General features: G+C 29.4%; 55 protein-coding genes, 8 tRNA genes and 2 riboswitches (1 of these 65 running past the window's edge). Of the genes, 55 read left to right on the top strand and 8 right to left on the bottom strand.

Annotation, left to right across the window (positions count from 1 at the left end; translation table 11 throughout):
* From H8S20_RS15030 to H8S20_RS14915, 24 genes are all read left to right on the top strand, one after another.
* A protein-coding gene (locus tag H8S20_RS15030) for a thymidine kinase (RefSeq protein ID WP_186860600.1) crosses the window boundary here: on the top strand, positions 1-429 show its 3' portion. The gene continues 159 nt to the left of window position 1, outside the view; 429 of the gene's 588 nt are visible here — the last part of the coding sequence; the start codon falls outside the window, past its left edge; its stop codon occupies positions 427-429.
* An 18-nt stretch (positions 430-447) separates the two neighbouring features.
* Entirely contained in the window at positions 448-2,208 is a 1,761-nt protein-coding gene (gene prmC, locus H8S20_RS15025) for a peptide chain release factor N(5)-glutamine methyltransferase (RefSeq protein WP_186860599.1), read from the top strand.
* Positions 2,209-2,270: 62 nt separating this feature from the next.
* Positions 2,271-3,356: a peptide chain release factor 1 gene (gene prfA / locus H8S20_RS15020; protein ID WP_032117242.1), complete on the top strand. Its 1,086-nt coding sequence runs from the start codon at positions 2,271-2,273 to the stop codon at positions 3,354-3,356.
* 116 nt (positions 3,357-3,472) lie between these two features.
* The gene (locus H8S20_RS15015) at positions 3,473-4,000 is read left to right on the top strand and encodes a hypothetical protein (protein ID WP_243177699.1); all 528 of its coding nucleotides are present in this window, start codon (positions 3,473-3,475) and stop codon (positions 3,998-4,000) included.
* A gap of 19 nt (positions 4,001-4,019) precedes the next feature.
* Positions 4,020-5,069 carry an L-threonylcarbamoyladenylate synthase gene (locus tag H8S20_RS15010; RefSeq protein ID WP_032118454.1) on the top strand — a complete coding sequence of 350 codons (1,050 nt, stop codon included), beginning with the start codon at positions 4,020-4,022 and terminating at the stop codon, positions 5,067-5,069.
* A gap of 61 nt (positions 5,070-5,130) precedes the next feature.
* Positions 5,131-5,586 (top strand): ribose 5-phosphate isomerase B, encoded by a 456-nt coding sequence (gene rpiB, locus H8S20_RS15005; RefSeq protein ID WP_032117244.1) that lies wholly within the window; start codon positions 5,131-5,133, stop codon positions 5,584-5,586.
* A 78-nt stretch (positions 5,587-5,664) separates the two neighbouring features.
* Positions 5,665-6,294 (top strand): uracil phosphoribosyltransferase, encoded by a 630-nt coding sequence (gene upp, locus H8S20_RS15000; protein ID WP_032117245.1) that lies wholly within the window; start codon positions 5,665-5,667, stop codon positions 6,292-6,294.
* 164 nt (positions 6,295-6,458) lie between these two features.
* Entirely contained in the window at positions 6,459-6,953 is a 495-nt protein-coding gene (locus H8S20_RS14995) for a deoxycytidylate deaminase (RefSeq protein WP_186860598.1), read from the top strand.
* A gap of 207 nt (positions 6,954-7,160) precedes the next feature.
* Complete coding sequence (locus H8S20_RS14990; protein WP_032117247.1) at positions 7,161-8,342, top strand: acetyl-CoA C-acetyltransferase; 1,182 nt, start codon at positions 7,161-7,163, stop codon at positions 8,340-8,342.
* 260 nt (positions 8,343-8,602) lie between these two features.
* Positions 8,603-8,995 carry an ATP synthase subunit I gene (locus H8S20_RS14985; protein ID WP_186860597.1) on the top strand — a complete coding sequence of 131 codons (393 nt, stop codon included), beginning with the start codon at positions 8,603-8,605 and terminating at the stop codon, positions 8,993-8,995.
* A complete protein-coding gene (locus tag H8S20_RS14980) occupies positions 8,974-9,657 on the top strand; it encodes a F0F1 ATP synthase subunit A (RefSeq protein ID WP_186860596.1) in 684 nt (227 codons plus the stop codon). Before H8S20_RS14985 ends, H8S20_RS14980 begins: the two co-directional genes overlap by 22 nt.
* Before the next feature lie 71 nt (positions 9,658-9,728).
* Positions 9,729-9,962, top strand: coding sequence for an ATP synthase F0 subunit C (gene atpE / locus H8S20_RS14975; RefSeq protein ID WP_032117250.1), 234 nt, complete (start codon positions 9,729-9,731; stop codon positions 9,960-9,962).
* Positions 9,963-10,006: 44 nt separating this feature from the next.
* Entirely contained in the window at positions 10,007-10,486 is a 480-nt protein-coding gene (locus H8S20_RS14970) for a F0F1 ATP synthase subunit B (RefSeq protein WP_032117251.1), read from the top strand.
* A gap of 2 nt (positions 10,487-10,488) precedes the next feature.
* Positions 10,489-11,028 carry a F0F1 ATP synthase subunit delta gene (locus H8S20_RS14965; RefSeq protein ID WP_186860595.1) on the top strand — a complete coding sequence of 180 codons (540 nt, stop codon included), beginning with the start codon at positions 10,489-10,491 and terminating at the stop codon, positions 11,026-11,028.
* A gap of 10 nt (positions 11,029-11,038) precedes the next feature.
* Positions 11,039-12,553: a F0F1 ATP synthase subunit alpha gene (gene atpA, locus H8S20_RS14960; RefSeq protein ID WP_032117253.1), complete on the top strand. Its 1,515-nt coding sequence runs from the start codon at positions 11,039-11,041 to the stop codon at positions 12,551-12,553.
* Positions 12,554-12,586: 33 nt separating this feature from the next.
* Complete coding sequence (atpG, locus tag H8S20_RS14955) at positions 12,587-13,432, top strand: ATP synthase F1 subunit gamma (protein WP_186860594.1); 846 nt, start codon at positions 12,587-12,589, stop codon at positions 13,430-13,432.
* Between the two features lie 15 nt (positions 13,433-13,447).
* Complete coding sequence (atpD, locus tag H8S20_RS14950) at positions 13,448-14,851, top strand: F0F1 ATP synthase subunit beta (RefSeq protein ID WP_186860593.1); 1,404 nt, start codon at positions 13,448-13,450, stop codon at positions 14,849-14,851.
* A 5-nt stretch (positions 14,852-14,856) separates the two neighbouring features.
* Positions 14,857-15,261, top strand: a complete 405-nt coding sequence (locus H8S20_RS14945) for an ATP synthase delta/epsilon chain alpha-helix domain-containing protein (RefSeq protein WP_032117256.1) — start codon at positions 14,857-14,859, stop codon at positions 15,259-15,261.
* A gap of 193 nt (positions 15,262-15,454) precedes the next feature.
* Positions 15,455-16,090 (top strand): hypothetical protein, encoded by a 636-nt coding sequence (locus H8S20_RS14940; protein WP_032117257.1) that lies wholly within the window; start codon positions 15,455-15,457, stop codon positions 16,088-16,090.
* 20 nt (positions 16,091-16,110) lie between these two features.
* Positions 16,111-17,373: a UDP-N-acetylglucosamine 1-carboxyvinyltransferase gene (gene murA / locus H8S20_RS14935; RefSeq protein WP_032117258.1), complete on the top strand. Its 1,263-nt coding sequence runs from the start codon at positions 16,111-16,113 to the stop codon at positions 17,371-17,373.
* A gap of 125 nt (positions 17,374-17,498) precedes the next feature.
* Complete coding sequence (spoIID, locus tag H8S20_RS14930) at positions 17,499-18,569, top strand: stage II sporulation protein D (protein WP_186860592.1); 1,071 nt, start codon at positions 17,499-17,501, stop codon at positions 18,567-18,569.
* A 141-nt stretch (positions 18,570-18,710) separates the two neighbouring features.
* The gene (locus H8S20_RS14925; protein ID WP_186860591.1) at positions 18,711-19,493 is read left to right on the top strand and encodes a M23 family metallopeptidase; all 783 of its coding nucleotides are present in this window, start codon (positions 18,711-18,713) and stop codon (positions 19,491-19,493) included.
* A 90-nt stretch (positions 19,494-19,583) separates the two neighbouring features.
* A complete protein-coding gene (gene spoIIID / locus H8S20_RS14920; protein ID WP_032117261.1) occupies positions 19,584-19,835 on the top strand; it encodes a sporulation transcriptional regulator SpoIIID in 252 nt (83 codons plus the stop codon).
* A 91-nt stretch (positions 19,836-19,926) separates the two neighbouring features.
* On the top strand, positions 19,927-20,961 hold the full coding sequence (locus H8S20_RS14915; RefSeq protein WP_032117262.1) for a rod shape-determining protein: 1,035 nt from the start codon (positions 19,927-19,929) through the stop codon (positions 20,959-20,961).
* 42 nt (positions 20,962-21,003) lie between these two features.
* Here the strand turns inward: H8S20_RS14915 and yyaC are convergent, their stop codons facing one another.
* Positions 21,004-21,534, bottom strand: coding sequence for a spore protease YyaC (gene yyaC, locus H8S20_RS14910; RefSeq protein ID WP_032117263.1), 531 nt, complete (start codon positions 21,532-21,534; stop codon positions 21,004-21,006).
* A gap of 109 nt (positions 21,535-21,643) precedes the next feature.
* Here yyaC and H8S20_RS14905 point away from each other — a divergent pair, with 109 nt between their 5' ends.
* The 8 genes from H8S20_RS14905 to metK all read left to right on the top strand — a co-directional run bounded on the left by H8S20_RS14905 (position 21,644) and on the right by metK (position 24,424).
* The gene (locus H8S20_RS14905) at positions 21,644-22,081 is read left to right on the top strand and encodes a hypothetical protein (RefSeq protein WP_032117264.1); all 438 of its coding nucleotides are present in this window, start codon (positions 21,644-21,646) and stop codon (positions 22,079-22,081) included.
* A gap of 186 nt (positions 22,082-22,267) precedes the next feature.
* Positions 22,268-22,352: transfer RNA gene (locus H8S20_RS14900), tRNA-Tyr, on the top strand.
* A gap of 20 nt (positions 22,353-22,372) precedes the next feature.
* A tRNA-Thr gene (locus tag H8S20_RS14895) sits at positions 22,373-22,447 on the top strand.
* Between the two features lie 6 nt (positions 22,448-22,453).
* A tRNA-Tyr gene (locus tag H8S20_RS14890) sits at positions 22,454-22,538 on the top strand.
* A 30-nt stretch (positions 22,539-22,568) separates the two neighbouring features.
* Positions 22,569-22,644: transfer RNA gene (locus H8S20_RS14885), tRNA-Val, on the top strand.
* A 5-nt stretch (positions 22,645-22,649) separates the two neighbouring features.
* Positions 22,650-22,724: transfer RNA gene (locus tag H8S20_RS14880), tRNA-Thr, on the top strand.
* Positions 22,725-22,731: 7 nt separating this feature from the next.
* Positions 22,732-22,816, top strand: a tRNA-Tyr gene (locus H8S20_RS14875).
* Between the two features lie 162 nt (positions 22,817-22,978).
* A riboswitch (SAM riboswitch) is annotated at positions 22,979-23,153 on the top strand.
* A 95-nt stretch (positions 23,154-23,248) separates the two neighbouring features.
* A complete protein-coding gene (metK, locus tag H8S20_RS14870; RefSeq protein WP_032117265.1) occupies positions 23,249-24,424 on the top strand; it encodes a methionine adenosyltransferase in 1,176 nt (391 codons plus the stop codon).
* Positions 24,425-24,466: 42 nt separating this feature from the next.
* Here the strand turns inward: metK and nagA are convergent, their stop codons facing one another.
* Complete coding sequence (gene nagA / locus H8S20_RS14865) at positions 24,467-25,606, bottom strand: N-acetylglucosamine-6-phosphate deacetylase (protein WP_186860590.1); 1,140 nt, start codon at positions 25,604-25,606, stop codon at positions 24,467-24,469.
* Positions 25,607-25,714: 108 nt separating this feature from the next.
* On the opposite strand from nagA, the gene recD2 reads away from it, so the two are divergent.
* The 6 genes from recD2 to prfB all read left to right on the top strand — a co-directional run bounded on the left by recD2 (position 25,715) and on the right by prfB (position 34,511).
* The gene (gene recD2, locus H8S20_RS14860; protein ID WP_186860589.1) at positions 25,715-27,946 is read left to right on the top strand and encodes an SF1B family DNA helicase RecD2; all 2,232 of its coding nucleotides are present in this window, start codon (positions 25,715-25,717) and stop codon (positions 27,944-27,946) included.
* Positions 27,947-27,966: 20 nt separating this feature from the next.
* Complete coding sequence (locus H8S20_RS14855; RefSeq protein ID WP_186860588.1) at positions 27,967-28,959, top strand: hypothetical protein; 993 nt, start codon at positions 27,967-27,969, stop codon at positions 28,957-28,959.
* A complete protein-coding gene (locus H8S20_RS14850) occupies positions 28,932-29,576 on the top strand; it encodes a ComF family protein (protein WP_186860587.1) in 645 nt (214 codons plus the stop codon). Before H8S20_RS14855 ends, H8S20_RS14850 begins: the two co-directional genes overlap by 28 nt.
* A 436-nt stretch (positions 29,577-30,012) precedes the next feature.
* A complete protein-coding gene (gene hpf, locus H8S20_RS14845) occupies positions 30,013-30,543 on the top strand; it encodes a ribosome hibernation-promoting factor, HPF/YfiA family (RefSeq protein WP_032117270.1) in 531 nt (176 codons plus the stop codon).
* Positions 30,544-30,686: 143 nt separating this feature from the next.
* Positions 30,687-33,200 carry a preprotein translocase subunit SecA gene (gene secA, locus H8S20_RS14840; protein ID WP_186860586.1) on the top strand — a complete coding sequence of 838 codons (2,514 nt, stop codon included), beginning with the start codon at positions 30,687-30,689 and terminating at the stop codon, positions 33,198-33,200.
* A 212-nt stretch (positions 33,201-33,412) separates the two neighbouring features.
* A protein-coding gene (gene prfB / locus H8S20_RS14835) for a peptide chain release factor 2 (RefSeq protein WP_186860585.1) occupies positions 33,413-34,511 on the top strand; the annotation gives its coding sequence in 2 pieces (ribosomal slippage) (positions 33,413-33,490 and positions 33,492-34,511; 1,098 coding nt in all).
* A gap of 122 nt (positions 34,512-34,633) precedes the next feature.
* On the opposite strand, the gene H8S20_RS14830 is transcribed toward prfB, so the two are convergent.
* Complete coding sequence (locus tag H8S20_RS14830) at positions 34,634-35,980, bottom strand: M28 family metallopeptidase (RefSeq protein ID WP_186860584.1); 1,347 nt, start codon at positions 35,978-35,980, stop codon at positions 34,634-34,636.
* 75 nt (positions 35,981-36,055) lie between these two features.
* Positions 36,056-36,388, bottom strand: a complete 333-nt coding sequence (locus H8S20_RS14825; RefSeq protein WP_032117274.1) for a hypothetical protein — start codon at positions 36,386-36,388, stop codon at positions 36,056-36,058.
* A gap of 165 nt (positions 36,389-36,553) precedes the next feature.
* Between H8S20_RS14825 and H8S20_RS14820 the strand changes: the two genes are divergently transcribed.
* Complete coding sequence (locus H8S20_RS14820) at positions 36,554-38,719, top strand: Tex family protein (protein WP_186860583.1); 2,166 nt, start codon at positions 36,554-36,556, stop codon at positions 38,717-38,719.
* Between the two features lie 128 nt (positions 38,720-38,847).
* Positions 38,848-38,964: riboswitch (FMN riboswitch) on the top strand.
* Between the two features lie 180 nt (positions 38,965-39,144).
* The gene (locus tag H8S20_RS14815) at positions 39,145-39,732 is read left to right on the top strand and encodes an ECF transporter S component (RefSeq protein WP_186860582.1); all 588 of its coding nucleotides are present in this window, start codon (positions 39,145-39,147) and stop codon (positions 39,730-39,732) included.
* A 133-nt stretch (positions 39,733-39,865) separates the two neighbouring features.
* On the opposite strand, the gene rimI is transcribed toward H8S20_RS14815, so the two are convergent.
* From rimI to tsaE, 3 genes are read right to left on the bottom strand one after another with little or no spacing between them, the layout of a single operon-like run.
* Positions 39,866-40,315, bottom strand: a complete 450-nt coding sequence (rimI, locus tag H8S20_RS14810; protein WP_186860581.1) for a ribosomal protein S18-alanine N-acetyltransferase — start codon at positions 40,313-40,315, stop codon at positions 39,866-39,868.
* On the bottom strand, positions 40,299-41,015 hold the full coding sequence (gene tsaB / locus H8S20_RS14805; protein ID WP_186860580.1) for a tRNA (adenosine(37)-N6)-threonylcarbamoyltransferase complex dimerization subunit type 1 TsaB: 717 nt from the start codon (positions 41,013-41,015) through the stop codon (positions 40,299-40,301). The genes rimI and tsaB overlap by 17 nt, the downstream gene beginning before the upstream one ends.
* The gene (tsaE, locus tag H8S20_RS14800; protein WP_032117279.1) at positions 41,012-41,473 is read right to left on the bottom strand and encodes a tRNA (adenosine(37)-N6)-threonylcarbamoyltransferase complex ATPase subunit type 1 TsaE; all 462 of its coding nucleotides are present in this window, start codon (positions 41,471-41,473) and stop codon (positions 41,012-41,014) included. The genes tsaB and tsaE overlap by 4 nt, the downstream gene beginning before the upstream one ends.
* Positions 41,474-41,674: 201 nt before the next feature.
* On the opposite strand from tsaE, the gene H8S20_RS14795 reads away from it, so the two are divergent.
* The 11 genes from H8S20_RS14795 to licT all read left to right on the top strand — a co-directional run bounded on the left by H8S20_RS14795 (position 41,675) and on the right by licT (position 52,062).
* Positions 41,675-41,748 (top strand) — tRNA-Trp (locus H8S20_RS14795).
* A gap of 174 nt (positions 41,749-41,922) precedes the next feature.
* Positions 41,923-44,082, top strand: a complete 2,160-nt coding sequence (gene recQ, locus H8S20_RS14790) for a DNA helicase RecQ (RefSeq protein WP_186860579.1) — start codon at positions 41,923-41,925, stop codon at positions 44,080-44,082.
* Positions 44,083-44,273: 191 nt separating this feature from the next.
* The gene (locus tag H8S20_RS14785; RefSeq protein ID WP_186860578.1) at positions 44,274-44,510 is read left to right on the top strand and encodes a hypothetical protein; all 237 of its coding nucleotides are present in this window, start codon (positions 44,274-44,276) and stop codon (positions 44,508-44,510) included.
* Positions 44,511-44,598: 88 nt separating this feature from the next.
* Positions 44,599-46,005: a GH1 family beta-glucosidase gene (locus H8S20_RS14780; RefSeq protein ID WP_032117282.1), complete on the top strand. Its 1,407-nt coding sequence runs from the start codon at positions 44,599-44,601 to the stop codon at positions 46,003-46,005.
* Positions 46,006-46,189: 184 nt separating this feature from the next.
* The gene (locus tag H8S20_RS14775; protein ID WP_186860577.1) at positions 46,190-46,930 is read left to right on the top strand and encodes a MurR/RpiR family transcriptional regulator; all 741 of its coding nucleotides are present in this window, start codon (positions 46,190-46,192) and stop codon (positions 46,928-46,930) included.
* Positions 46,931-47,196: 266 nt separating this feature from the next.
* Positions 47,197-48,633 (top strand): glycoside hydrolase family 1 protein, encoded by a 1,437-nt coding sequence (locus tag H8S20_RS14770; protein ID WP_186860576.1) that lies wholly within the window; start codon positions 47,197-47,199, stop codon positions 48,631-48,633.
* A gap of 66 nt (positions 48,634-48,699) precedes the next feature.
* Positions 48,700-49,005, top strand: coding sequence for a PTS sugar transporter subunit IIB (locus tag H8S20_RS14765; protein ID WP_186860575.1), 306 nt, complete (start codon positions 48,700-48,702; stop codon positions 49,003-49,005).
* 42 nt (positions 49,006-49,047) lie between these two features.
* Positions 49,048-50,379 (top strand): PTS sugar transporter subunit IIC, encoded by a 1,332-nt coding sequence (locus H8S20_RS14760; protein ID WP_186860574.1) that lies wholly within the window; start codon positions 49,048-49,050, stop codon positions 50,377-50,379.
* 94 nt (positions 50,380-50,473) lie between these two features.
* The gene (locus H8S20_RS14755) at positions 50,474-50,788 is read left to right on the top strand and encodes a PTS sugar transporter subunit IIA (RefSeq protein ID WP_032117287.1); all 315 of its coding nucleotides are present in this window, start codon (positions 50,474-50,476) and stop codon (positions 50,786-50,788) included.
* Positions 50,789-50,960: 172 nt separating this feature from the next.
* A tRNA-Trp gene (locus H8S20_RS14750) sits at positions 50,961-51,035 on the top strand.
* Positions 51,036-51,213: 178 nt separating this feature from the next.
* The gene (gene licT / locus H8S20_RS14745) at positions 51,214-52,062 is read left to right on the top strand and encodes a BglG family transcription antiterminator LicT (protein ID WP_032117288.1); all 849 of its coding nucleotides are present in this window, start codon (positions 51,214-51,216) and stop codon (positions 52,060-52,062) included.
* A gap of 25 nt (positions 52,063-52,087) precedes the next feature.
* On the opposite strand, the gene H8S20_RS14740 is transcribed toward licT, so the two are convergent.
* On the bottom strand, positions 52,088-52,954 hold the full coding sequence (locus tag H8S20_RS14740; RefSeq protein WP_051986747.1) for a phosphatase domain-containing putative toxin: 867 nt from the start codon (positions 52,952-52,954) through the stop codon (positions 52,088-52,090).
* A gap of 143 nt (positions 52,955-53,097) precedes the next feature.
* On the opposite strand from H8S20_RS14740, the gene H8S20_RS14735 reads away from it, so the two are divergent.
* The 4 genes from H8S20_RS14735 to H8S20_RS14720 all read left to right on the top strand — a co-directional run bounded on the left by H8S20_RS14735 (position 53,098) and on the right by H8S20_RS14720 (position 57,634).
* Entirely contained in the window at positions 53,098-53,343 is a 246-nt protein-coding gene (locus H8S20_RS14735; RefSeq protein ID WP_032117289.1) for a hypothetical protein, read from the top strand.
* Positions 53,344-53,483: 140 nt separating this feature from the next.
* The gene (locus H8S20_RS14730; protein WP_032117290.1) at positions 53,484-53,666 is read left to right on the top strand and encodes an alpha/beta-type small acid-soluble spore protein; all 183 of its coding nucleotides are present in this window, start codon (positions 53,484-53,486) and stop codon (positions 53,664-53,666) included.
* Between the two features lie 193 nt (positions 53,667-53,859).
* Complete coding sequence (locus tag H8S20_RS14725; protein ID WP_186860573.1) at positions 53,860-54,990, top strand: metallophosphoesterase family protein; 1,131 nt, start codon at positions 53,860-53,862, stop codon at positions 54,988-54,990.
* Positions 54,980-57,634, top strand: coding sequence for an AAA family ATPase (locus H8S20_RS14720; protein ID WP_186860572.1), 2,655 nt, complete (start codon positions 54,980-54,982; stop codon positions 57,632-57,634). Before H8S20_RS14725 ends, H8S20_RS14720 begins: the two co-directional genes overlap by 11 nt.
* The last annotated feature ends 37 nt before the right edge of the window (positions 57,635-57,671 follow it).

Below are 57,671 nucleotides of genomic sequence, written 5' to 3'. Positions count from 1 at the left end.
GTAGAGAGAAAAGTTGATTTAGTAATAGATAAAGATATGAATATATATGATGAAGTTAAAAATTGGAATGATACAAAATGTATGATTAATTGTATATTAGTAGATGAAGTTCAATTTTTAAAATCATATCAAATAGATCAACTTTTTGAAGTAGCTGTCGGATTAAATATACCTGTAATATGCTATGGATTAAGAACAGATTTTAAGATGCAAGGCTTTGAAGGTAGCACAAGATTGTTACTATTAGCTCATAGTATTGAAGAAATGAAGACAATATGCAAATGTGGAAGAAAAGCTGTATTAAATGGAAGAAAAATAAATGGTAAATTTGTTTTTGAAGGAGAACAAGTTGCTATAGATTTAGTAGATAATGTTGAGTATGAATCATTATGTGGACATTGTTATATAAAGTATAAGGATCAAAAATAATTTTGAAAGAGTGATGATATGAGAAAATGTGATGTTGGGGGTCAAGCTGTAATAGAGGGAGTTATGATGCGTGGCTCAAAAGGATTGGCTACAGCAGTAAGAACTCCAAGTGGTAAAGTTGAAGTAGACATGAAAAATGTTAAGCCACTAACGAAAAGATACAAGTTTTTAAATATACCATTTATAAGAGGAATATTTATATTAATAGATTCCTTAATAGTTGGAATTAAAACTTTAAATTATTCTGCAAGCTTTTTTGAGGAAGATGAAGAAGAATCTAAGTTTGAGCTTTGGTTAAAGAAAAAGCTAGGAGATAAAGGGGCAAATGATTTAATAGTTACAGGGACGATGATGTTTTCGCTTTTATTATCTGTAGGGTTATTTGTTGGGATTCCAACGGTATTAGCTGCTTTATTTAAAAGATTTGGATTACATCCGATAGCTTTAAATTTAATAGAGTCTGTGATTAGAGTAGGAATTTTAATATTATACATGTATTTAGTTAGTAAATTAGATGATATATATAGAGTATTCCAATATCATGGAGCAGAGCATAAAACTATTTTTTGTTATGAGAATGAAGAGAAGTTAACTGTTGAAAATGTTAAGAAATATAGTAGATTTCATCCAAGATGCGGAACTAATTTCCTGTTTTTAACTATGTTCGTTAGTATAATAGTTTTTTCATTAACAGGATGGGGTGGAGTTATACAAAGAATAATTCTTAGAGTTTTATTAATGCCTTTTGTGGCAGGAATAACTTATGAGTTAATAAAATGGCTTGGGAAAACTGATAGTAAGTTAGGTAAAATAATAGCTTATCCAGGATTAAAGCTACAAGAACTTACTACAAAAGAGCCGGATGAGTCACAAATAGAAGTAGCTATAGCTTCATTGCTAGCAGCAGAAGGAATTGAATATAAAAAGAAAATTGGAGAATTATTAAAAGAAGGGGCTGATATATTAAAGGAAGTCTCTATTGACACTTATATACTAGATTCTCAATTATTATTAGGCAAAGTTATAAATAAAGATAAATTGTATTTAATTACCAATAGGGACGAAGAAGTTAGCAAAAAATCAGAAAAAGAGTACTTTGAACTTATTCAAAAAAGAAAAGATAAAATGCCTATTAAATATATATTAAAAAGTGCTGAGTTTATGGGATTAGACTTTAATGTTGAAGAAGGGGTATTAATACCTAGACCGGATACAGAAATATTAGTTGAAGAAACCTTAAAGTATATTCCGAAAGATAAGGATATGAATGTTTGTGACCTTTGCTGTGGAAGTGGTGCTATAGGTATAGCATTAGCAAGTTTTAGGGAAAATATAAATATTGACCTAATAGATTATTATGATACGCCGAAGAAAGTAACAGAAAGCAATATTGTTAAGCACAACTTAAAAGAAAGAGCTAAATTTATAAAAAGTGACTTGTTAAAGGTAGTTATTCATCAAAATAAAAAGTATGATATATTAGTTTCAAATCCACCATATATAAAAGAAGAAGTTATTTCAACTCTTATGGAGGATGTTAAGGATTATGAACCTCATACGGCTTTATCAGGTGGGCAAGATGGATTAGTATTCTATAGAAGAATAGTTGAAGAAAGTTCAAAGGTTTTAGGAGAAGATGGTATACTTGCTTTTGAAATTGGCCATGATCAAGGTGAAGAGGTTAAAGATTTGATGATTAACAACGGTTATAATGATATAAAAGTAATTAAAGACTTAGCCGGATTAGATAGAGTTGTAATAGGAACTTTAAAAAGTTGATAAAATCACATTTACTATGATATAATACTAAAATGTGAAAAATTAGAGTATGGAGTGATACTATGTTATTAGATAAATTAGCATTTACTGAAAATAAATATGAAGAACTATCAGTTAAAATATCAGATCCTTCAATAATGGCTAACCAAAATGAGTGGAGAAAGCTATGTAAGGAGCACGCAGAATTAGAAAACCTAGTAACTGTTTATAGAGAATATAAAAAAGTTGTAGAAGATTTAGCAGCTAATAAAGAGATGCTAAATGAAGAGTCAGATAAAGAAATGAGAGAAATGTTATCAGAAGAAATCTCTATGTTATCTGAACAAGAAACAGAATTAGAAAACAAGATTCAAATTATGTTATTACCTAAAGATCCTAATGATGACAAGAACGTATTTGTTGAAATTAGAGGTGGAGCTGGTGGAGATGAAGCAGCATTATTTGCAGCTAATCTTTTTAGAATGTATACAAGATATGCAGAAAGCCAAAGATGGACTGTTGAAATGATGAGTTCAAATGAAAATGATCTTGGTGGCTTCAAAGAAGTTGTATTCATGATTAAAGGTAATGGAGCTTACTCAAAGCTTAAATATGAAAGTGGAGTTCATAGAGTTCAAAGAGTACCAGACACTGAAAGTTCAGGTAGAATCCATACCTCAACTGCTACAGTTGCAGTATTACCAGAAGTTGATGATGTTGATATAGAAATACATGATAAAGATTTAAGAATTGACGTTTATAGATCATCTGGTAATGGAGGACAATGTGTTAATACTACAGATTCTGCTGTAAGAATAACACATATTCCAACAGGAACTGTTGTTGCTTGTCAAGATGAAAAATCACAGCTTAAGAATAAAGAAAAAGCTATGAAAGTATTAAGATCTAGACTTTATGAAGCAGCTGAGGCAGAGAGAATGGCTGGAATAGCTGAAGATAGAAAGAGCCAAGTAGGTACGGGGGATAGAAGTGAAAGAATAAGAACTTATAACTATCCACAAGGAAGAGTAACTGACCACAGAATAGGTCTTACACTTTACAAATTAGATTCTTATTTAAATGGAGATATAGAAGAAGTTATAAATGCTCTAATCACTGCAGATCAAGCAGAAAAGATGAAAGCAATGGGAAATACTGATTCGATGTAATAAGATTAAAAGCCTTGCATTTATAATGTAAGGCTTTTAGAATAGGTAAATAAATTATGTATATAGATAAAGCATTAAAAAGGCAGAGTAAATTAAAAAAATTATTTTATAGTACTATGATATTTTTAAGTATATTCTTACCTATGATGGTTTACTTAGCAAATATAAGATCAAAGTTTATATATATCTATTTATTAGTTTTAGAGATATTAATTCTTTTATCCATAGTAAATAAAATTAACTTTTATAACTTAAAATTTTCATGCGCAAATAATAAATTAAAATTTAAAAGTGGATTGTTCTCAAAAGAGAATATCTTAATTTGTGATAAAATAGCTATAGTACATACAAATAATATTAAAGAAGATATAGAAATAGTAATAGTTACAACTATGAGATTTAGAAATAAATCATTGAAACCTGTTAGCAAGTCATTTTTGCAAAGGTATCCTGAGGCTAATCATGAATATTTAAAGCTTAAAAGGCTAAATCCTGAAGAAAGTTATTATTTTCAAGTAATTAGAAGAGGAGCTTTAAATAAGTATATTTTATTAGAAGTTATTTATAAAAATTGTGTAAAAGCTATATATACTTCATCTGCTATAGATAATATTAAAATAGCAAGAGGGCAAAATGAATTTTAAAAGAAGGAAGGTAAGTCTTGTGAAAACAAAGGTTGCCATAATAAATGATGTTAGAGATGATATAGAATATATAAAAGAGGCTGGAAGTGTAATTAAAGAGGGAGGAACAGTGGCATTTCCCACAGAAACAGTATATGGATTAGGTGCTGATGCATTAAATTCAGAAGCTGTAAAGAAGATATTTATCGCAAAGGGAAGACCACAAGATAATCCACTTATAGTACATGTTAGTTCTAAAGATTTATCATATTTAGTTAAAGATATTCCTAAAGTAGCTGAGGATTTAATGAATAAATTTTGGCCAGGTCCGTTAACTATAATATTAGATAAAAAAGATATAATTCCAGATGAAACTAGTGCGGGGCTTAGTACTATAGGTATAAGAATGCCTAATAATGAGATAGCATTAAAACTTATAGAATTATCAGGAAAACCTATTGCAGCGCCATCTGCAAATATATCAGGCAGACCTAGTCCAACGGAAGTAGAAAGATGTATTGAAGACTTAGATGGAAGAGTGGATTATATTTTAGGTGGAGACAGAAGTGATATAGGAGTGGAATCTACTATAGTAGACTGTACTGTTGAGCCTCCAATGGTATTAAGACCTGGTGGAATTACTTTAGAAATGCTAAGAGAAGTTGATGCTAGAATAGAGATAGATAAAGCTTTAATGAAAAAACCAACTGATGATTTAAAGCCTAAGGCTCCTGGAATGAAGTATAGACACTATGCACCGAAGGCATCTTTAAAAATAATTAGAGGTAAAAATGAAAAAACTATTGAAATTATCTCTGAAATGTTGGAAAATTATATAGATAAAAATAATAAAGTGGCAATACTTACAACAGATGAAAATTTAAGTAGGTTTAATAAAGGTGAAATTATATCATTAGGCAGTGAAAAAGAATTATCACAAATAGCCCAAAATCTTTTTGAAGCTTTAAGAAAATGTGATGATTTAGGGGTTCAATATATTTTATGTCAAGGATTTGAAGAAGATGGTGTTGGACTTGCGATAATGAATAGACTCAATAAAGCTGCTGGATATGATATTATAGATGTTTAATTAAAGGAGGATGGGGGAACCTATCTTCCTTTTTTATAAATAAAAAATGGAGGATTATTTTATGAAGATAGCGTTAGGTTGTGACCATGGTGGTTTAAATTTAAAGGCGGAGATAGCTAGTTATTTAAAATCACAAAATATAGAATTTAAAGACTTTGGTACATATACAGAAGAATCTTGTGATTATGCTGACATAGCTTTACCAGTAGCAGAAGCAGTAGTAGCTAAAGAGTTTGACTTTGGTATATTAATATGTGGAACTGGAATAGGAATTGGAATAGCAGCAAACAAAGTTCCAGGAATAAGAGCAGCACTTTGTTCAGATACATTTAGTGCTCATGCAACTAGAGAGCATAACGATGCTAATATATTAACTATGGGAGAAAGAGTAGTTGGTAAAGGATTAGCTATAGATATAGTTAAAGCTTTCTTAGGTGCTGAATTCGAAGGTGATAGACACGTTAGAAGATTAGAAAAGATAACTAAGATAGAAGAAAAATATAGAAATAACAAGTAGTTGCTACAAAAATAATACTTGATATATATGTTAATTGTTAATATATAATTAGTTAGTTTAATTTAGGAGGAATAAAAGATGAGTAAAGTAACAGAAATGAGACATCCATTAATATCACATAAGTTAGCTTATATAAGAAGTAAGGATACAGGGTCTAAATATTTTAGAGAATTAGTTGAAGAAGTATCTATGTTAATGGCATATGAAGTAACTAGAGATTTAGAAACAGAAGATGTTGAAATCGAAACTCCAATTTGTAGAACTACATGTCAAATGTTAGCAGGTAAGAAGATGGCTGTAGTTCCTATATTAAGAGCTGGACTTGGGATGGTTGATGGAATACTTAACCTAATACCAGCAGCTAAGGTTGGACATATAGGTCTATATAGAGATGAAGAAACTCTTCAACCAGTAGAGTATTTCTGTAAACTTCCTCAAGATATAGCAGAAAGAGATGTAATTGTTGTTGACCCAATGTTAGCTACAGGTGGATCAGCGGCTGATGCTATTATGTTATTAAAACAAAGAGGTGCTAAGAAGATAAGATTAATGTGCTTAATTTCTTCACCAGAAGGAATAGAATTAGTTCAAAAACAACATCCAGATGTAGATATATATGTAGCTGCTATAGATGAAAAATTAAATGAAAAAGGATATATAGTACCAGGTTTAGGTGACGCTGGAGATAGACTTTTCGGAACTAAGTAATAAAGAACGAAGCAGTTGCTTCGTTTTTTTAATAAATTGATAATAAATTAAATGAGAAATTCTAAATTATAAATGAAAAGTTAAGGGAATAAATTTCTTGGTTTTGAATTATGAATTAAGAATTTTACATTAAATAAACATAACATATAAAAAGAGGTGTTTTTATGAAGAGAGAAGCTTATTTAAAGTGGGATGATTATTTTATGTCGGTAGCATTGTTATCGGGTATGAGAAGTAAGGATCCTAGTACTCAAGTTGGGGCTTGTATTGTAAATAGTTCAAATGTAATTGAAAGTATAGGTTATAATGGGTTACCAAAAGGTTGTTCAGATGATGAATTCCCTTGGGAAAGAGAAGGAGAGACTTTAGATACAAAATATTTATATGTAGTACATGCAGAATTAAACGCTATATTAAATGCAAAAGGAAAAGATTTAAGTGGATGTATTATTTATGTAGCATTATTTCCATGTAACGAATGTGCTAAGGCAATTATTCAGTCTGGGATAAAAGAAGTAGTATATTTAAGCGATAAATATGCTGATACAGATTCTGTAAAGGCTTCAAAGAAAATGTTTAGCGCAACTGGAGTTAAGTTAAGACAACTTACCCCAAGAGAGAAGAATATACATTTATCTTTAGATATTGAAAATATATAAGTGGAATTAGTTAATATGAAAAACATCATAATAATTATATAGTTAGAATACATAGACAAAAGATTAATATTTCTATAAAATGTAAAATATATAAAAATATACAAAATATGGTTGAAAATGAAAAGTGGTAAGTGGTATAATAAAACTGTTAATTGTTTAACAATTAACAGTTTTATTCTTTATATGAGATTAATGGGAGGGTATATTATGAGAGATGTAGTAATAGTAAGTGCAGTAAGAACTGCAATAGGATCTTTTGGAGGGGCGTTAAAGGATGTTCCAGCAGTAGACTTAGGTTCATTAGTAATTAAAGAAGCTGTAAATAGAGCTGGAATCAAGCCAGAATTAGTAGAAGAAGTTTTAATGGGAAATGTTATACAAGCAGGATTAGGTCAAAATGTTGCTAGACAAGCATCTGTAAAAGCTGGAATACCAGTAGAAGTACCTGCTATGACAATAAATATGGTTTGTGGATCAGGATTAAGAACTGTATCATTAGCTGCTCAAATGATTAAAACTGGAGATGTAGATGTAGTTGTTGCAGGGGGAATGGAAAGTATGTCTCAAGCTCCATATGCATTAAAATCAGCTAGATGGGGACAAAGAATGGGCGATGGTAAAATGGTAGATACAATGATAAATGATGCATTAACAGATGCATTTAATAATTATCATATGGGTGTTACTGCAGAGAATATAGCAAAAGAATGGGGATTAACAAGAGAAATGCAAGACGAGTTTTCTGTAAATTCTCAGTTAAAAGCTGAAAAGGCTATAAAAGAAGGTAGATTTGTTGATGAAATAGTACCTGTAGTAATTCCTCAAAGAAAAGGGGAACCAAAAGTATTTGCACAAGATGAATTTCCAAGATTCGGTGCTACAATTGAAGGAATGGCTAAATTGAAACCTGCATTTGTTAAAGATGGTACTGTAACAGCAGCAAGTTCATCAGGAATTAATGATGGAGCAGCAGCGATAGTAGTGATGAGTGCTGAAAAAGCGGCAGAATTAGGAATTAAACCAATGGCTAAAATAGTTTCTTATGGAAGTAAAGGACTAGACCCATCAATTATGGGATATGGACCTTTCCATGCAACTAAAAAAGCATTAGAGAATACAGGATTAACAGTAGAGGATATGGATTTAATAGAAGCAAATGAAGCATTTGCAGCTCAAAGCTTAGCTGTCGCTAAAGATTTAAACTTTGATATGAGCAAGGTAAATGTTAATGGTGGAGCAATAGCACTTGGACATCCAGTAGGAGCATCTGGGGCTAGAATATTAGTTACATTACTTCATGAAATGGAAAAGAGAGATGCTAAAAAAGGTTTAGCAACACTTTGTATAGGTGGAGGAATGGGAACAGCTTTAATAGTAGAAAGAGAATAATAATAAAAGACCTTACTTTGAGTAAGGTCTTTTATTATTATTCAAAAGTCTGAAAATTTAGTCAAATGAATTTAATAAATCATAAATTAAATAGATTATTCATAAAATGAGATAAAGTTAAAAAATATAAGCAATAGTGAATTATAGAAATAATTACAAATAAATACAGGGGTATTTAGGTGAAAAATAATGGAAATGGAGTTTTATATTAATGTTTTAAAGAGATATAATTACAGAAGTTATCTAAGGAGTAATAATATATGAATAGGGAAATAAAAAGTTTACTGAGGATACTTATAAAGAACATCATGTTGACATTAGCTATTATTATTTTTGCTATGTTTTTAATTGGACATGCTATATTAGGTGTTATATTTTCTTTAGGATTATTAGTTGCAACTACAAATTTTGTACTTAGTGGAATTATAATTGAAAAAACAATTAAAAGTAAGAAGAAGTTTGTTAAGTATATTTTTCCATTTAGTTATATTTTAAGAATTATAACAGTAGTTATTATAGCGTATCCATTTATATATAATATTGAAGAACTTTTAGCCTATATATTAGGATTTATAAGTTTTTTTATAATGTTAATAATAACTTGGTTAAAAATGCAAAGGGGAGTGAGTAAATGGAGCCATACAAACCTATAATCTCATTTAATCTTGGCCGTCTAGTAATAGATATAAAGCCAGAGGCAGTAATACAACTAGTAATAATACTCTTTGTGGGGATTTTAGCATGGTATGCTACAAAAGATTTAAAAAGTAAACCGCAAGGTAAGAAACAAGTAATTGTTGAATACTTGTATAACCTAATTAATAATGTTGTGGATAGCAACATGGGGAAGGAATATAGAGATGTAGTGCCATTTATAGGGACATTGGCTATATTCATTTTAATAATGAACCTCACAGGATTAGTTGGTATAGCAGCGCCTACTAAAAATTTTAGTGTAACAATTGCTTTATCTCTAATAGTATTTGTATTTATACAGGCTTATACAATTAGAAAAAAAGGTATAAAGAGTTACTTTGGAGGATATGCAAAGCCTATGGCTGTTATGCTACCAATAAATATATTAGAAAGAGTTATGCTTCCAATATCATTAGCTCTAAGATTGTTTGGAAATATATTAGCTGCAACAGTTTTAGTTGAATTGGTATATCAAGGTTTATCATCATTAGCTTGGATTGCTGAGATTGGGTTACCAATACCACTTCATGCATATTTTGATATATTTGATGGAGCAATTCAAATGGTTATATTTGTAATGCTAACAATGATAAATACCAAAATAACTGTAGAACATTAAAGAAAAAATTGATATTAAACTTTACTGACATTATTAATAAAAATAAATGCAAATTAAGGAGGAATTAAATTATGGATCAAGAATCAGTAAGAGCATTAGCAGCTGCAATAGCAGTTTTAGTAGGAATAGGAGCTGCTATTGGAATAGGTAATGCAACAGCTAAAGCTGTCGAAGGAATCGCTAGACAACCAGAAGCAAGTGGTAAGATAACAACTGCTTTAATGATAGGTGCTGGATTTGCTGAAGCTACAGCAATATATGGTTTATTAGTATCAATATTATTAATATTTGTAGGAATAAGCTAAAAATTTAGTGTTTTAGATAATTCTTAGAAAGGAGAAAGCTAATTATGGAAATAAATATAGGAGTTATATTAGCTTCAATAGTAAATACAGCAATTTTATATATAATATTAAAACATTTTTTCTTTGATAAAGTTAAAGCTGTGATAAATGAAAGAGAAGAATATATAAATAAAACCTTTTTAGAAGCTGAGGAAGCTACAGAAAAGGCAAAAACAATAAGCATAGAAAGTGAAAAAAGAATAGAAGAACTAAAAAGACAAAGTAGAAAAATAACTGAAGATGAAAAGAAAAAGGCTGAAGATATTTATAGAGATATAGTTGATGAAGCAAAAAGAGATGCTGAAGTTATAAAGGAAAAAGCTAGAGTTGAGATAGAAAGAGAAAAGAAACGAAACGAATATGTTTTAAAAGAAAGATATGTCAGCTTAGCAATGGAGTTATCAGAGCAATTAATAGAAAAGAATATAGACGAGGGTAAAAATAAAGATCTAATAGATGAATTTATCGCTAAAGTAGGAGATTAAATATGTATGAATATTTAGATAAAAGATATGCGATAGCTCTTTATGAAGTTGCAGAAGAAAATGGGAAAGTTGATGAATATATTGAAAACTTAAAGATTATATGTGACTTAATGGATAATGATAAGAGTTTTTATGAATTTATCAAAAATCCTCAAGTAGGTACAAGAAATAAGAAAAGAGCATTTATTAATATTTTTAAAAATAAAATTGACGAAGATTTGTTATCCTTTTTGCTTATTTTAATTGAGAAAGAGAGAATTCTACATTTAAGAGAAAAAGTAAATGAAATGGAAAAGATAATTCTTGAAAAAAATAATACATTAAAAGGTTTTGTTAAGACTACAGTACCTTTAACAGACGAACAATATAATTTATTAATAAATGCCTTAGAAAAAAAGTATAGCAAAAAAATTGTGTTAGAGAGAATTATAGATCCTGATATACTAGGTTCCATATATGTAAAAATAGATGATGAGGTTATAGATGGAACAATCAAGTTTAAAATGGATAAATTAAGGGAACTAATGCTTGAATTAGAATAGAGGTGTTAATGTGCATATAAAGCCAGAAGAAATTACATCTATTATAAAAAAAGAAATAGTGAAATATGAAAAAAATATAAAGACAGAAGACACAGGAACTATAATCCAAGTTGGAGACAATATTGCGAGAGTTTATGGATTAGATGATTGTATGGAAGGCGAATTGTTAAAATTTCCTAATGGTGTTTATGGAATGGCATTAAACTTAGAGCATGATAATGTAGGGTGTGTTCTTTTAGGTTCCGAGGAAGGAATAAAAGAAGGAGATATAGTAAAGAGAACTAATAAAATATCAGAAGTTCCAGTTGGTGAAGATATGTTGGGAAGAGTAGTAAATGCATTAGGTCAGCCAATAGATGGACGAGGCCCTATATACTATGAAGAGTTTAAACCAATAGAAGCACCAGCTCCAACAATAATAGATAGAACATCTGTTAAGGAGCCGTTACAAACTGGAATTAAAGCTATTGATGCTATGATTCCTATAGGTAAGGGTCAAAGGGAACTTATAATAGGAGATAGACAAACTGGGAAAACAGCAATAGCTATAGATACTATAATAAATCAAAAAGGTAAGGATGTTATATGTATATATGTAGCAATAGGACAAAAGCAATCTACTGTAGCCAATATAGTGAATACCTTAGATAGAATGGAAGCATTGGATTATTCTATAATTGTAGCATCCACGGCAGCAGAAGGAGCACCATTACAATATTTAGCTCCTTATGCAGGATGTACAATTGGAGAATATTTCATGAATAAGGGTAAGGATGTTCTTATAGTTTATGATGATTTATCAAAGCATGCAGTTGCATATAGAACAATGTCATTATTACTTAGAAGACCACCAGGAAGAGAAGCTTATCCAGGAGATATATTTTATATTCATTCAAGATTATTAGAAAGAGCAGCAAAATTATCAAAAGAAAAAGGCGGTGGGTCTTTAACAGCACTTCCTATAGTAGAAACTTTAGCTGGAGATGTAACTGCATATATACCTACTAATGTTATTTCTATTACAGATGGACAAATATTCTTAGAAACTGACCTATTTAACTCCGGACAAAGACCAGCTGTGAATCCTGGTATATCTGTATCAAGAGTTGGTGGAAATGCTCAGATAAAAGCTATGAAGCAGGTATCAGGAAGCTTAAGATTAGAGCTCGCTCAGTATAGAGAGTTAGCATCATTCGCACAATTTGGATCGGATTTAGATAATGATTCCAAGATAAGATTAGAAAAAGGAAAGAGAATATTAGAGGTTTTAAAACAAAAGCAGTATGAACCTATGAGAGTTGAGGAGCAAGTTCTGATTTTATATGCAATTAGTAATAACTTTTTAACTGACATAAATTTAGGTTACATATCTGAATTTGAAAAAGAGTTAATGAAATTTGCAGATACTCATTATAGGGACATGTTAAAAAGTATAAAAACTGAAGGTAGCTTAACAAAAGAAGTTAAATGTGATATGGAAGAATGTATTAGTGAATTTAAAAAAATATTTACAGAGAATGAATAAAGCTACTTATATATTTATTAGGGAGGCATTATTGTGGGAGCATCTGGACTTATTGAGATAAAAAGAAGAATAAAATCTATTCAAAGTACTAAGAAAATAACTAAAGCTATGGGCTTTGTTGCTACTTCTAAACTTAAAAAAGTAAGAAATAGACTCACTAATAATGATGAGTATGTAAAAATAATTGAAGAAATAGTACAAGAAACTGTTAATTCTTTACCTGATGATTATGAATCTTTATATACAAGCAATAGGGAAGGCAAAAAGCTATATTTAGTTGTTTCATCAGATGTTGGTTTGTGTGGTGGATTTAATAATAATCTTATATCATACTTTAATGATGTTATTGAAGATAGGGATAATAGCAAGATTATTCTTGTTGGGAGAAAAGGTAAAGCTTATTTTGATAAGTTTAAGTTAAAAGCAGATAAATACATTGTTGATATGCAGAGTATTCCAACTAGTACTGAAGTTAATGAATTGAAATATATAATAGATGAACTCTACACAAGTGGAGAGGTAACAGAAGTTAATATTTTATTTACATTCTTTAAATCCCCAATAAGGCAAATACCTAAAATGGTTAAGTTATTACCTATAGAGAAAAAATATGATGGACAAGATAAATATATTATAGAACCTAATATAGATACTGTATTTAAAAATGCAATTAATTTATATATAGAAAGTAAATTGATGGAGTGCTTATTGCAATCTAGAGTAAGTGAAGAAAGTTCAAGAAAGATTGCTATGGATGGAGCAACTGATAATGCAACAGAGATGCTAAGAGTATTAGGCATTAAATTTAATAGGATAAGACAAAGCATTATAACTCAGGAAATTTCTGAAATTGTTGGTGGAGCTGAAGCGCAGAAATAATAAGGGGGTAAGATTATGGAAGAAAAAAAAGTAGGTAAGGTTGTTCAAGTAATAGGACCTGTAGTTGATATTAAATTTGATTCAGACTCCCTTCCTAACATTTACAATAAAATCGAAATTGAAATTGAAATTGAAAAAGAAAAGTTAGTTACTGAAGTAGAACAACATATAGGTGATGATATAGTGAGAACTATAGCGATGGAAGGAACTGATAGGTTAAAAAGAGGTATGAAGGCTGTAGATACAGGTAGTTGTATTACTGTTCCTGTTGGAGAAGAGGTTTTAGGAAGAGTATTTAATGTATTAGGAAATACTATAGATAATGCTGGACCTATAGGTGAAAAAGAAAGATATCCTATTCATAGACCAGCGCCTAGCTTTAAAGATCAATCATTAGAACCTGAAATACTGGAAACAGGTATAAAAGTTATAGATTTATTAGCTCCTTACCAAAGAGGCGGTAAAATAGGGTTATTTGGAGGCGCTGGGGTTGGAAAAACAGTATTAATCCAAGAACTTATTAATAATATAGCTACTGAACATGGAGCATTATCTGTGTTTACAGGGGTGGGAGAAAGATCAAGAGAGGGTAATGATTTATATTACGAGATGAAAGAATCTGGAGTAATAAATAAAACTGCTTTAGTATTTGGTCAAATGAATGAGTCACCTGGAGCTAGAATGAGAGTTTCTCTAACAGGGCTTACAATGGCAGAATACTTTAGAGATAAAGGCCAAGATGTTCTTTTATTTATAGATAATATATTTAGGTTTACTCAAGCTGGATCAGAGGTTTCAGCACTACTTGGAAGAATACCATCAGCAGTTGGATATCAGCCAACACTTGCAACAGAAATGGGAGAACTTCAAGAAAGAATTACATCAACTAAGAATGGTTCAATAACTTCAGTGCAAGCTGTTTATGTTCCAGCGGATGACTTAACAGATCCAGCACCGGCTACAACATTTACTCATTTAGATGCTACAACTGTTTTATCAAGATCTATATCAGAGCTTGGAATTTATCCTGCAGTTGACCCATTAGATTCATCATCAAGATTGTTAGATCCAAGAATTGTTGGAGATGAACATTATAATGTAGCTACTGAAGTAAAGAATTTACTAGAAAGATATAGACAATTACAAGATATAATAGCTATTTTAGGAGTAGATGAATTATCTGATGAAGATAAAAAGGTCGTTGCAAGAGCAAGGCGTATTCAAAGATTTTTATCACAGCCGTTTACTGTTGCAGAACAGTTTACAGGAATGAAGGGTAAGTATGTTCCTATATCAGAAACTGTAAGAGGATTTAAGGAAATACTAGAGGGCAAATGTGATAATATTCCAGAAGGGTTATTCCTATTTGCTGGCACTATAGACGAAGTAAAAGAAAAAGCTAGTAATGTAAATGGGTGATTTGAATGGAAAGGTATAGTAAGTTAACTATTATAACTAATGATAATAAAAAAGTTGAAGAGAATATACTTTCTATAGTAACTGAAAGTGAAGAGGGAAAGGTTGAGATTTTACCTAACCATACTAATTCTATAATAGGTACAATTCCCACTGTAACTAAATTCGTTTGTTGTGATGGAAAAGAAAAAAGTATATTTACTTCATTTGGAATTATATATATAGAAAATAATTTAATAAAATTCTGTTGTGATTCAATAAATTGGCCAAAAGAAATTGATTTAGATAGAGCTAAATTATCAGAAGATAGGGCAAAAAAAAGATTAGCAGAAAAAAATAATCTAAATACAGTAAGAGCAAGAAACTCGCTTTTAAGAGCAAAAGCAAGAATTGAAGTTGCAAAGTATATATAGAAAAGAGATATTTTCAAATATTTTTATATTTATTTGAAAATATCTCTTTTTTTATTTTTATAATTTGTTTATTATTAAGGTTTTTTGTAGAAAGGGAACATTTTGGGGATGTAATTAATATATTATTATATATCGAATAGTATAAAAACTTAATAAATGGACAATAATTTTAGAGGAAAGGCGGGATAATAATATGAAGAAGTTAGGATTAATATTTATTATACTCTTTTCTCTATTAATTATTAATGGAGTAGAATATGAATGTTCTGAAAGTGAAAAATACTATAGATATATGGAAGATATTTTAATAGAAAACTATGATTTTGTTCAAAATGGGGTAAAGCTTGAATACATTATTAATACAAGCATTAATGAAGAAAAAGATAGAATTATAGAACTTCTAAAAAAAGATTCAAAGAGTAATATTGATATAGTTAACAATAATATAGTTTGTTCAGATGATGCGTTAACTTATAATATAAGCTTAATAGATGGAGATAAAACAAAAGTTGAAATTATAATAATAAATAATTCAGAAGGTTTTAAGAGTACAGACTTAAGACAAGCTGTGGAAGAAGTGAAAAGTAATAAATGTATAGATGAAAGAATTTACTATTTTTCAAAAGTTAAAATAAATGAAGAAAAAAATATATTACCATTTATATTAGATGGAATAAATGAAGATACTATAGAAGAAGCGGAAATAAGTAACGGAAAAGTGTTGAAGGCAGAATTTATTGATGGAAGTAAGATTAACCTAGGACAAATTAATTATGATACTGGAAAGTATATGATTATAGGAACACCAATAATTTTTGTAACATACTAACAATTAATATGGAGGGTAATATGGAAAAAATTATAGTTAAAGGCGGTAATAAACTTCAAGGGGAAGTTGATATAAGTATAGCGAAAAACTCAGTTTTACCTATAATTGTAGCAACTATCTTAAATCCTAGAAAAATAACAATAAAAAAAGTGCCTTTACTTGAAGATGTTCTAGTGTTAGTAAATTTATTGAGAGAGTTAGAATGTTCTGTTGAGTTTTCTGATATAACAGGAGATTTAATAATAGATACTTCGAATTTAAAGGAGATAGAGCCAAGCAATGATTTAATAAAACGTATGAGGGCATCATTTTTAATTGTTGGACCTATGCTTGCTAGATTTGGTAGATGTAAGATATCAATGCCTGGAGGTTGCAATATAGGAAGTAGACCTGTTGATCTTCATCTTAAAGGATTTAAAAAATTAGGTGTCGATATTGAAAGTGGTCATGGATATATTAATACAAAAACTGAAGGATTAAAGGGTGGAAGGGTATATTTAGACTTTCCTTCCGTCGGAGCTACAGAAAATTTAATGATGGCAGCGGTATGTGCTGAAGGAGTTACTATAATAGAAAATGCAGCTGAAGAACCAGAGATATGGGATTTAGCACGATTCCTTAATAGTATGGGTGCTAAAGTAGAAGGTGCAGGCTATGGAAGAATAACTATAACTGGAGTTAAAGAATTAAAAGAAACAGAATCATTTACACCTATATACGATAGAATTGAGGCTGGAACATTTATTGTAGCAGCAGCAATAACTAAGAGTAAGATAACTATAAATGGAGTAAATGAAGAGCATTTAATGCCTTGTATAGAAAAATTAACCGAAGTTGGAGTGAAATTTAAAATAGATGGCGAAAAAATGTTAGTAGATGGCACTGAAGATAGGTTCCCAGTAGATATTAAAACTTTACCATATCCAGGTTTCCCTACAGATATGCAACCGCAGATGATGGCATTGCTGTCACTTACTAATGGAGTAAGTATTATAACAGAAACTGTATTTGAAAATAGATTTATGCATGTTGGTGAACTGGTTAGAATGGGAGCAAATATAAAGATAGATGGAAGAATAGCTATAGTTGAAGGTGTTAAGCAACTAACAGGATGTGAGGTGAAAGCAACAGATCTAAGAGCAGGCGCTGCTATGATTTTAGCAGGTTTAGTTGCAAATGGAGAGACTATAATAAGTGAAATTCACCATATAGATAGAGGTTATACAAGAATTGAAGATAAATTTAATAGCTTAGGAGCTAATGTTCATAGAATTAAAATATAAAATAGTTATATTTAAAATAAAGACATGCTGATTAGATATGTCTTTATTTTTTTATATGTTATAGAATTATTTTACAGATTAAAACATATATATAGTTTATGGATAAAGATAGTGGGAGGTTAGGGATGAATAAAAGGTATAAGTTAGATTTAGATGAAGGAATTAAATTTATATTATTTACTACAATTTGTATAGTATTATTTATGATAATTACACCAAGTATGTTGATTAAATCAAAAGGAATCAAGGGGAATGAATTATCAGAAGTAGATATAGAAACAGAGCAAACTGAACCTACAGCATCAACAGTAGAGATTAAGGATATAACTTTAAGTGGTGATGAAACAGTAAGTGTATATATAACTTCACAAAATAAGATTGTTGATGTTCCATTAGAAGAATATATATGTGGTGTAATTTCAAATGAGATGCCAGCATCCTTTGAGATGGAAGCTTTAAAAGCTCAAGCTGTAGCTGCTAGAACATATTTAGCTAGTAAAAAAATTAAGAACTGTGTAAAAGCTAATGGAGCAGATATATGTGATTCTACACATTGTCAAGTTTATACGTCTAAAGCTGTTAGACTTGAGTTATGGGATGAAAGTGTTAGAGATGAAAATTGGAATAAGATAAGTGAGGCTGTTGAATCAACCAAAGGTCAAGTATTAAGTTATCAAAATGAATTAGTTCTTTATCCTCAGTTTTTCTCAACTAGTTCAGGAAAAACTGAAAACTCAGTTGATTTATATTGGTCAGATATACCGTATTTAAGGTCAGTAGAGAGCTCTGGAGAAGAAATATCACCTAAATTTGAGAGTGAAGTACCTATGACAATCAGTGAGTTTATTAATAAATTTGAAGAGAAGTATCCAAACTCGTCATTAAATGAGGATAATATTGAAAGTAGCATAAACATTACATCTAAAAGTGAAGCAGGTGGGGTAAAAGAGATTCAAGTCGCGGGTGAAACAATTAGGGGGCAGGATTTTAGATTTTTATATGGATTAAATTCAAGTAATTTTACTTATGAAATAAATGATGGAAATATAATATTTAAATGTAAAGGGTATGGGCATGGAGTTGGAATGAGTCAATGGGGTGCTAATGTAATGGGTAAAGAAGGAAAGAGCTATGAAGAAATTCTTAAACATTACTATACTGGAGTTGAAATTACAAATTTAAAATTTGGAGAATAAATAAATAGAGTATTTTTAAAGACTTTTGTTGAAAAACAAGAGTCTTTTTGTTTTTTTTTGATGAAATTTGTAGTACGGAAATTGAGTATAAATTGAATTAAATTTGTAGGGGGGGCAAGACTACAAAAAGGAGGTGTTGATATGAATTTAAACAACAAAGATAAGGTTAAAGACTTTTTTAGAAGGGAGGGCTTTTACTTTATTCTACTAATTTGCTTATGTATAGTTGCAGTTGTAGCAGCCTTTACTATTAAGAAAAATAATGAGTTGAAGCAAAGTAATGATCATAATAATGAATTTACTCTAAATGTTGAGGATTCAACAAATGATTCTGCAGAAACTTCAAGAAATGAAATGCCAAATGCAGATAGAGTTGAAAATGGTGACAATGTGGCAGAGGGATCAAATGAATTAGATGAAGTTGCTAACAACGAAGAAGTAGATGACTATACAGAAGTAGCTGATAACACAGAAGATGTTCCTGTTTCTAATACAGTAACAGAAGTAGTTTTCCAATTACCTTTAGAAGGTATGATTTCTAGAGAGTATAAGGAAATGGTTAGGTTACAAAATAGTGAAAGTGGAACAGTAGATAGAACTAGAAGAGGTATTGATTTAAGTGCTTCTGTAGGAACAGCTGTTAATGCTGCAGCAGAAGGTAAGGTAATTGAGGTATCAAAGAGCACAGAAGATGGAAACTTTATAGTTATAGAACACACAAATGGATTAAAGACTAAGTATGCAAATTTAGATGGAGAAGTTTCAGTTGCTGTTGGAGATACAGTTTCAGCAGGCGATCAAATTGGAATCGTTGGAAATAGTTCAATGATATTTACTTCAGAAGTATGTGGAGATGTATTAAATCTACAAGTTGAAGATTCTGAAGGAAACCAAGTAAATCCATCAGATTACTTTAGTTTCTAAGAAAAATAAATCAGCCATTTGAATTTCAAATGGCTGATTACTAATAAGAATTATATTTTAATTAAATCTATTTTTTGAGGAGGTTACATTTTGAAAGACTACATTGAAGAAAGAGTACTAGAAGTTGCTCAATATATTATTGATTCAAAAGCTACTATAAGAAAAACTGCTAAGGTATTTGGAGTAAGTAAAAGTACTATTCATAAGGATATGACAGAAAGATTGCCTAAAATTAATCCCAGTATTGCAGAGCAGACACAAAATATACTTGAATTAAATAAGGCAGAAAGACATATTAGAGGTGGAAAAGCTACTAAATTAAAATACAAAGCTATTGAATGATAATACCTTTACATATATAATATTTTTAAAGAATAATTTGTCTAAAAAAGAATTATCTTGAATTATTATATATCTAGTAGGAGTGAAGAAAATGTGGTTTTGGAGAAGTGGGAACGACCTTGGAATAGACTTAGGGACTGCTACAGTGCTTGTTTATGTAAAAGGTAAAGGTATATTATTAAAAGAACCGTCAGTAGTAGCCATAAATAAAAATAATAATAAGGTACTAGCAGTAGGTGAAGAAGCAAGAAAGATGATCGGAAGAACTCCAGGAAATATAGTTGCAGTACGTCCGCTAAGAGATGGAGTTATTTCTGATTACGATGTTACTGAAAGAATGTTAAAGGAATTTATTAAAAAGGCTTGTGGTAAGGGAAGAATAGTAGCTCCAAGAGTAATGGTTTGTGTTCCATCTCAAGCTACTGAAGTAGAAAAAAGAGCCGTAATGGATGCTGCTAGAAATTCAGGGGCTAAAAAAGTTCATATAATCGAAGAACCACTAGCAGCTGCAATAGGTGCTGGATTAGATATAACCAAGCCTAATGGAACAATGATAGTAGATATTGGTGGAGGAACTACTGATATAGCTGTTATATCATTAGGAGGAGTAGTTGTTAGGAAATCAATCAAAATCGCTGGAGATAAATTTGATGAAGCAATAATAAAGTATGTTAGAAATAAACATAAAATAATGATTGGTGAGAAAACTGCAGAAGATGTTAAGATAAAAGTAGGATCTGCGTTTAAAGATTCAAGAAATTTATTTACTACTATGAAAGGTAGAAATTTAATAACAGGTTTACCAGATGAAGTTGAAATAAGTACTGAAGAAGTAAGAGAAGCTTTGTCAGAGCCTGTATCTGTAATAGTTGATGGAGTTAAGAGTATACTAGAGAAGACACCACCTGAATTAGCTGCGGATATAATAGAAAAAGGAATATTGATGACTGGTGGAGGAGCTTTATTAGATGGACTTAATAAGCTTATAGAAGAAAACACTGGAGTTACAGTTGAAATAGCTCATAATTCTGTTGAAGCTGTTGCAGAAGGGACAGGTCAAGTTTTAAACTTTATAGATAAAATAGATTCAGATATTTTTGGAAAAGAGATAAGTCTAATAGATTAATTATAAATATATAAATGGCACTATAAGTTATTTCTTATAGTGCTATTTATTATATGAAGAATTAAGGTAATATGCATGGTTTAGTCCATGACAAATAACTCGTGCCATTTCGAATACTAAACTAAGTCTAATACCTCTAGAGGTAAAGAATTCAGCATTGTCACTAGAGTCAACTATTCCTATTATTGAGGATACACCTACTTCAGGCAATGACTTTCCTACACCTTTACCGGGATGAATAGGATAATCTCTTACATGTATTTCGCCAATAGAATTAGTATCTCCTAAACAAGCGTCAATTCCGATAATCGTAGCTTGTGGATGAAGTTTTTTTATTTCATCAATTTTTTTATCTATGTTTAAGGCATGGATAGGTGATTCTAGTGTTCCATATACAGGAACAGGGAAGGATGACTCTTCTAAAAAAGTACCTACTAAAGGACCTAAACAATCACCAATACATTTATCTGTGCCAATGCAAACTATAATAGTTTCAGATGTTACATATTTTCTTATAAATTCTGCAATTTCATAATAAGATAAGTTAGATTTATAGTTAACTTTTCTTTTCAAATATACCCACCACCCCTCAATAATAATATATATGAGAGAAAAACTAAGAATATAATAAGTATAAAAAAAGAAAAAATGGAAAATATTTTTAATAAGGTGGTGATATTAAATGAAATGGAAGATAATAATGAGAACTATGTCACTTTTAGTTATAGTAGTAACTATATTTATAGTAGTTTTATATGAACCAAATATTAAAAATAAAGATATAAGTAGTTTGGAAGATGAGACAACTGAGATTACAGAAGGGGATGTGGAAGAAACTTCTTTATCAACAGATAAGCAAATATTACAGGGAAATAGTTCTGATGTTTTAACTTTAAATTTAGATAATATAATTAACAGTTTAACTTTAGATGAGAGAAATGTAGTTGAAGGAATATTAGATAAACTTTCAGTTGTTGATTGTGCTAAAGTTAATTCTATTTTGAATAATGGTAGCATAGATTCAAAGAAGGAAGCTATGGAATATATTAAAAAACGCTTGGTAGAAGAGGATTATGATAGGCTTGTAGGTATATTAAATCAATATATTGACTTAGTGTAGTTATAATGGCTATTAAAGTTATATAAGTGCTTAATATTAAGTAAAATGAAGGAAAATAGAGCAAATTAAAAATAAAATCGGAAAATGAGCTATTATGAGGCTTGAAATATTGTTGCTATGAATATATACTAGTCATTGTCAGTTCGGCAGTGATGCACGAAATGATGAAAGTTATTAATACGATATGGGGGAGTTCCCGAGTGGCCAAAGGGGGCAGACTGTAAATCTGTTACGTTTCGTTTCGATGGTTCGAATCCGTCCTCCCCCACCATTAATAACTTAATTAAATATGCTGGTGTGGCTCAATGGCAGAGCAGCTGACTTGTAATCAGCAGGTTGTTGGTTCGACTCCGATCACCAGCTCCATTAAATGGGGGAGTTCCCGAGTGGCCAAAGGGGGCAGACTGTAAATCTGTTACGTTTCGTTTCGATGGTTCGAATCCGTCCTCCCCCACCATTTAATTTTTTGAAAAATAAATAATAACGTGGAAGCATAGCTCAGCTGGGAGAGCATCTGCCTTACAAGCAGAGGGTCACAGGTTCGATCCCTGTTGTTTCCACCAAATACGCTGGTGTGGCTCAATGGCAGAGCAGCTGACTTGTAATCAGCAGGTTGTTGGTTCGACTCCGATCACCAGCTCCATTAAAATGGGGGAGTTCCCGAGTGGCCAAAGGGGGCAGACTGTAAATCTGTTACGTTTCGTTTCGATGGTTCGAATCCGTCCTCCCCCACCATTAAAAGCATAGTTTATCTATGCTTTTTTATTTTGACTTAAAATAAGTAATATGTATTATAAAAAGTTGAGAATATATTAGAATTTAAATTTATTGACATTAGTTTTAATAATTGTTAATATATATTACAGTAAATAAAAAGTAAATAAAATTTGATATTAGTTCTTATCAAGAGAGGTAGAGGGAGAGGGCCCTGTGAAACCCGGCAACCTGTTACCAATTAGCAGTTGATAGTTAATAAATAATAATTAAATTAACTTAATTATTAATTTTTAACTTTTAATTATTAATTGTATACGTGGTGCCAATTCCTGCAATTAATTTTGCAAGATAAGAAAGACATGGTTGAATATTACGTCTCTTCTTTATCTTAAGAAGAGACTTTTTTATCTTTAGAATTAATATCATCTTAATTAAGAGAGGAGATATATAATGAGAAGATTATTTACATCAGAATCAGTAACAGAAGGTCATCCAGATAAAATCTGTGACCAAATATCAGATGGAATATTAGATAGTATACTAGCTAAGGATCCTATGGCTAGAGTAGCTTGTGAAACAGCTGTAACTACAGGAATGGTTATGGTAATGGGAGAAATATCAACATCATGTTATGTGGATATCCCTAAGGTGGTTAGAGAAACTATAAGAGAAATAGGTTATGATAGAGCTAAATTTGGGTTCGACTGTGATACATGTGCTGTATTAACATCTATCGATGAGCAATCATCAGATATAGCTATGGGAGTTGATGAAGCATTAGAATCAAAAGCTGGTGATAAAGATGCAGTTGAAGCAGTTGGTGCAGGAGACCAAGGAATGATGTTTGGTTTTGCAACAAATGAAACACAAGAGTTTATGCCATTACCAATAGCAATGGCTCATAGATTATCTAGAAGACTTAGTGAAGTAAGAAAAAATGGCACATTACCATATTTGAGACCAGATGGAAAAACTCAAGTAACAGTAGAATATGATGATAACAAAGTTATAAGAATAGATACAATAGTAATATCAACTCAACATGGACCAGAAGTTAGCCAAGAACAAATAAGGGAAGACTTAATGGAACACGTAATTAAAGCAGTAGTTCCTGCAGAGCTTTTAGACGAAAATACTAAGTATTATATAAATCCAACAGGAAGATTTGTTGTTGGTGGCCCACAAGGGGATAGTGGATTAACTGGTAGAAAAATAATAGTTGATACTTACGGTGGATACGGTAGACATGGAGGAGGAGCTTTCTCAGGAAAAGATCCAACAAAGGTTGATAGATCAGCAGCATATGCAGCTAGATGGGTAGCTAAAAACTTAGTAGCAGCTGGAGTTGCAGATAAATTAGAAATTCAATTAGCTTATGCTATTGGAGTTGCTAAACCAGTATCAATTGAAGTTGAAACTTTTGGAACAGGAAAACTTTCAGAAGAAGAAATAGTGAAAATAGTAGAAAAATCATTTGATTTAAGGCCAGGTGCAATAATAAGAGATTTAGAGTTAAGAAATCCTATTTACAAGCAAACAGCAGCTTATGGGCACTTCGGTAGAAATGACTTAGATCTTCCATGGGAAAGATTAAATAAAGTTGAAGATATAAAGAAATACTTATAATAAAAAAAGGAACTCACAGGAATTGCTGTGAGTTCCTTTTTATTAAAGTGTGTTATATACCACGTTTCCGTTAACAATAGTCATTTTTACGTTTATATCTTCATCAAAAATAACTAGGTCAGCATCAAAGCCTTCTTTTATTAAGCCTTTTCTATCTTCTACTTTGCAATGTTTAGCTCCGTTATATGAAGCCATTTTAACTATTTCGTTAAGTGGGTAATTAGAGTTGTTATAAACATTTCTAATAGCTTTATCCAAAGTAAGAACTGATCCAGCAAGTGAACCACTTAATAATCTAGCAGCACCATTTTTAACTTCTACATCTTGACCACCTAAAGAATACATGCCATCTTGCATTCCGCATGCCATCATTGCATCAGTAACTAAAAGTACCTTATCAGTTCCTTTTTGCTTATAAGCAGTTCTTAATGATGGATAAGAAATATGAATACCATCAGATATAGTTTCAGTAGTTATTTCTGAATCAAATATTGCCCCTACAACACCAGGTTCTCTATGAGTAAATGGAGTCATAGCATTGAAAAGGTGAGTTGAGTGGCAGAATCCACACTTTATACCGTCCATAGCTTCTTCATAATTAGCTTTAGTATGTCCCATTGAGCAAACTATACCTTTATCAGAAAGATAGGTAGCTAGTTCTTTAGCTCCTTCTACTTCTGGTGCCATTGTTATAGAAACTACTGCATCTTCGTCTTCACCAACCATTTCGTTAAAGTTTTCAATTGTTGGATCTATTAAGTAGTTTGGGTTTTGAGCACCTATTGCTTTAGGGCTTATAAATGGACCTTCTAGGTGGGCTCCTAAAACGTTAGCTCCATCTGTACCTTTTATTTTAGCTTCTTTAATTGCAGACATAGCCTTTCTTATGTCTTTTTTATCTACAGTCATAGTAGTTGGAGTAAATGAAGTAGTACCATGTTTAGCAATAGTTTTAGCTATTGTATTTATAACATCGTATGTTCCATCCATAGTATCAACACCACCAGCTCCATGTATATGAACATCTATGAATCCAGGGCTTAAATATAATCCTTTACCATCTATAACGTTATCATTAGCTATAGAACTAGGATTTATTTCTTTAATTTTACCATCTTCTATCAAAACAGAACCTTCTTCTATTTTGTCTAGGTAAATTAATTTACAATTTTTAATTAACATAAAAATACCTCCTACATAACTCAAATTTAAAGCAATATGAGTTAAATTTATATAATATGATATAATTATATAATATAGAAGATAAGATTTAAAGGTGTGAACAATAAAATGGAAGTGCTAGAAGGATTAGTTGAGGCTATTATATTTAAAAGTGAAGATACGGGATATATAGTAAGTAAGGTAACAGCCAATAAAGAATTAATTACTGTTGTTGGAATAATGCCTCTTATTAAAGAGGGACAGCAGATAAATTTTAAGGGGTCATGGATTAATCATAAGCAGTTTGGTCGACAATTTAATGTAGAGGAGTATCATGAGTTATTACCGTCATCGGCAAAAGAGATTGAAAGGTATTTATCAACTGGTATAATTCATGGTATTGGACCGGTAACTGCAAAGAAAATAGTAAATAAGTTTGGGGATAAGACTTTAGAGATTCTGGATAACAATATTGAGAGATTAAAAGAAGTTGATGGTATAGGTGAAAAGAAATTTAGTATAATATATGATTCTTACTTAGAGAGTAAAGATTTAAAAGATATAATAATGTTTTTCCAAAAACATGGGATGACTATAAATCAATGTCTAAAAATTTATAAAAAGTTTGGACCAGATTCAATAGATATAGTTTCAAAGAATCCATACATATTAAATGATGAAATATCAGGAATAGGTTTTTTAACAGCAGACAGAATTGCTAGAAGTTTAGGGATTGAAATAATATCACCTTTTAGAATACAAAGCGGAATTAGATATGTTCTTAATAATTTCTCAGCATTAGGAAATACATATATGCCACAGGATATGCTTATAGATGAATGTAAGAAGGTTCTTATGGTTGAGGAAGAACTTGTAGTAGAAAATATATACAATAGTGTATTAGAAGGAAAGTTAAAGGTAGAAAAGATTAAGGAAATAGATGCAGTGTATACTCTACCTTATTATTACTGTGAGTTAGGAGTAACTAATAAGATAATAACTTTAAGCATAGAGAACTTCCAGACTATTAATACTGATGTTTTGTTTGAAATAGAATCTTTTGAAAAAAGATATAATATAAAATTTGCGCAAGCTCAAAAAGAAGCTATTATAGGTGCATTTAATAATGGTATAGAAATAATAACTGGTGGACCAGGAACAGGGAAAACAACAATTATAAAGTGTATAATTGAGATATATGAAAACAGTGGCATGAAGGTTCTTTTAGCAGCTCCAACTGGAAGAGCAGCAAAGAGAATGAGTGAATCTACTGGTAGAGAAGCAAAAACTATTCATAGACTTTTAGAAATGGGCGTAAGTGATGATGAAAACTCATTTTTTGGTAAGGGAGAAGGAGAACCTTTAGAAGGTGATGTAATTATCATAGATGAGGCATCTATGATAGATATCATGCTTATGAATAGTCTTTTAAAGGCTATTAGATTAGGAACTAGAGTGATAATAGTTGGAGATGTTGACCAGCTACCTTCAGTAGGTCCGGGTAATGTTTTGAGAGATTTGATAAATAGTAATTTTATAAATGTAGTAAGACTAAATGAAATATTTAGACAGGGTAAGGAAAGTATGATCATTGTTAATGCTCATAAAATTAATAGTGGTGAATTACCATACCTAAATAAAAAAGATGGTGATTTTTTCTTTGACTCAAGAGAAAATATAGATGATATTTTAAAAACCATAATTGATTTAATAAATAGGAGATTACCTAATTTTAATTCTAAATGGAATAAGGTAAAGGATATACAAATTTTATCGCCAACAAGAAAAGGTGTATTAGGAGTAGAGAATTTAAATAATGAGCTTCAAAAAATACTTAATCCTCCATCAAATCATAAGAAAGAAAAGAATGTTAGGGAAATGATTTTTAGAGAGGGAGATAAAGTTATGCAAATAAAAAATAACTACTCTCTTAAATGGACTAGAATTAGTGGTATTGGTGATGAAGAAGGTGTTGGAGTATTTAACGGTGACATGGGCTTTATTGAGTCTATAAACGAAGATAAGAGTACTTTAACAGTAATATTTGATGATGAGCGAAGAGTTGTTTATGAATTTGCATTTTTAGATGAATTAGAGCTTGCATATGCAATAACTGTACATAAAAGTCAAGGAAGTGAATTTAAAGTTGTAATAACTCCAGTTTTTATGGGGTCAGCATTTTTGATGAATAGGAATATACTATATACTGGGATAACAAGAGCCAAAGAATTAGTAGTAGTTGTTGGAAGTCAAAAGGCTCTTAAATATATGGTAACTAACACTAATAATGTAGAAAGATATTCTTCATTAAAGGAAAGAATTATAGATATTACAGCAGATGAAAAGATAGTTAGGGATTAGAATTTAGAGAGGTTATAAAGATGAATTATAAAGAGCTTAACAGTGCATTTAAGAAAATAAATAATTGGTATGATAAGAAAACTAAAGTACTTACTGTTAAAACTAGACCTTTTAATACATCTATTGTATTTTCAAATTTAATAAATAGAGTTTTATATAATAATGGTAAGATATTATATGTATGGGGTTGTACCGATAAGGAGCAAATAAAAAAGAGAAAGAGAGAATACTATAATATTTTAATAGATGAACAGAAGAAGAATCATATAGGAGACGATATAAAGTTTATAACTATAGATTTATTAGAAGAAGTATATGATGATTTCGACCTTGTTATATTTGATGATATAAGTATATTTTCATCTATATCGAAAAATAGACTTAGAGAAGCTGTAGAAGATGTTTATTGGAGATCTAGTAAGATAATTATATATTCTTCAGAGTATGTGTTTCCAATAGGGAGTAAAATGGAATTAGTTTATTTAGTTGATAATGTGCCAATCGTAGAGCCAAGGTTTGTTTTAACTAGAATAAGATTAGAAAATGATATACCACTAGCTTTATATGAATATCTTAAATGGTTTAAGAAGAATAAAAAAAGAGCTTTAATTATTGTTCCATCTGAATATATGTTAAATAAGATTTACAATAATTATTATAACACTTTAAAGAATGATGATATAAGGGTGGTTAAATACGCAAAAGAACAGAACTTTGGATTTGTGGAAGATATATTAGAAGGGTATAATGACTCTGTTTTTATAGTTACTAATAGTATAGGTAATTATATTAATTTTATAGATGATTTAAATATAGTTATGTTATTTTCGGATAATGAATCTTTCAGCTATAAAGAGATAATTTATCTATGTGGCGCTCTTAGAGTTAGTAATGAGTTTTTACCTGAGATACTCTTGGTATCGAAAGAGATATCAGATGATATGGATAAATCTAAAAATATAACAAGAGGATTTAATCAAAGCTTATGGGAAAGAAAATTATTAAAGAAATAAGGAACATTGTATCAACTATTCTTGATATTATTTATCCACCATCCAATAGATGCATAATTTGTAATTCTGAAGATTTTATAGGAATATGCCCATATTGTAAAAGTAAAATTAAGAGAGTAGAAAATCAGGATGATATATTATCATATGGATATTATGGAGGCATATTAAAAGAGTTAATATTAGCATTTAAATATGATAAAAACTTTACTGCTGGAAATGTTATTTCTGAATTGTTATTAAATTTAATATATGAAAATAATATAGAATTTGATGAAATATGCTATGTTCCTATGAGTAAATCCTCTGTTAAACAGAGGGGGTTTAATCAATGTGAAGTAATTGCCAAAAATCTAAGTAAATCATTAGATATTCCAGTTAATGATTCGCTTATTAAAATTAAAGATACTAGAGAACAAAAAAGTCTATCAAAAGAAGAAAGATATAAAAATATTAAAGGTGCTTTTAAAATAAAAGAAAATAATATTGAAAATAAAAGAATTTTGCTTGTAGATGACGTAGTTACAACTGGGGCAACACTATTAGAATGTAAAAAAATATTAAAAAATTGTGATATAGAAGAAATTACTATATTGACAATTGCCAAAAGCCATATATAATATTAATGTAAAAGTTAGGTCTGTGGATGCAAGTCGATGCCAGTCGCAGGCGAAACGATCCACGTAAGTTAGACAAAGTTTTAATGAGCATGGTGCGGTATAGAAGTAAGTCCTACCAACAGTTATGTTGAGAGTGTGAGTAGTGAGAGGGTAATTCTGGGTAGCAAAAGCTCCAGTAGGCGAGTGTGGGGTCAAAATCCAGGTCAGCTAACTTTTGCAAAAAAGCCACTAATTTCTTAGAAATTAGTGGCTTTTTTATGTAAACTTATAATAATTAAAGATAAGTTAAGTAAATCAAAACTATAGAAAGAATATTCAGAAAATTCAAATATAATGAGGCTTGTTTCATAAAACTTTAAATAGTAGAATATATATAAATAAAAGAATTTGAAATCTTAAAAGACATAACCACAACGAATAGAGAGGGGTTGACCTTATGAGAGTAACAGTAATAGGTAAGAATATTAACGTGACACCAGCATTAAAGGAAATAATTGAGAAGAAGATTTCAAAATTAGACAGGTATTTTAATCCAGGCGTAGAAGCTAGAGCTACACTAAGTGTACAAAGGAATAGGCAGATATTCGAGGTAACAATACCATTCAATGGTGTTATACTAAGATGTGAAGAAGCCACTGATGATATGTATAAGTCAATAGATTTAGTAGAAAACAAATTAGAAAGACAGATAAGAAAACAAAGAACTAAACTATCAAGAAGAAATAATAGTTCTTTAAAATTTTCTAACATAGAAGAAGTAGCAATAGAAGATGAAGAAAGAACTGGCGAAATAGTAAAAATTAAAAAATTTAATATAAAACCAATGACTGCAGATGAGGCAATATTACAAATGGAGTTAGTAGAACACGACTTTTTTGTATTTAAAGATGCAGATACAAATAATATTAATGTAATTTATAGAAGAAAAGATGGAAATTATGGTATCTTAGAGCCGGATTATGAGTAAATTATAAGGGAGTTCCTTTTGAAGGGACTCCTTTTAGATTTTTCATAAAGTTTATTTTTGTTGAATTATTAACATAATAAATGGTATAATTTATAAAAGAACTTTAAGATATAATAATGGTTTATAATTGAAAGGAAATACTTATGGGATTTTTAGAGAAACTATTTGGAACATATAGTGAAAGAGAAGTAAAAAAACTTCAAGGTATAGCTGATAAAATAGAAGCTTTAGAGCCATCTATGCAAGCTTTAACAGATGAAGAGTTACAAAATAAAACAGTTGAATTTAAAGATAGAATAGCTAAAGGGGAATCTTTAGATAGTATATTACCAGAAGCTTTTGCAGTTTGTAGAGAAGCTTCTTGGAGAGTATTAGGAATGAAGCATTTTAGAGTTCAATTACTTGGTGGTATGGTACTTCATCAAGGAAGAATAGCTGAAATGAAAACTGGGGAAGGTAAAACTCTTGTAGCCACACTACCAGCATACCTTAATGGATTAACAGGAAAGGGTGTTCACGTTATTACAGTAAATGACTATCTTGCTAAAACGCAAATGGAAGAGATGGGGCATTTATATAACTTCTTAGGATTAACAACTGGAGTTATAGTACATGGAATAACTAACGATGAAAGAAGAGCAGCTTATAACTGTGATATCACATACGGTACTAATAACGAGTATGGTTTTGATTACTTAAGAGATAATATGGTAATCTACAAAGAAGAAATGGTTCAAAGAGAATTAAACTTTGCAATAGTAGACGAAGTTGACTCTATTTTAATAGACGAAGCTAGAACACCGCTTATAATTTCAGGTATGGGAGATAAGTCAACTAGATTCTATAGTGTTGCAGACTATTTCGTTAAAACATTAGTTAAAGAGCAAGACTTTACTATAGATGAAAAAGCAAATGCAGTTTTATTAACTGATGAAGGTGTTGTTAAAGCTGAAAAATGCTTTAATTTAGAAAACTATGCAGATGCTAAAAACTTAGAATTACAACACTATGTAACTCAAGCACTTAAAGCTAATTACACAATGAAACTAGATAAAGACTATATGGTTAAAGATGACCAAATAGTTATTATAGATGAGTTTACAGGAAGACTTATGGAAGGTAGAAGATACTCAGATGGTCTTCACCAAGCTATTGAAGCCAAAGAAGGAGTTAAAATTCAAAGAGAATCTAAGACTTTAGCAACAATAACATTCCAAAACTACTTCAGAATGTATGATAAATTATCAGGTATGACAGGTACAGCTTTAACAGAAGAAAATGAATTTAGAGAAATCTATAATTTAGATGTTATTGTTATACCAACTAATAGACCAGTTGCAAGAATAGATAGCTCAGATATTGTTTATAAAAATGAAGCTGGTAAGTATAAGGCTATAATAAATGAAATAGTTTCTTCTAACGAGAAAGGCCAACCAGTTTTAGTTGGTACTGCTAGTGTTGATAGATCAGAGTATATTTCATCTCTATTAAAGAAGAGAGGAATAAAGCATCAAGTGCTTAATGCCAAATATCATTCTCAAGAAGCTGAAATAATATCTCATGCTGGTGAATATGGAGCTGTTACAATAGCTACTAACATGGCTGGTAGAGGTACAGATATTAAGCTTGGTGAAGGTGTTATAGAAGTTGGTGGATTAAAGGTAATAGGTACTGAAAGACACGAATCAAGAAGAATAGATAACCAATTAAGAGGTAGATCTGGACGTCAAGGGGACCCAGGTGCATCATTATTCTTTATATCTTTAGAAGATGACTTGATGAGAATTTTTGGATCAGAAAAGATTCAAGGGGTTATAGATAAGTTAGGACTTGAAGAGGATGAAGCAATAGAAAGTAATATGGTTACTAAAGCTATAGAAAATGCTCAAAAGAAAGTTGAAGGTAATAACTTTGATATAAGAAAGAACTTACTTGGATATGATGATGTAATGAATCTTCAAAGAGAAGTTATCTATAGACAAAGAAGAGAAGTTTTAGAAGGTAAAAACTTAAAAGATCAAATAGAATCTATGATAGAAGAGGTTATTGCAGATGCTGTAAATTCTCACTTAATGGGTGAGATTGAAAACTTAGAAGAAGAGTTAGGTAAGTTATTACAATACTTAGGGGATATATGTCTACCTAATGGAACAGTAACTGTAGAAGATTTAGCTGACCTTTCTAATACAGAAATAAAAGATAAATTATTATCTGTAGTATTAGAAATTTATAAAGGTAAAGAGTTAGAATTTGGTGAAGAACAAATGAGAGAAATCGAAAGAGTAGTTCTTTTAAGAGTTGTTGACCAAAAATGGATGGCTCATATAGATAATATGGATCATTTAAAACAAGGAATGGGATTAAGAGCATATAAGCAACAAGATCCAATTCAAGCGTACCAAATGGAAGGTAGTGCAATGTTTGAAGAAATGATCGAGGGAATTAAGAATGAAACAGTTAAGTTCTTATTCCATGTAAGAGTTGAAAGACCAGTGGAAAGAGAAAAAGTTGTAGAAGAAACTTCTGCTAGTCATGGAGAAGATGATAAGAGCTTAAAGAAGGAACCTGCAAGAAATGAAAACAAAGTAGGAAGAAATGATGTTTGTCCTTGCGGAAGTGGAAAGAAATATAAAAACTGCTGCGGCAGAGGAGTATAAAAAAGTGCCCTAAGGGCACTTTTTTAATTATTAATTTTAAATTTTAAATTGGAGAAAGAGCTTCTATGAATTTTACAGTTTAAAATATATATTATTATTTTAAATAGATGTCTATAATGATAGAATATAGTAAAAAGGAATTAAGAAGAAATTTCATAGATAATTTTTAATTCTTAATTATAAATTATAAATTGGCTAAAGGGGTTGATATAGTGTTAATTAAATTAGAGCAAGAGCTTGCTAAACTTAATGGTTTAAAGGTTACATTAGATGAAATGAGGGCTTCTCTTTGACAAGGACAGTTTAGAAAAGAGATTTCAAGAGCTTGAGCTTCAGATGCAGGAAAAAGGATTCTGGGATGATATAAAAAGAGCAGAAGAAGTTACTAAAGAAAGTAAGAGTATTAAGGATAAAATAGATAGATTTGAAAGTTTAATTAATAGAATAGATGATGTTGAAGTATTAGCTGAAATTGCAGAAGATGATGAAGAGACTGTAAATGAAATTATCTATGAGATTAGAGATATAGAAAAACTAATTGAAGAATATAGAATAGAGTTACTTTTATCTGGTGAATATGATAAAAATGATGCTATATTAAATCTTCATGCAGGAGTTGGTGGATCTGATGCTAATGATTGGACTGATATGCTTCTTAGAATGTATACTAGATGGTGTGAAAAGAAAGGCTATAAGGTTCAAGTAGTAGATTTATTAGAAGGTGACGAGGCTGGAATAAAGAGTGTTACCTTAAAAGTAAAAGGGGAATTTGCTTATGGATATTTGAAAGCTGAAAAGGGTATCCATAGGTTAGTAAGAATATCACCTTTTAATGCTAATGGTAAGAGACAAACATCTTTTGCTTCAGTAGAAGTACTACCAGAGCTTACTAAAGACCAAGATATTGATATTAGATCAGATGATTTAAAGATAGATACGTATAGAGCGAGTGGAGCTGGTGGGCAACACGTAAATAAAACTGAATCAGCTATAAGAATAACTCATATACCAACTGGAATAGTTGTACAGTGCCAAAATGAAAGAAGTCAATTTTCAAATAAAGACACAGCCATGTCAATGCTTAAGTCTAAACTTATAGAACTTAAGGATAGAGCTCATAAAGAGAAAATTGAGGATTTGACTGGGGAGCTAAAAGATATGGGATGGGGAAGTCAAATAAGATCGTACGTATTCCATCCATATAACCTGGTTAAAGATCATAGAACTAACGAAGAAACATCAAATCTAAGTTCTGTTATGGATGGTGGAATAGATCAGTTTATAACTGCTTATCTAAAACAGAATAAATAGCTTGAAAATGTTGTTAGCTAAAGCTTACAAGAGAAATATTAGCAAAGTTAAGAGAAATATTCATCTTTAGTGAAAAGAAATATGCCTACGACAGATATGATATTCATGTCGTAGGCATTTATTTATTTTACTTTTTTCTTAAGAAGAGGATATCCAACTAAGACACCTAGAATTATTGATAAAACTAGAATTAACAGTTTATTGTAAAGTAATAAAGTAAAGTTGTTATAGCAACTATTCATTATTTTTTGGTTTACTATTTCATAAACTGAATCTATAGCATCAGTACTAATATAGGTTGTAGTGTCATATGGAGTATGAATTTTACTTAAATCACTATGACAAAAGCTTACTGAATCTATACCTAACTTATTAAAGCTAGCATGATCACTTGAGTCTTGATATACAACTTCATAAGAAGTATTATTTTTTTTACATAGTTCTTCTAATGATTTTAGTAGTTCTGAATCTTTATCTTTAAAATCAACACCTTGCATAAATGTTATTGGAAAACCAGCGCTTCCAACCATATCAAAATTTATGACTTCCGAATTTTTTAAATTAAATATATTGTCTTCTGCAAACTGTTTCGATCCTAATAACCCAAATTCCTCCGCATTTAGAGCAACAAAAATTATATCTCGATTAGGTTTAGCAAATGTAGAAAGGCTACGTTGAAGTTCAAGCATGAAGCTTGTACCCGATGCGTTATCTAATGCACCACCATATATATTACCTAAGCCGTCTTTACCTAAGTGATCAAAGTGGGCTGTAATTACTAAAGGTGCAGCTTCTTTATCAGTACCCTCAATAACACCAACTACATTAGAGATTGTTTTGCTTTCAGCTTCAAAAGGAACATGAACAGAAATTTCTTTCCCTTCATTTAAGCTATTAAGTATTTTGTTCTTGGTGTTTTCTGTCACCATAATAACAGCATCATAAGGAAAATCGCTCATGAAGGAACTTCTAAAGTAAAGTTCATTTCCATTAGGAACAAAAAATAAAAACTTGTTTTCAGAAGTAGTTACTTCAATAGAAAGATAGAATGAAGAAATTTTATCTTTATTAGAAAAAGTAAATGTATTTCCTCTAAAGTTAATCATATCTTCTTTAAAGTCAACTCCATATTGAAGTTCTTCTTCTACTTTGCCATTAGACATTATTTTAAGATAAGGTGTTGTGTCTGTAGAAACTGGACAGATAGTATTAAAATCTTTTTTGTAACTACCGTCTCCATAAGTTTTTAAATTACTTTCTTTAAATTTATTTTCTATAAAATCTGCAACCATCGTATTCTCAGTAGAACCAGCTAAACGTCCATTAAATGTTTCCGAAGAAAGTACATCTATAGTGTCTTTTACGTTGCTAGAATCAAAAGATGAATATGAACAGTTAAGCAAAATTAGAAAAAATAATAAAATAAATGTTACGGATAAGCTTAAAAGATATATAAGTTTTTTTCGCATAAAAGTACCTCGAAATTATAATATATATCTAATAATATTATTCTAATGTTTGTAATATGATTAAAATAAATAAAATTATGTTTTTGAATATGTCAAAACTATTACTCCGTTAATTAGTGAGAATATTAAACATATATAAATAAAGGTATTAAGTTGTCCTTTAACAATAGAGAAAATACCACCAACAACAGTACAAAGTAAAGTTAGAATATTTAAGAATTTTATAAATCCATTCTTACCTGATAATATTTCCTTCATTGATGTTAATAAAATTAATATCAATGTTAAGAATATAAATATATTCCTTAGATTTGTAGAAAAGTCAATTACGTAAAATTCATTTAATACAAGGAATGTTATAAATATTATTAATAGAATATACATAAATTTATTAATAAATTGAGGCATAATATCACCACCTAATTGTAAATATTTTACAATTAAATTATACAAGTTAATTTACTTAATATCAATAGTGTAATATTCAGGAAGAAAAAATATTAAAAAATAATTGGGAAATATTATATAATAGTTAATGAAAGAAAAATAAGTGACATAAGTTTAGGAGGAGCTATGGTAAATATAGAGGAAAGATTAGTAAAGGAATTAGGAATATCACTAAAGCATGTTCAAAATGTTATTACTTTATTAGATGAAGGTAATACGGTTCCTTTCATAGCGAGATATAGAAAAGAACAAACTGGAGCTATGACAGATGAAGTTTTAAGAAAGTTTTTTGAAAGATTAAATTATCTTAGAAATTTAAAAGAAAGAAAAGAAGCAGTTTTAAAATCTATAGATGAACAAGGGAAATTAACTGAAGAAATAGTAAAAGCTTTAGAAGTAAGTGAAACTTTAACAGAAGTTGAGGATATATATAGACCGTTTAAGCAAAAGAAGAGAACAAGAGCTACAATAGCATTAGAAAAGGGGTTAAAACCATTAGCTGAAGTAATACTTGAAGGTGATTTTAAAGGTAATATAGAAGAAGAAGCTTCTAAATATATAGACGAAGAAAAGAAAGTTTTATCATCAGAGGATGCTATTAATGGAGCTTTAGATATAATAGCCGAAATGATATCAGATGAAGCAAGTTATAGAAAATGGATAAGAGAACTTACTGTAAGAGAAGGAAAGCTTGAAACAAAAGGTAGTAGCGAAGAATCTACACCTTATGAAATGTACTATGAATACAGTGAAGAGGTATCTAAAATTCCTCCACATAGAATACTTGCTATAAATAGGGGAGAAAAAGAAAAAATTCTTTCAGTGAAGATAAATGTAAATGAAGAAAAGGTATTATCATATTTAGAAAATAAAATTCTTAAAAAGAATGATATAACAGATAAATACTTATTGCTAGCAATTAAGGATTCATATAAGAGACTAATATTTCCTTCAATAGAGAGAGAAGTGAGAAGTGAACTTACAGACAAAGGAGAAGAGGGTGCAATATTAATATTCAAGGAAAACCTAAAATCACTACTTATGCAACCACCTATAAAAGGTAAGGTTGTTATGGGATTTGATCCAGGATTCAGAACAGGATGTAAGGTTGCTGTATTAGATTCTACTGGGAAGTTTTTAGAAAAGGCTACTGTATATCCTACATTACCTAGAAATGATGTAAATGGCACTAAGAAGGTTTTAAAAGAGCTTATAAATAAATATGATGTAGAAGTAATATCTCTAGGAAATGGAACGGCTTCAAGAGAATCTGAGGAAGTTATTTCAGAGATGATATCTGAAATAAAAAAAGAAACAGGGAAAGAATTAGTTTATGTAATAGTATCAGAATCAGGAGCATCAGTTTATTCAGCATCAGAGCTTGCAACTAAAGAGTATCCAGATTTAGATGTAACTATAAGAGGAGCTATTTCTATTGGTAGAAGACTTCAAGATCCAATGGCTGAACTAGTGAAAATTGAACCAAAAGCTTTAGGTGTAGGACAATATCAACATGATGTAACACCAAAGAGATTAGATGAATCGTTAACTGGAGTTGTTGAGGATTCAGTTAATAAAGTTGGAGTAGATTTAAATACTGCTACACCTTCGTTGTTAACTTATGTTGCTGGTATAAATTCAGCTATAGCTAATAATATTGTAGCTTATAGAGATGAAGTTGGAGGATTTAGCTCTAGAAAGGAATTATTAAAGGTTAAGAGATTAGGACAAAAGGCATTTGAGCAATGTGCTGGTTTCTTAAGGGTTATGGAAAGTAAAGAACCTTTAGATAATACTTCAGTTCACCCTGAATCATATAATATAACAAAAAAACTTATTGAAATGTTAGGTTATACTAAAGAAGACTTAAAGAATAGGAAGCTAGATGATATAAATGAAAGAGTTTCTGAAAAGGGATTAAGTAATATAATAAAAGAATTAGAAGTAGGAGAAATTACTTTAAAGGATATTATAAAGGAATTACAAAAGCCTGGTAGAGACCCAAGAGAAGATATGCCGAAACCAATATTAAAAACTGGTGTAGTAGATATAAAAGATTTAACTTCAGGAATGATTCTTATGGGTACAGTAAGAAATGTATCTGACTTTGGAGCTTTTGTAGACATTGGAGTGCATCAAGATGGGCTTGTTCACAAAAGTCAAATGGCTAATAGATTTGTAAAACATCCTTTAGATATAGTAAAAGTAGGAGATGTTATACAGGTTAAGATAATGGAAGTAGATGAAAAAAGAAAGAGAATTTCTTTAACTATGAAAGATATAGATAAATAATGCTGTTACTATTGGGTGTTTAATGTAACAAAAACTAAAGGTATTATTAAAAAATTAAAAAATATAATAATATTACTTGAAAAAATACAAATATTAGAATATAATATAAATGAAATAAATGTTAATAAAATTATCTTCAGGGCAGGGTGTAATTCCCTACCGGCGGTATAGCCCGCGAGCTCTTATGAGTATGATTCGGTGAAACTCCGAGGCCGACAGTAAAGTCTGGATGAAAGAAGGTAGTAAGTTAGATAAATAAGTGCTATTTTGCATTTAGTTTAATTAGCTTGTTTTTTATGCCCTGGTGAATTTTCATCAGGGTTTTTTATGTATTAAAAAATTATTTTTAAGCAAAATATAAATAAGACAAGCAATTTAGATTCTAACAAATTACCCCAGAGGATAACTTTTGGGAGGAGAATGAAATGAATAATTCAAACAAAAACGTAAACAAAATGATTAAAATTTCCTTATTAGTTGCAATTGCAGTAGTATTAATGTATTTTGATTTCCCTATAATCCCATTATTCCCATGGTTAAAGATCGATTTAAGTGAAGTTCCAGCATTAATGGGTGGATTTGCTTATGGACCAGTAGCAGGTGGAGCTATAGTAATATTAAAAGTATTATTAAGATTCTTAATAAAAGGAACAGAAACAGGTTTTATAGGAGAATTAGCCAATATTATAGTTGGTCTTGCATTAGTTGTACCAGCAGCATGGATTTATAATAGAAATAAGAGTAAAAAAACTGCTATTATAGGTATGATAATAGGTGGGATTGTTATGGAATTGTTAGGAATAGTAGCTAATGTATATTTCTTACTACCTGCATATGGAATGCAAATGGCACCAGCAGAACTAAGCCAATATGTTATTGTAGGATTATTACCATTCAATGGACTAAAGGCTTTAATCGTAGGAATAATAACTTATCTTTTATATAAGAAAGTATCGGTAGCAATATTTAAAGTTGATAGTAAATTTAATGATTCAAAAAACCAAATAGCGTAATTAATTTAAGTTAATATTTAATAATTTAGAGTTAATAGTTTAGGAGAGAAACTGTTGTACAGATTCTTTAAATAATCAAATTAATTGATTTTATTCCTGAACTATTAACTCTTATCTTTTAATTATTAACTATTTAGTTATCTCTTCTCCACATAATGATAGCATCCTCACCATTGTCTGAATAATATTTTTTTCTTATTCCTTCTTCTTTAAAGTTAAATTTTTTATAAAGATTTTGAGCTGCGATATTAGAAGTTCTAACTTCTAATGTTATTTCAGTACAGTTATTTTCTTTACACACCTCAAAAAGTTTTTCTAAAAGTCTAGAAGCTATACCTTGTTTTCGATAAGATGGATTAACAGCAATGTTAGTTATATCACCTTCTCCAGCAACTATCCACACACCTGCAAAACCTAATACATCTTTTGTGGATAAGTTTTCGGCAATAACATATTTTGCTAGTGGATTTTCTATTTCATAAGATATAGAATCTAAACTCCAAGGAACAGAAAAACATGATTTACTTAGTTCATAGACATCATTAATATGAGAGCTATCCATAAGTTTATAATCTATTTTCATTTTTCATAGCCAACCTTTGTTCTAATTCTCTTACTGCTTGAGGTTTCTTTAAGTAAAGTGGAGCAGAGTTTTTATCATCAAAGTTTCCATTTTTTAATTTAATCATTCCAAGTTCTCCAAGAGAAGAAGCTTTTATGATACTTAAATGATTTGGTGCAAATATAGCCTTAGGAATATTTGCTAGTAAGTAATCTTTATGCTTGTATACACCATCACCAGTAAATATAACTTTTTCTCCTAGTGAATTTAACTCTGTAGCTAGTTCCTCTAAAGAAAGAGCAGAATAATCTATAACTTTAGTAAGTTTACCATCAATATTTTTATAAATACAAGTGAATACACTATCTCTTAATGCATCCATTATCGGGCATATAAGACCATCAAAATTTAAAAGGGAGTAAGCTAAAGCATCTAAACTAGATATGCTAACATAAGGTTTATTACTTCCCATGCTTAAACCTTTTACAGTAGCCATACCTATTCTCAATCCTGTAAATGAACCCGGACCTTTTGATACTACAAATCCATCAACATCATTTATATCAACTTCACAATCTTTAAGAAGTTCTTCTACCTTTTCCATCAATATAACTGAATGTTCTCTTTTGAAATTAATAGTAAACTCACCTAGTATATGTTCATCTTTAAGAAGAGCAACAGTAGTTACTAAAGATGAAGAATCCATACTTAAAACTATCATAATTTTAACTCCTTTATGTAATCATATCTTTCACCATAAGGCTTCAAAGTAATACTTCTAAAATTTTCACCCTTATCTAAATTTTTCTCTATATGAATATGTAGATATTCATTAGGTAATATATCTTCTATGTAGTTAGCCCATTCAATAACAGAAACTCCATCTGAAAATATATAATCATCAAAACCTATAGCGTATATTTCATCGGGATCTGATACCCTATAAACGTCGAAGTGATAAAATTTTAATCTTCCAGAATCATACTCATTTACTATGGTAAATGTAGGGCTAGTAATGTGATCATCAATTCCCAAACCTTTTGCGATACCTTTAGTTATATGAGTTTTACCAGTACCTAAATCTCCAGTTAAGCATACTATATCACCAGATTTTAAAAGCTTACCTAACTCTAAACCAATAGCGGTAGTTTGCTCAACGCTATTAACAGAAAAAATCATAAAAAATCCTCCATTATATAGTTAATAGTAAGAGAACAATAAACTTAACTAAAATAAATTTTTAACTCTTAACTTTTAACTCTTAATTATTAACTATCTATTATTTTATCCAAAAAGATGACAAAAGAAAAGAATTATAAAAAAATAGTAGAAAAAACATTGATTTAATTAGAAACATAAGATATAATATGTATTGTACTTAGGGGTATCGTATATCGGTAGTACAGTAGTCTCCAAAACTATTAGGCTAGGTTCGATTCCTAGTACCCCTGCCAAAGAAACTAGTAAGATATTCTTGCTAGTTTTTTTTATGCTTTTAAAAAGTATTCTATTAATAATGAATATATTAGAAAGTTGTTGATAGAATGAGTGTTTGAATATATTTAGTATGACTGTTAATAATTTAAACGAAGTGTTTTAAGTTTATATATAAAGGCAAAGGAGAATTTATGGATAAGGCATTAGAGATATTAAAAAAATATTATGGATATAACTCCTTTAGAGGAAAACAAGGAGAAATTATTAGTGAAATACTTAATGGAAATGATGTATTAACAATAATGCCAACAGGTGGAGGAAAGTCTATATGCTATCAAGTTCCAGCTGTGATCTTAAATGGGATAACGCTAGTAATATCTCCTCTTATTTCATTAATGAAGGACCAAGTAGATAGTATAAATAATATAGGTATAGAATCGGCATATATAAATTCATCATTAAATAATGTAGAAATAAATGAGATATTAAGAAAAATTAGAAATGGAGATATAAAGATTTTATATGTAGCTCCAGAAAGATTAGAGTCTAATGAGTTTTTGACAATGATAACTCAAATGGAAATATCTCAAATTGCAATAGATGAGGCTCACTGTGTATCACAATGGGGACATGATTTTAGAGTAAGTTATAGAAGAATTAGTAAATTTATATCATTATTAACTAAAAGACCTATAGTAACAGCTTTTACAGCTACTGCAACAGAAGAGGTAAGAAGAGATATAGTAGATAGACTAGAGCTTAAAAATCCTAAGATTTTTATAGCAGGCTTTGATAGAGAAAATCTAAAAATAATAGTTGAAAAAGGTGTTATTAGAAAGAACTATTTACTAGACTATATAGAAAAGAACAAGGATGAATCAGGAATTATATATTGCGCTACTAGAAAAGAGGTAGATAATCTTCATAGTTTTTTACTTCAAAAAGGTATAGCTGTAGAGAAATATCATGCTGGATTAAGTGATGAAGAGAGAAAAGTAGCACAAGAAGATTTTATATATGATAAATCAAAGCTTATAATAGCTACTAACGCCTTTGGAATGGGTATAGATAAACCTAATATTAGATATGTAATACATTATAATATGCCTAAGAATATTGAAGGTTATTATCAAGAGATAGGTAGAGCTGGGAGAGATGGAGAAAATAGTGAGTGTATAATGTTATTTTCACCATCAGATGTTCAAACACAAAGATATATTATAGATGCTGGAACTAATGATCCGATAAGAAAAGAAAATGAACTTTCAAAACTACAAACTATGATTAATTTTGTATATAACCAAGAGTGTTATAGAAAGTTTATATTGAAATATTTTGGTGAAGAAGTAGAAGAAAATTGTAATAATTGTAGTAATTGCGAGTTGCAAGGTGAACTAGTTGATAAGACTGAAGATGCACAAAAGGTTATTTCTTGTGCATATAGAATGGGACAAAAATATGGCATAGGAATGATAGTAGATGTTCTTAGAGGATCTACTAATAAAAAGGTTATCGAATTTGGATTGGATAAATTATCTACATATAATATAATGAAGAACTATACTAAAGATAAATTAGCAGAATTTATAAATATACTAATATCCTATGGATATCTTAATTATAGGGGGGAATATCCTGTAGTTACGTTAAATAATAAGTCTATGGAAATAGTTAAAGGGCAAAGACAAGTTTTTATAAAACAAGTTAATGTTAAGCAAGCAGTAGCTAAAAATAATGAACTGTTTAATATATTAAGGGTTATAAGAATGGAAATAGCATCAGAAGAAAAAATACCTCCATATATTATATTTGGTGATAATACATTAAGGGAATTAAGCACAAGGATGCCGATAAACGAAGAGCAGTTTTTAGATATTAGTGGAGTAGGTAAAGCTAAGCTTGAAAAATACGGTGAAGTATTTATGGATGCTATTAAAAAATATATAGATGAAAAGCAAATTAAAGTAAGTTTTATCTTTAATACTGTTACTAGAGAAAGCAAGGAGATTAAAGTTAAAAGTGATGCAAAAGAAAAGTCATATGTAACTACAGTTAATATGTTGAGAGATAGTATGAGCTTTGAGGATGTAGCTAAGGAAAGAGGTATTACCATCCAAACTATATTTAGTCATATAGAACATTATATAGCTGACAATAATGACTTAGGATTCGATATAGATTTTAGTGAGTTTTTTACAGAAGAAGAAGAGAAAGTTGTTGATAAAGCTATATCTGAGGTTGGAGCAAATGCTTTAAAACCAATAAAGGAGATTGTTCCAGAAAGTATAACTTATAACGTTATAAAAGCTGTAATATTAAAGAGGTTTGTTATCAATAATAGTAATATATAACTTAGATAAAATGAGCTGATATATATCAGCTCATTTTTTTATAACCATATGAAACAATATGTTACGAATGAGAAACATATTTTAAATAGTAGGTATTTGTTTTATTACTACTGAAAACTATTACAATTTTGTAAAATTCGGTGTAGAATGTACCCATAGAAGAAATAAAATAAGAAAAGGTGTGATTATTTATGACATATACAGTAGAAATGAATGGGGCTCAAATGAAGTTCATAAGAGAGTTTTTTGATAATTATGAAGATGATAAAGTTAAATTAACTTTAAAAGATGATTCTAATAGAATTAAGGTAGTTTATACTGGAGAGTCAGATTTAGAGAGAGTAGAACTTGAAAATCATTTAAAAACATCATTTAAAACTAAATCAAAATATGCAAGTGCACTTTATTACACAATACACGTAAAGTAATTAATACCCTAATTTTGGACAAGTATATAGTAAGAAACATAGCAATAAATGAAGTAATAATAGAGTAGAGATAAAGGAGAGAATAAAAATGAAATTTCCAAAGGACTTTTTATTTGGAGCAGCATCAGCATCATATCAAGTTGAGGGAGCATGGAACGAAGACGGAAAAGGTCTTTCTAACTGGGACGTATTCTCTAAAATACCAGGGAAAACTTTCGAAGGAACAAATGGTGATGTAGCAGTAGATCACTATCATAGATATAAAGAAGATATAAAGCTTATGGCAGAAATGGGATTAGAGTCTTATAGATTCTCAATTTCTTGGCCAAGAATAATTCCAAACGGAGTTGGAGAAGTAAATCAAAAGGGATTAGAATTTTATAATAATGTAATTGATGAATGTTTAAAATATGGAATAGTTCCTTTTGTAACTTTATATCATTGGGATTTACCTCAAGTATTAGAAGAAAAAGGTGGATGGACAAATAAAGAAACAGTAGATGCATTCGTTAAATATGCTGAAGTATGTTTCAATGCTTTTGGAGATAGAGTTAAACATTGGATTACATTTAATGAAACAGTAGTATTCTGTGCTTTAGGATATTTAGCAGGGGCTCACCCACCAGCAATAGTTGGAGATGGTAAAAAATACTTCCAAGCTACGCATAATGTATTTACAGCTCATGCAAGATCAATTGAATTATATAAGAGCTTAAAGCAATATGGAGAGATCGGCATAACTCATGTATTCTCACCAGCGTTTAGTGTGGATGAAAATCCAGAGAATATAGAAGCTACTATGCATGCTAGAGAAGTAGATACGCATTGGTACTATGATCCAATATTAAAAGGTGAATATCCAGAATATGTTGTTAAACATATTGAAAAATTAGGATTTACTCCTGATTGGACAGAAGAAGAATTAGCAGTAATAAAAAGAGCTGCTGATAAGAATGACTTTATTGGATTAAACTATTACCAACCTCAAAGAGTTATGAAAAATGATGTATCAGAAGAAGTTGAAAGAACAAGAGAAAACTCAACTGGGGCGCCAGGAAACCCTTCATTTGATGGTGTTTATAAGACTGTTATGATGGATGATAAAAAGTATACTAAATGGGGATGGGAAATATCACCTGAAGGATTCTTAGCAGGATTAAGACTTCTTAAAGAAAGATACGGTGACGTTAAAATGTATATCACTGAAAATGGATTAGGTGATGAAGATCCAATAATTGAAGATGAAATAGTAGATATTCCAAGAATTAAATATATTGAAGAACATTTAAGTGCTGTTAAAATGGCTATACAAGAAGGAATCAATATGAAGGGATATTATGCTTGGTCTGTTATAGATTTATTAAGTTGGTTAAATGGATATAAGAAGCAATATGGATTTATATATGTAGACCATAAAAATAATCTTGAAAGAAAGAAAAAGGCATCATTCCACTGGTACAAGAATGTAATTGAGACTAGAGGAGAAGAACTATAAAATACACTAAAGAAATGACAAGTACTAGGAAGTTATTCCTAATTACTTGTCATTTTTCTTTAAAAATTATAAGATAAATATACAAAATAACTATTGGGTAATATATAAATAGGTTGTTTTATAATTTATATTTTATTACAATGTAGTACAAAAAGAAGCTAAAGCAAAAAGGGGAAGTAGAAGTATGTTTAGTCACGACAAAATTCAAAGTTTAAACGAATTAGAATTATCTTTATATAGCTATATAATAAAAAATAGTGAAAAAGTTATATATATGAGAATTAGAGAATTAGCAAACGAAGCTCATGTTTCTACTACTACAATTTTGAGGTTTTGTAAAAAGTTAAACTGTGATGGATTTTCTGAATTTAAAGTAAAATTAAAATTATACATAGAAAATGGAAATAGTAATCAATTGACTGATAATACTGCAATGTTGATTGATTTCTTAAGAAAGTCAGAAACAGAGGATTTTAAAAACAAAATTAAACAAATATGTGAGGTTATAAGCACAGTAGATAATGTCGTATTTGTTGGAATAGGTTTTTCAGGAGTACTTGGTAAATATGCAGCAAGATATATTTCAGCTGTAGGCAAATTCGCAATGTATTTAGATGATCCTTTTTATCCAACATCCTGCAAACATTATGAGAATAGTGTAGCAATAGTATTTTCAGTATCAGGTGAAACTCCAACAGTTATAGATCATGTTAATAGATTAAAGAAGGAAAAAAGTAAAATTATAAGTATAACTAATAATGAAAATTGTACTTTAGCAAAAATATCTGATATTAATATAAGTTATTATGTTCAACAAGATAAAGCTCAAGGACATGATATAACAACTCAAGTCCCTGTTTTATATATAATTGAAACAATAGGAAAAAAATTATATAACTATTATTTACAATACCCAACAAAATAAATAAGGATTTTTTTGAAAATATACAAAACAATGTGTATTTTCTTTTTTTTATATACAATTCTCTAAATGTATATACAATTTGTGGAAACGTCTAAAATGAAAGGGTTTACACAGGTGTCTATAAAGATGTCAAAAAACAAAGTGTTATATAAAAGTGACACGTTTTAAACATTAAGCACTTGTTTTTTATGATGTGAAAATGATTACAAATTATAAAAATATGTAGTATACTTTAGTCACAGGGAAGGAAAAGAGGTGAAACGATAGTGATTCATTCAGAATTAGATAAATTTAAAGATGGATTTCTATGGGGAAGTGCCTCGGCAGCATATCAAGTTGAAGGTGCCTTTGACAAAGATGGAAAAGGTTTAAGTATATGGGATACATTTAGTAAATTAGATGGAACAACATATAAATCAACAAATGGTGATATTGCAGTTGATCATTACAACAAATATAAAGAAGATATTGCTTTAATGAAAGAAATGGGATTAAAGGCATATAGATTCTCGATATCATGGAGTCGTATCTTTCCAGAAGGAAGAGGACAAGTTAATGAAGATGGTTTAAGGTTTTATGATAACTTAATAGATGAGTTAATAAAAAATGATATTAAACCAATAATTACAATATATCATTGGGATTTGCCACAAAAACTTCAAGACTTATATGGTGGTTGGGAATCAAGAGAGATTATTGATGACTTCAATAATTACTGTATAACCCTTTATAAGAGATATGGAGATAGGGTAAAGTATTGGGTAACATTAAATGAACAAAATGTATTCATATTATTAGGATATAAATTAGCGCTTCATCCACCAATGGTAAAGGATGATAAGAGGATGCTAAATGCAAATCATATTGCAAGTTTAGCAAATGCAAAAGCTATTGAATCATTTAGAAAGTATGTACCTAATGGAATGATTGGTCCAAGCTTTGCTTTCACACCAAATTATGCATACACTTGTAAGACAGAAGATGTTCTAGCAAGAGAAAATGCAGAAGATATGAATTGTCACTGGTGGTTAGATATATATTGTTGGGGAACATATCCAACATTTACTCTAAACAGGTATGAGAGACAAGGTGTGGCACCAGAAATTGAAGATGGTGATATTGAACTTTTAGAAAGAGGAAAACCTGATTTTATAGGAATCAACTATTATAGAAGTGAAACTGTCGAAGCAAATGAAATTGATGGAATAAGTGATTTTGAGGAAATAAATGCTTCTGGTAAGAAGGGAACAGCAAAAAATTATGGAGTTCCAGGAGTTTTCAAAACAATAAAAAATCCACATTTAGATTCAACAAATTGGGATTGGGAGATAGATCCTACAGGATTAAGAATAGGAATTAGAAGAATAAATAGTAGATATAGACTTCCTATACTAATCACTGAAAATGGTTTGGGAGAGTTTGATAGATTAGAAGATGGACAGGTTAATGATGATTATAGGATAAATTATATAAGAAATCATATAAAGGCTTGTCAGGAAGCAATCACAGATGGAGCTGAACTATTAGGATACTGCACTTGGTCTTTTACAGATTTACTAAGTTGGTTAAATGGTTATCAAAAACGTTATGGCTTTGTATATGTAGATAGAGATGAGTCGAATGTAAAGGATTTAAGACGTTTTAAAAAGAAAAGTTTCTATTGGTATAAAAAAGTAATAGAAACAAATGGTGAAGTTTTATAAGTTTATAATTAAAAATTAATATACGAAAATAAAAATATAAATATTTAAGTTTTAGGAGGAATTATCATGAAAAATATTTTATTAGTATGTGCAGCGGGAATGTCAACAAGTCTTCTAGTAAACAAAATGAAAGCAGCAGCAAAGGATAGAGGATTAGAGATAGAAATAAACGCTTTACCAGTATCTGAATGTTCATCAGTAATAGATAAGGTAGATATCGTATTATTAGGGCCACAAGTTAGATTCCAAAAGCCACAAGTAGATGCTTTAGTAAATGGAAGAATTCCAGTAGAAGTAATTGATATGAGATTATATGGAACAATGAACGGAAAAGCTATATTAGAACAAGTTATAGAAAAAATTGGAGAATAATAAATAATATTTATTATAATTAAAGACTAAGGGGGAAGAAAAATGAATTTTATGGACAAATTCAATGGCCTTATTGAAAGAGCTCTAGTTCCACTAGCAGCAAAACTTAACGCACAAAGACATATATGTGCAGTAAGAGACGCATTTATACTAACATTCCCATTAACAATGGCTGGTTCGTTAATGGTATTATTAAACTTTGTTTTATTATCACCAGATGGATTTATAGCTAATCTTTTAGGATTAGGTAAATTAATACCAAATTTAGCAGATTATCAAGCAATATTCGCACCTGTTTTAAAAGGGTCTTTAGATATATTAGCAGTTATGGTAGTATTCTTAATTGCTAGAAATATTGCTAAGGCACTTGGTGGAGATGATTTATTAACTGGATTAACAGCACTTTCAGTATTCTTTATCATCTATCCATCAGCTGTAGATGGTGGGCTACCAACTCAATATATGGGACCACAAGGGTTATTCGTTGCAATTATAGTAGGTTTATTAGTAGGGGAAATTTTAACGAAGCTTTCTAAATCACCAAAGTTAGAAATTAAAATGCCAGAGCAAGTGCCTCCAGCAGTTGCAAGAACATTTAAAATATTACTTCCAATTATCATAGTTACAATTGGATTCTCAGTAGTTAATTTCTTTATATTAAAAGTTACTGATGGTGGTGGAATTCACACATTAGTATATAACGTATTACAAGCACCATTAACTAAGTTAGGTGACAGTATATTCTCAGTTATCGCATTTGGACTTATATCTAACTTATTATGGGTTATGGGTATTCACGGACCAAATACAGTACAAGCTGTAAGAGACGTAGTATTTGCAGAAGCAAATGCAGCAAACTTAAAGTTCGTTTCTGAAATGGGAACAGCTTGGGGAGCACCTTACCCAAACACTTGGGCAGTATATGATGCATTTGGTAACTACGGTGGATCAGGAATGACTTTAGGATTAATCATTGCAATCTTTATCTTCAGTAGACAAAGAGATCAAAAAGATATCGCTAAGTTATCTTTAGCACCAGGGTTATTCAATATAAATGAATCAGTAATATTTGGTTTACCAATCGTATTAAACCCAATGTTCTTAGTACCTTTCTTATTAGTACCAACAGTAAATGTACTTATAGGTTACTTTGCAATTAGTATGGAGTGGATACCACCGGTAGCTTACTCAGTGCCTTGGACAACTCCAGGACCACTAATACCTTTCTTAGGAACAGGCGGAAACTTTATGGCTCTAGTATTTGGATTTATCTGTCTAGCAGTCAGCGTATTAATCTATGCACCATTCGTAATAGCTTCTAACAAAGCGGCGGCTAAAATGAATGAAACAAATGAGTATACAGAAATAGCTTAATGTAGAAAAATATAGAACAATAACGAAAAATGTAGTATACTAATTCTAGTTGCATTATGCAACTAGAATTAGTTTACATTAAAGGAGAAGAATTATGAACGAATTAGAATTAGTAGCATTTGAAATCATAAGTAATGTAGGTATGGGTAAATCTTTAGCTATGGAAGCTATAAGAGAAGGTAGACAAGGTAATTATGAATTAGCTGAACAAAAATTAGAAGAAGCTAAACAATTCTTATTACAAGGACACCATGCACACGCTGGATTAATTCAAAAAGAAGCTGCAGGAGAAAAGTTAGAATTCTCTTTAATAATAATGCATGCTGAAGACCAATTAATAAGTGCAGAAACTATAAAAGATTTAGCGTTTGAAATGATCGAAATGCATAAGAGCTTAAATAGAGCTTAATTTAAAAACGTATTATAAGATACCATAGTATAAAAGGTGTAAACGCTTTATAAGTGTAAGTAAAAAACATCTTTTATACTATGTAAGTATCTTTTGTTATAAATAATATAATTTAAATAATTATTTATAAGTTGACAAAAATAAATACTTTTGATAAAATTATTTTTGCTGAAGGGGTATGGCTCAACGGTAGAGTAGTGGTCTCCAAAACCATTGGTTGTGGGTTCAAATCCTACTGCCCCTGCCAAAGACTTAGTTTATCTAAGTCTTTTTTTTATTTTTTTGATTTGTATGTTAATAAAAAATATAGTATTATAAATAAAAGCAAAAGGTATGATATTATTGTTTATAAAGTGTAAAAATAGAATTGATTTATACTTTAATTTTTAAGCTCATACAAAAGAGAATTAATAGGAGTATTATTTATGATAATAGAAAAGGTATTAAATAATAACGTTGTTGTCTCGATAGATCCTAAAACAAAAAAAGAAATTATTCTTTTAGGAAGTGGAATTGCTTTTAATAGAAAAATAGGTCAAGAAGTAGATGAAAGTAAAATTGAAAAAACATTTATTTTAGATGATAAGACACTAGGAAATAAATTTAAAAAGTTAATAAACCAGATACCAGATGGGGTTTTTCAATTATCTCATGAAATAATATCTCATGCTAGCAAAGAACTAAATGTGAAATTTGATAAGCAAATATATATATCTTTATCAGATCATATAGCTTTTGCAATAAAGAGATATAAAAAGAATATGATGATAAAAAATGAGTTATTAAGTGAAATTAGAAGAGTTCATAAAAATGAGTATAAAGTAGCCTTGTGGGCATTAAATTTTTTAAATAAAAAATTAAAAATTGAACTACCTGAAGATGAAGCTGGATTTATAGCATTACATTTTATTAATGCAAGTTTAAATCAAACTACAACAAGTTCTATAGAATCTACTAAAATAGTTAAGGATATATTAAATATTATAAGATATTATTTTGCTTTAGAATTTAATGAAGATGACTTAAATTATGATAGATTACTTACTCATTTAAAATATTTTTCTAAGAGAATAATAACAAATAATCAGGATAACAATTCAGAAGATGAATTTATGAATATGGTAATTAAAAGCTATCCAGAAGCTTATAATTGTACATTGAAGATAAAAGAATATATAGTAAATAATTATAAATATGAAGTAAATAGTAATGAAATAGTATATCTAACACTACATATTCAAAGAATTATTTCTGTGGCTAAAGAGAATTATTAAAAAGAGACGGTTTCCCGTCTCTTTTTTAGCATTTGATATCTTTAACTACCCATTGAGAGTATGGAGTGTCATAATTAGAAGCTTTATTTTCTTGAATATACTCATAAAATGATTCAAGAAAGTCTAACCTATAACCATCATTAGTTAATACAACTCCACCAATATTATATTGATAAGAAAGAATTTGATCTAGTGTTAAGTTATTTTGATTATTCATTATTTGATAAAGCACCATAAATGTAGTGGTTCTACCTTCACCAGCATGACAATGAAAATGTAGGTGAAGATCATCAGGTTTATTTTTTATAAAGTTTACAAAGTCATCTACAGTTTCAGGTGTAGGAACTCCACCATCCCTAACCGCATAACGCTTATATTGCATTCCACAATCTATTACAGCATTTTCTTCAGTACACACAGATTCTGCTTCTACACATTTGTATAATTTACCGTTTTTATGAAATATATTGACTTGTGAATTTATTTTTATTTTATTAAGTTCTGAAATTTCTTTTTCTGTAGTTTCTACTGAATCAAAACCATTATTAACTAGTTTATAGAAGTTGTGGTAGCTTATAGCTAAGTCATTTAATAGTCCATGAGACTCTTGTCTTAAGTCTACAATACATATATTAGGTTTATTTATAGCCTTTTTCAATGGTTCTACTTGATCCTTTGTAAATTGTGCACTTCCTGAAATATTAAGAAGTGTAGCATCTCTAAACTTATTAGGCAAAGGTGTTTTTAAATCACTATCTAATATAATAACATCTTTATTTTTCTTAAAGATATAAGAATTATTATCTGATTTAGGAAAAGCACCTATTAAGGTTGAAGATGATATAAGGATTGCGGATAGTATGGATAATTTCTTTAAAAATTTACTATTCATATATATACCTCCATTTATAGAATTTATAATATTTTTTGTTATTTAAACTTTTATTATTCAAGTCAGATAATTTATTGAAACGTGAAATATGTTTAAAAAATGAAAAAGTGGACAGTATTTAAGAAAAAGGTTAGGTGTTTTTTATGGATTTTATGTATATTCAATTAGTAATTTTTTTAACTATAATATTGAGTGCTGTCCTAGGTGGTAAGAAAGGTGCATTTATATCCTTTTTAGTATGGGCAGTTGAAACCTATATAGTATTTAGAGTAGATAGTTTTAGTTATTTACAGCTTATAACATTAGGTTTAGCATTCCAAATAGCTATAATAATAGCTGTAATAAGAGATTTACTTACTAAACAATTTAAAAAGAAAGCAAATAATTAGCATTAACTTTCCATGATTTTCTTGTAATATAAAAGTATCCTTCGGGCAAGATAATAGTGTAGACAGGGAAGACAATAAAATATAAAAAATATTTTATCAGTTACTGTTTATAATACCTAAAGCCAAGGGAGGAATCAGAAATGTCAAAAGCATTAGTTCCAGAAGCAAAAAATGGGTTAAGCGCATTTAAGAACGAAGTAGCAAACGAGTTAGGAGTACCATTTACAGATTACAATGGTAACTTAACATCTAGACAATGTGGTTCCGTTGGTGGTGAAATGGTTAAAAGAATGGTAGAACAATATGAAAGTGGATTAAAGTAAATCACCACTAAGGAAACACACTAAAAAGATGGTCAATATCTTGAGAGGGTGATATCTTATGGAAAGTTTACCGCCAGAAAAGTATTGAAAATCTATTATTCGCTAAAGGGAAAGAGATGCATAGTTTGCATCTCTTTTTCTTTTACGTAAAATATGGTAAAATTAGAACAAAAGTTCGTTTTGGGGTGAGAAGATGAGAAAGATAAAGATTTTACATTGTGCAGATATACATTTTGATACTCCTTTTAAGGAGTTAACTAAAGAAGTGGCAAACAATAGTAGAGAAGAATTATTAGAAGTATTTAAAAAAATAATAGATTTAGCTATAAAAGAAAATGTACAAGTAGTTTTTATTGCAGGAGATGTTTTTGATAATTTTACTGTAAATAAATCAACATTAATATTTATTATTTCACAATTAAATAGAATAAAAAATAAATATATATTTATATCGCCAGGCAACCATGATCCTTTTTATGAAAAGTCTTTTTATAATATTATTTCTTGGCCAAATCATGTTCATATATTCAAAGGGAAGATGTATAAGAAGGAAATAAACGAATTAGGATTAGTTGTATATGGAGCAGGATTTGTAAAAAAATATGAGAGAGAAACATTGCTAAAGATTGAATCAGTAGATTGTTCAAAAATAAATATGATGATTTTACATGGAGATATATCATCTAAAGATTCTAAAAATGATTATAATCCAATTAACATAAAGGATATAAGTTCATCTAATATGGACTATATAGCATTAGGACATATTCATAAATTTTCTGGAATTTTAAAAGAGGGAAATTCTTCATATGCATATAGTGGATGTCCTCAAGGTAGAGGATTTGATGAGGATGGTAAAAAAGGTGTTATTTTAGGTGAAGTATATAAAGGAGGAGTAAATTTAAAGTTTGTTCCTATTAATAAAAGAGAATATGTAGTAAGAGATATTGATATATCAAATTGTAATACATATGAGGATATTAGGGAAAAACTTATTAACTTATTTGATAAAAAAGATAGGTTAAATAATTTATATAAGATTACACTTACCGGTAGAATAAAGAGCCATTTGAATTTAAATATTAAAGTTCTAATGGAAAAAGTTAAGAATGATTATTACTTTATAAAACTTTTAAATAATACTACAGTAGTGATAGATTTAGAAGAAATATCTAATGATTACTCTGTAAGAGGTCAATTTGTAAAACTAATGTTAGAAAAGCTTAAGGAAGCAGATAATGATGAACAAGAAATAATAAATAAAGCATTAAATATAGGACTTCAATGTCTTTCCGAAGAAGAGGTGAAAATAGATGATAATTAGAAAAGTTAATATAATAGCCTTTGGAGGATTGAAGAATAAGATAATAGAATTTGAGGACGGTATTAATGTAGTATATGGAGAAAATGAGGCTGGAAAGAGTACAATACAAGCATTTATAAAGATATGGTTATATGGATTTAATAATAGTAGAGGCAAGGATTTAAAGATAAATGAAAGATTAAGATATATGCCTTCTTCTGATGAAAAGATTAAAGGAGAACTTTTTGTTGAATTTGAAGATAAAACTTACATTATAAAAAGAACTTTTGGAAAGACAAAAAAGGAAGATACATCAGCAATAATAAATTCTCTAACTGGAGACGAAGTTAATGAAATAAGTTCAGAGGAGCCAGGAAAATATTTCTTAAATATTAATAGGTCTACATTTACTAAAACCCTGTTTATAGGTCAATTAGGAAGCGAAATAAATAAGGATAAAGATGAAGAAATTATAGACAAGATATTAAATTCTGTAGGGGTTTCTGAAGGAGATGTGACTATAGATAGAGCTTTTATTAAGTTAGAAAATTACAAGAAACAATTGAGTAATGTAAGAAAAACTGGATGTTTAGATAAGCTAAAAGAAAAACAAAGCTTATTATTATCTGAAAGATATGAGAGATATAATTTATCAGAAAAAAATTTAGAAAATGAAGAGAGTTTATTAAGATTAAGAGAAGAAAGAGAAGAAATAAATAGCGATATTGAAAATTTAGATAGCTATAAAAAATATCTAAAAAAAATTAAATTAAAAAGAGAATATGAAGAAATTATAAGCTATTTAAGAAAAAAAGAGCATCTTGAAAAAGAGGAAGAAAGTATTAGAAATTTATTAACTTATAATAATAAAGAAATAGAATTATCTACTATTGATTCATTAAAAGAAGATTATTCTATGTATTTAAAAGTATTAGAGTTAAAAGGAAAAGAAAAATTGAAATTAGATTCTAAGTTAGGAGAATTAAAAAGATTAGAAGAGCCATTTGAAAAATATAGATATATAGAAGAACTAGGTGAAGGTATTTCTAAAGAATTACTACAACTAAAGATTGAACAGGATTCTTTGAAGGAAAAAATAGATATTAATAAAAATATAGATGAAGAAATATATTTACTTAAAAATAAAGAAAAATCAGCTAAAGAATATATAGGTAATGCCTATAAGATAAAAGATATTAAAGAAGAAGTATCAAAGCAGCTTGAAACATATGAAGAAAAATTAAAGAGCTTAAAGTTTTGTATGGAAAATAGAAAAAATAATAAATTAAATAATAAATATATAAAAAGAGCCTTAAGTTTATTAACTGGTATATTAATTATTTTAGCATTAATATCTGATAGTTTTCCTATTAAGCTTTCTTTGTTTATAATAGCTACTATATGTATGGTATTTTTAGTTTTTAGTAATAAATTAGTTCTATTAAAAGAAAAATCTTATATTAATTCTTTAAAGAAGGATGTAGAAAAAATAGAATTCAAATTAGAGGAATATAACAAACAGGTAGGAGTTGTAGATTTTGGACAACTAATAAGATGTTTAAAGCTATATGATGAATATCTGATTATTAAGGATAATGTAGAAAGAAAAATTAAAGAGAAATATGATCAAAAAGAGTTATTAAAACTAGAAGAGGCAAATAATAAATTTAATTTAAATAAAGAAAAAATAGATAATTATTTAAGAATATCTAAAATAGATAATATTGATAATTTAATAGAGGATATTAATAGATTTGAAGAACTGAGTAAGAGTTGTAATGCTCTAAGGTATGAAATAAAAAGTATCAAAGAAGCAATGGATGAGTTCAATAATCAAATAGAATTAAAAAAGAATGAAATTACGGAAAAGATAATAGAAGTAGGGTTAGAAGATGCCAGTATTTTAGAATTAGAAGAAAAATTAAAGGAGTTAAAGGAGAAAATAAAGCAAAAGGAAGAGATTGCAAAAAGATTATTCTCTATAGATGAAGCTTATTCAGCATTAATAAAAGATAAAAATATTGAAGAAATTAAAGAAGAAGCAAAAGAAATACTTAGTATAGATTTTGAGATGAATTATACAAAAGAAGAAGAAGTTGACGAAGCTATAAAAAACAAATCAAATAGATTGATTCAAGTTGAAAAAGAAGCAAGAGATTTAGAAAATGAAATAGATAATCTATTAAAAAATAAGCGTAGTATACCAGAAATAGAGGATGAAATACTTCTTATTGAATCAGATATAAATGAAGAAGAAAAGAACTTAAAAGCAGCAGAGTTAGCTAAAGAAATATTAAATAAATCTTATAATGAATTAAGAGATGATTTTGGACCTGTATTAAATAAAAAGGTAATGTCATTATTTAAGGAATTTACTGATAATAAGTATAGTAATGTATTAGTTTCAGATAATTATGAAATGAAAGTTATATTTGAAAATGAAATTCTATCATCTAAACTTTTAAGTAATGGAGCTAATGATCAATTATATTTAGCTTTAAGAATTGCATTCATAGAAATGATATTCGGTAATAAAAATGTAACATTGTATTTAGATGATGCATTTACTCAATATGATGATAACAGAATAAAAAATATATTAAATTACTTAGCAAATGAAAATTTTATTCAGATATTAATTTTTACTTGTCAAAATAGAGAGTAAATGCATCATCTAAGTGCGGAAGAGCACACGGCTGAAC

Origin of the sequence: Clostridium hominis (assembly GCF_014287825.1) — a bacterium.
GTDB classification, from domain to species: domain Bacteria; phylum Bacillota; class Clostridia; order Clostridiales; family Clostridiaceae; genus Clostridium; species Clostridium hominis.
This window is presented reverse-complemented; position numbering and strand designations above follow the sequence as displayed.

Excerpts from the sequence above, each read along its gene's own strand:
- prmC (WP_186860599.1), top strand. The coding sequence starts at position 448 with ATGAGAAAATGTGATGTTGGGGGTCAAGCTGTAATAGAGGGAGTTATG.
- prfA (WP_032117242.1), top strand. The coding sequence starts at position 2,271 with ATGTTATTAGATAAATTAGCATTTACTGAAAATAAATATGAAGAACTA.
- H8S20_RS15015 (WP_243177699.1), top strand. The coding sequence starts at position 3,473 with ATGATATTTTTAAGTATATTCTTACCTATGATGGTTTACTTAGCAAAT.
- rpiB (WP_032117244.1), top strand. The coding sequence starts at position 5,131 with ATGAAGATAGCGTTAGGTTGTGACCATGGTGGTTTAAATTTAAAGGCG.
- upp (WP_032117245.1), top strand. The coding sequence starts at position 5,665 with ATGAGTAAAGTAACAGAAATGAGACATCCATTAATATCACATAAGTTA.
- H8S20_RS14995 (WP_186860598.1), top strand. The coding sequence starts at position 6,459 with ATGAAGAGAGAAGCTTATTTAAAGTGGGATGATTATTTTATGTCGGTA.
- H8S20_RS14990 (WP_032117247.1), top strand. The coding sequence starts at position 7,161 with ATGAGAGATGTAGTAATAGTAAGTGCAGTAAGAACTGCAATAGGATCT.
- H8S20_RS14985 (WP_186860597.1), top strand. The coding sequence starts at position 8,603 with ATGAATAGGGAAATAAAAAGTTTACTGAGGATACTTATAAAGAACATC.
- H8S20_RS14980 (WP_186860596.1), top strand. The coding sequence starts at position 8,974 with ATGGAGCCATACAAACCTATAATCTCATTTAATCTTGGCCGTCTAGTA.
- atpE (WP_032117250.1), top strand. The coding sequence starts at position 9,729 with ATGGATCAAGAATCAGTAAGAGCATTAGCAGCTGCAATAGCAGTTTTA.
- H8S20_RS14970 (WP_032117251.1), top strand. The coding sequence starts at position 10,007 with ATGGAAATAAATATAGGAGTTATATTAGCTTCAATAGTAAATACAGCA.
- H8S20_RS14965 (WP_186860595.1), top strand. The coding sequence starts at position 10,489 with ATGTATGAATATTTAGATAAAAGATATGCGATAGCTCTTTATGAAGTT.
- atpD (WP_186860593.1), top strand. The coding sequence starts at position 13,448 with ATGGAAGAAAAAAAAGTAGGTAAGGTTGTTCAAGTAATAGGACCTGTA.
- H8S20_RS14945 (WP_032117256.1), top strand. The coding sequence starts at position 14,857 with ATGGAAAGGTATAGTAAGTTAACTATTATAACTAATGATAATAAAAAA.
- H8S20_RS14940 (WP_032117257.1), top strand. The coding sequence starts at position 15,455 with ATGAAGAAGTTAGGATTAATATTTATTATACTCTTTTCTCTATTAATT.
- murA (WP_032117258.1), top strand. The coding sequence starts at position 16,111 with ATGGAAAAAATTATAGTTAAAGGCGGTAATAAACTTCAAGGGGAAGTT.
- spoIID (WP_186860592.1), top strand. The coding sequence starts at position 17,499 with ATGAATAAAAGGTATAAGTTAGATTTAGATGAAGGAATTAAATTTATA.
- H8S20_RS14925 (WP_186860591.1), top strand. The coding sequence starts at position 18,711 with ATGAATTTAAACAACAAAGATAAGGTTAAAGACTTTTTTAGAAGGGAG.
- H8S20_RS14915 (WP_032117262.1), top strand. The coding sequence starts at position 19,927 with ATGTGGTTTTGGAGAAGTGGGAACGACCTTGGAATAGACTTAGGGACT.
- H8S20_RS14905 (WP_032117264.1), top strand. The coding sequence starts at position 21,644 with ATGAAATGGAAGATAATAATGAGAACTATGTCACTTTTAGTTATAGTA.
- metK (WP_032117265.1), top strand. The coding sequence starts at position 23,249 with ATGAGAAGATTATTTACATCAGAATCAGTAACAGAAGGTCATCCAGAT.
- nagA (WP_186860590.1), bottom strand. The coding sequence starts at position 25,606 with ATGTTAATTAAAAATTGTAAATTAATTTACCTAGACAAAATAGAAGAA.
- recD2 (WP_186860589.1), top strand. The coding sequence starts at position 25,715 with ATGGAAGTGCTAGAAGGATTAGTTGAGGCTATTATATTTAAAAGTGAA.
- H8S20_RS14855 (WP_186860588.1), top strand. The coding sequence starts at position 27,967 with ATGAATTATAAAGAGCTTAACAGTGCATTTAAGAAAATAAATAATTGG.
- H8S20_RS14850 (WP_186860587.1), top strand. The coding sequence starts at position 28,932 with ATGGGAAAGAAAATTATTAAAGAAATAAGGAACATTGTATCAACTATT.
- hpf (WP_032117270.1), top strand. The coding sequence starts at position 30,013 with ATGAGAGTAACAGTAATAGGTAAGAATATTAACGTGACACCAGCATTA.
- secA (WP_186860586.1), top strand. The coding sequence starts at position 30,687 with ATGGGATTTTTAGAGAAACTATTTGGAACATATAGTGAAAGAGAAGTA.
- H8S20_RS14830 (WP_186860584.1), bottom strand. The coding sequence starts at position 35,980 with ATGCGAAAAAAACTTATATATCTTTTAAGCTTATCCGTAACATTTATT.
- H8S20_RS14825 (WP_032117274.1), bottom strand. The coding sequence starts at position 36,388 with ATGCCTCAATTTATTAATAAATTTATGTATATTCTATTAATAATATTT.
- H8S20_RS14820 (WP_186860583.1), top strand. The coding sequence starts at position 36,554 with ATGGTAAATATAGAGGAAAGATTAGTAAAGGAATTAGGAATATCACTA.
- H8S20_RS14815 (WP_186860582.1), top strand. The coding sequence starts at position 39,145 with ATGAATAATTCAAACAAAAACGTAAACAAAATGATTAAAATTTCCTTA.
- rimI (WP_186860581.1), bottom strand. The coding sequence starts at position 40,315 with ATGAAAATAGATTATAAACTTATGGATAGCTCTCATATTAATGATGTC.
- tsaB (WP_186860580.1), bottom strand. The coding sequence starts at position 41,015 with ATGATAGTTTTAAGTATGGATTCTTCATCTTTAGTAACTACTGTTGCT.
- tsaE (WP_032117279.1), bottom strand. The coding sequence starts at position 41,473 with ATGATTTTTTCTGTTAATAGCGTTGAGCAAACTACCGCTATTGGTTTA.
- recQ (WP_186860579.1), top strand. The coding sequence starts at position 41,923 with ATGGATAAGGCATTAGAGATATTAAAAAAATATTATGGATATAACTCC.
- H8S20_RS14785 (WP_186860578.1), top strand. The coding sequence starts at position 44,274 with ATGACATATACAGTAGAAATGAATGGGGCTCAAATGAAGTTCATAAGA.
- H8S20_RS14780 (WP_032117282.1), top strand. The coding sequence starts at position 44,599 with ATGAAATTTCCAAAGGACTTTTTATTTGGAGCAGCATCAGCATCATAT.
- H8S20_RS14775 (WP_186860577.1), top strand. The coding sequence starts at position 46,190 with ATGTTTAGTCACGACAAAATTCAAAGTTTAAACGAATTAGAATTATCT.
- H8S20_RS14765 (WP_186860575.1), top strand. The coding sequence starts at position 48,700 with ATGAAAAATATTTTATTAGTATGTGCAGCGGGAATGTCAACAAGTCTT.
- H8S20_RS14760 (WP_186860574.1), top strand. The coding sequence starts at position 49,048 with ATGAATTTTATGGACAAATTCAATGGCCTTATTGAAAGAGCTCTAGTT.
- H8S20_RS14755 (WP_032117287.1), top strand. The coding sequence starts at position 50,474 with ATGAACGAATTAGAATTAGTAGCATTTGAAATCATAAGTAATGTAGGT.
- licT (WP_032117288.1), top strand. The coding sequence starts at position 51,214 with ATGATAATAGAAAAGGTATTAAATAATAACGTTGTTGTCTCGATAGAT.
- H8S20_RS14740 (WP_051986747.1), bottom strand. The coding sequence starts at position 52,954 with ATGAATAGTAAATTTTTAAAGAAATTATCCATACTATCCGCAATCCTT.
- H8S20_RS14735 (WP_032117289.1), top strand. The coding sequence starts at position 53,098 with ATGGATTTTATGTATATTCAATTAGTAATTTTTTTAACTATAATATTG.
- H8S20_RS14730 (WP_032117290.1), top strand. The coding sequence starts at position 53,484 with ATGTCAAAAGCATTAGTTCCAGAAGCAAAAAATGGGTTAAGCGCATTT.
- H8S20_RS14725 (WP_186860573.1), top strand. The coding sequence starts at position 53,860 with ATGAGAAAGATAAAGATTTTACATTGTGCAGATATACATTTTGATACT.
- H8S20_RS14720 (WP_186860572.1), top strand. The coding sequence starts at position 54,980 with ATGATAATTAGAAAAGTTAATATAATAGCCTTTGGAGGATTGAAGAAT.